Source organism: Paenibacillus kyungheensis, assembly GCF_028606985.1.
Classification (GTDB): Bacteria; Bacillota; Bacilli; order Paenibacillales; family Paenibacillaceae; genus Saccharibacillus; species Saccharibacillus kyungheensis.
Window position 1 is genome coordinate 1,988,771 of record NZ_CP117416.1, and the last position, 57,671, is coordinate 2,046,441.

Consider the following 57,671-nt stretch of genomic DNA (forward strand, 5'->3'; position numbering starts at 1 on the left):
CCGACAAATTACGCAGCAATTTACAAGCCAGGGTGAAACACTACGTGTGATTACAGTAGGACCTAATCTGGAGAAAAAGATTGCCGAAAGTGTACAGCAATCTGAACAAGGAAGTTATCTGGCACTTGATCCGGTATCGACTCAATCGATGTATCAGAAGATGAACGAACAAGTAAATCGACTGTTACAAATGGGACAACAACCGATCGTTTTGACTTCGCCAGCTATACGCATGTATCTGCGTCAAGTGATTGAACGCACGATGCAGGATATTCCGGTTCTTTCTTACAGTGAACTTGAACCTAACGTTGAAATTCAAAGTGTCGGGGTGGTGAACTTATGAGGGTAAAACGATATATCGTTGATACAATGCCCGATGCGATGTTAAAAATTCGAACTGATCTTGGTAGCGATGCTGTAATTTTAAGTACAAAAGAGCTAAAAACCGGTGGTTTTCTAGGAATGTTTCAGAAGAAAAAGATTGAAGTCATTGCCGCAGTAGAAAAAGAGCAAGCTTCTGAACCAGTCAAAGCGCAGCCAGAAACGATTATTCCGGCTGCCTCTGCTGTACCTAAACGTGTAGTACCGGATGCCTATCGCAAATCAAGCGAAGCTTTTGCTGAATCGATGCGCCAAGCACTTGCTGGAGAACCAACCCAGTCAGCAGAAGGTAACTCGGTAGCTTCTTCAGCACCAGCTCCATCATTTAATCCATCGGTACCGGAGATTCCGCAACCAACTTTACAGCATATTCCTTTAGTACCTGAGGAACCTGTACATCGCGTCTCAGAATATAATGGGTCAGCAGATGGTCTTCAACAAGAGAAGTTGTTTGAAGAATTGCGTGAAATGAAAAAAATGATGGCTGAATTGAGCCGCGAAAAAGAAATGGCAGCATTACCTGAATCATTAATCGAAATCGCAGATCGTTTAAAGAAACAAGGCATTCAACAAGAACTGCTAGATACGTGGTTAAGCGAAGCGATGGGGCAATTTCCAGCGCCTGAATTAATTACTACCGTAGATGCCAAAGCAGCAATGAAATTTCAGATCGAACAGTTTACGCAATCACGCATCGGTGGAGGCATCAACACTTCTACCAAAATTGTATACGTCGCAGGTCCTACGGGAGTAGGTAAGACGACTACAATTGCAAAGTTGGCTGCTGAACAGTTATTCAAATATAAACGTAAAGTAGGTTTTATTACTTCGGATACATATCGTATCTCGGCAGTAGAGCAGCTTAGAACCTATGCTTCTATTTTGGGGGTTCCTTTAGAAGTGGTTCAATCTCCCGGAGATTTGCAGCGCTCACTACAACGTTTAGCTGAATGTGATCTGATTCTAATGGATACGGCAGGACGTAACTACCGCAACGAATTACTTGTTTCTGAATTACAAAGTTTGTTGGCTCCTTTGGAAAATAGTGAGACGTATCTAGTGTTATCGTTTACTTCCAAAACGGAAGATATGAGAACGATCACAGAACATTTCAGCAAATACCCATTGGACAAAGTGATCTTCACCAAAGCAGATGAAACAGGAAGCTATGGTGCATTATTCAATCTTCTTCAGGAATATCCATTACGACTATCGTATATGACCAATGGACAAAATGTACCTGATGATCTGTTGATGCCAAGTCCAGATTTTCTCGCTAATCTATTACTTGGAGAGATATTGCCATGATGGATCAAGCCCAATCATTAAGAAATTTGATGTCGTCTAAAACGGTACAACCTCCTCAAACAGAACCACGCAGTGCGAAGTTTATTACAATCACTAGCGGTAAAGGTGGAGTAGGAAAATCGAATTTCACGCTTAATTTTGCGCTTGCACTTCAGCGACTAGGGCGGAAAGTACTGGTATTTGATGCCGATATTGGAATGGCGAATATCGATGTACTGATGGGTGTGCGATCTAAATTCAATTTATCTCATCTGCTTAGCGGAGAGAAACAGATCAACGAGATTATTGAAAAGGGAGCAGGATCATTACCTTATATTGCAGGTGGGTCCGGACTGTCTTCATTGTTCTCTTTATCTGATAAAGATTTGATCTATTTTACAGATCAGATTCAGAAAGTCGCCACAGACATGGATTACATTTTGTTTGACACTGGCGCAGGTTTATCAAAAGAAACACTACAATTTATTATGTCAGCTGACGAATGTATAGTAGTGACTACTCCAGAACCAACTTCGATTACAGATGCTTATGCTTTGATTAAAGTGGTGCATGGTATGGAAGAAGATGTGTCTTTCAAACTAGTAGTAAACCGGGCTGAAAATGAAAAAGAAGCCGTACAAACATCAGACAAAATTAGATTGGTTACTAGCCGCTTTCTGAACTTGGAAATTCCGCTTTTGGGATTTGTAAGTGACGATTCTCATGTTAGTCAATCCGTAAAAAAACAAGTTCCTTTTTCAATTTACTCTCCAGGATGTCTTGCTTCTAAAGACATTCAACAGTTGGCTCAACGCTACATGGTTGCACCAAATGCAAGTTCAGAAGGAACCTTAACAGGAATCAAAGGATTTATGCAAAAATGGCTCAAACGGACTAAATGATTCTGTAGGGAACAGAGGTGCTGATAATGGCAACTTATAAAATATTAGTTGTTGACGATTCTCCTTTTATGAGAAAAATCATTTCAGATTTAATTGAGACAGATCCTCTGTTTCAAGTAATAGATACTGCAAATAACGGGCGTGAAGCTGCTAAAAAAGTAGTCGAACTTAAACCCGATGTTGTTACAATGGATGTAGAAATGCCAGAAATGAATGGTCTGGAAGCACTAAAAATTATAATGTCTCAGCGTCCTCTGCCGATAATTATGTTATCAGGCATTAATGAACAGGGTATGCGAGAAACAATTATGGCGTTGGAGAACGGAGCTTTTGACTTTATCCGTAAGCCTTCGGTTAGTAATTCGCAAGATATCGAAGAAGTTGGGCAACAATTACGCAGACAACTTCATACCGCTGTTCATGCACTGGAAAGAAACCGCAAACGGGCTGAACAAAAAAACATGGCGGCTGACGTTGCTCCGTCGCCATATCTGCAAGACAGTCAAGAGCTGCGCGAAGAAGGTCAACAACCTTCCACAGAGCCTCAGGCAGCACCTTCTGAGAAAAAACTATTAAAACGCGACGCTGACAAACGTCTGGATCAAGGTCGTCCAGAACGCTTTCAGGTCAAACCGGCACCACAGACTCCAAACACAAATGTACGTCCTTCACGTCCAGAAGTATCAACAGATAAAGCAGCGCAAGATAAACGTTCAGTAGCTCCTAAGCCCGCTGATACACGTCCTGTGTCCAAGCCATCTTTTGTTACTGGAACTCCGGCTAAAAAGCAACCGGAACTTCCAACTAAACCTGTGCGCGAAGAAGAACCAAAACGAACAAAACCGGTTATTACTCCGCCGGTAGCACCTGTTTTCAAAAAAGAAATCGAAAAACCAGTAGCACCTTCTTCACCACCAACGGCTACGCCTGCGTTAAATCGCCCAGCAGCCGTTGAACGTAACACAGCTCCTTGGCGTCAACTGGTAGCAGTTGGATGCTCTACCGGCGGTCCTAGGGCGCTTAAAAGCTTACTAGAAAATATTCCGGCTAACTTCCCAGCTCCGATTGTGATTGTTCAGCATATGCCGCCGAATTTTACACGATCTCTGGCACAGCGTTTGAACAGTTTAAGTCGTATTACTGTGGTTGAAGCAGAACAGGGAATGGTTCTTCAAGCAGGTACAGCTTATATTGCTCCTGGTGGCTATCATATGATAGTCACTCGTAGCCAAGGAAGTTACCGAATACAGCTTTCTCAAGAACCACCACGCAATGGACATCGCCCTTCAGTGGATACGCTTTTTGCCTCTATCCAACCTTTTACCGATCTACAGCGTCATGCTGTACTAATGACCGGTATGGGAAGCGATGGCGCAAGAGAAATGAAAAATTTATATGATAGCGGTATAAACTCTACCATCGCAGAAAACGAAGATACCTGTGTAGTGTACGGAATGCCGCGGTCGGCTGTAGAGCTCGGATGTGTAAATCATCTGCTCCCACTGCCAGAAATTGCGCCTAAACTTATACAAATCGTTAAATAGTTTACAACAAGCTATATGCTATCTTATGGAGGAGGTGTCTCACGGTGGACATGAATCAATATTTAAACATGTTTATTGATGAGTCGAACGATCATCTACAATCGTTGAATGAAAAAATGCTGGAATTGGAAAGCAGCCCGGCTGACCTTGGGATTGTCCAAGTTATTTTCCGTTCAGCACATACGCTTAAAGGTATGGCTGCAACAATGGGATTTGAAGATTTAGCAGCATTGACGCACCAAATGGAAAATGTACTTGATTTGGTACGTAATGAAAAATTAGCCATGCAAGAATTTATTTTCGATACATTATTTAAAAGTCTAGATGCTTTGGAATCCATGGTTCAAGACATTACGCAGGGTGGAGAAGGTAAAGCAGATGTAACAGCGATCGTGGAATCTCTGCAAGCGATTGTACGCGGAGAAATGACACCTGCTGCACCGGCAGCAACTGTAACTGCTACGCCAACACCGTCTGCTGTAACTGCTGATGCTGAAGTTGTTCAAGAGAGCAAAGGAATCCAATTGGATGAGTTCCAGCAATCTGTTATTGAACAATCGATGTCTGAAGGTCATCAAGCACTTTACGTTGAAGTTTTTATTCGTGAAGATTGTCAATTAAAAGCGGTTCGCGCATACATGGTATTCGATATGTTAGAGCGTTTCGGTGAAGTCATCAAATCCGAACCGTCTACACAAGATATCGAACAAGACAAATTCGATCGTAGCTTCTCACTGTATTACATTACGCAAAAAGATCAAGATGAACTTAAAACGATGATTTTAGGCGTATCTGAGATTGAGAATGTAACGATGACACGTTTGGATGCAGAATCTTTGAAAGAAATGTCTGCTCCAGCAAATCAATCATCTCCAATTGCTGCTGAAACAGTATCTTTAGAAGCTACACCTTCCACTTCAGCTCCTGTAGTAGAAGATAAAGCAGTAGTAGCACCACCACAAGCAAAAGCAGCTGCGAAATCTCCAGTTGCTGCTCCATCTCGCACGATTCGCGTAGATATCGATCGCTTAGATGTTCTTATGAACTTATTCAGCGAATTGCTAATTGACCGTGTACGTTTAGAGCAATTGGCTAGTGAAGTGAAAGTACCTGCATTAACAGATGCTGTCGAGCATATGGGACGTGTAAGTAGTGATTTGCAAAATATCGTACTGAAATTGAGAATGGTTCCGGTAGACACAGTGTTTAACCGTTTCCCTCGTATGGTACGTGATTTGGCCAAATCATTAGACAAAAAACTAGACTTGATTATCACAGGTGCTGAAACCGAGCTAGACCGCACAGTTATCGACGAAATCGGTGATCCACTGGTGCATTTATTGCGTAACTCAGTTGACCATGGTGTTGAGCCAATTGCAGATCGTATTGCAGCAGGTAAAGACGAGACCGGTGTAGTCAAACTAAGCGCATTCCATAGTGGTAATCATGTATTTATCGAAATTGAAGATGATGGACGTGGAATTTACCGCGATAAGATTCTTCAAAGCGCAATTAAAAAAGGTGTTGTGACTCAAGAGCAATCGGTCACAATGAAAGATGAAGAAGTATACCAACTTCTTTTTGCACCAGGATTCAGTACAGCAGAAGTTATCTCTGATATTTCTGGACGCGGTGTAGGTCTAGACGTGGTTAAATCCAAAATTTCATCACTTGGTGGACATGTAACGGTATACTCCACACCAGGTAAAGGAACCAAGTTCTCTGTACAACTACCACTCACATTGTCCATTATTTCAGCAATGTTGATCCGCGTAGGTTCGGAGAAATATGCGATTCCATTAACTTCGATTGTGGAAACAGGCATTATCAAATCCAAACAGGTACGTGATTTGCATGGTAGTCAATTAATTCCTTATCGTGAAACGCATATTCCGTTACTTTCACTAAGTCGTGTATTCGAAGTTCCAGACTTTGATGAGCGTGAAGAGGAAGAAACAGAGATTGTTGTAATCCGTAAAGGTGACAAACTAGCAGCACTAGCTGTTGAGAACTTCATTGGTCAAAACGAAATCGTTCTGAAAAGCTTGGGCAAATATCTTCCAGATATTCAAGGCGTTTCAGGAGCAACGATTCTTGGAGACGGCCAAGTGGCTTTGATTATTGATCCGAATGCATTTATCAAGTGATGTAGTTTATAACAAGGAGGATTTACCATGGCAGAAGATATAAAAGTTATTGTTTTCAAACTTGCAAAAGAAGAATACGGTATTGAAGTAGATAAAGTACAAACGATTGAGCGTATGTTACCTATTACGCGTGTACCTAAAACATTTGATTTTGTAAAAGGTGTTATTAATTTACGTGGTGTGGTTATTCCAGTTATCGATCTTCGTGGTCGTTTTAACCTTCCAGAAAATGAATATAACGATCAAACACGTATTATCATCGTAGAGGTAGATACAACACAAGTTGGATTTATTGTAGATTCAGCTAACGATGTAGTAGATTTAGATCGCGGACGTATTGAGAAACCGCCAGAAGTTGTAGGCGGAGTGAAAGCAAGATATCTTGATGGAGTTGCTAAGCTGGACGAAGAACGGCTGCTGATTATGCTTAACCTTGCTGAAGTCTTGAACCGAAGCGAAGTCAGTCAACTAGAAAATATCGAGGATTAAGCTTATGAACCTTTTTGGTAATCTTGAAGGGTTCAAAATGGATGTTCTAAAAGAAGTGGGAAATATAGGGGCAGGCAATGCAGCCACTGCCCTTTCCCAGCTTTTAGATAAACCGATTGATATGGCAGTACCGAAAGTTCAAATTCTACCTTTTGAAAAAATCGCTGATAAAGTTGGCGGACCTGAACAAATCGTTCTTGCTGTTTTCTTTCGTGTAGAAGGTGAAGCGCCGGGCAATTTGTTTTTTATTCTAACTCCTGAAGCAGGTAAAGGATTGCTTCATCGTTTAGCAGGGATTGAAGCCAGCGACGAAGAATTTTTTAATGAGATGGAACAATCTGCACTTTCAGAAATTGGAAATATTTTAGCAGGTTCGTATTTATCTTCATTAGCAGACTTTACCAAACTTTCAATGACACCTACAGTGCCTGGACTGGCAATGGATATGGCAGGTGCAATTTTGAACTACGGTCTGATCCAATTCGGAGAAATGGGTGACGATGCGTTGTTGATCGATACTACATTTTTAGAAGGAAAAGAAGAAGTGGAAGGGCAGTTTTTCTTGATTCCGGACCCTGAATCTTTTGATAAAATTTTCAAATCATTAGGAGTTCCATTAACTGATGATTGAAGAGCAAAACATTGTTAAAGTGGGTATGGCGGATTTAAACGTCGTGAAAACATCCGGAATTATTCGAACGACGGGACTTGGTTCTTGTGTGGGCCTAACGCTATATGACAAAAACATTCAACTTGCAGGGATGGCTCATGTGATGCTTCCTTCATCGGATATTGCTAGAGACGGACAATTGAATATAGCAAAATACGCAGATACTGCACTTCCAGAATTAGTTCGCAAAATGACTGAGCTTGGCGCTTCACGCTCACGATTGGTTGCCAAAATGGCTGGTGGTGCTCAAATGTTTAATTTTTCTAGTGGTGGTGATCACATGCGAATTGGTCCTCGTAATGTGGAAGCATGTAAATTGTTTTTAGAAGAGTACAAAATTCCATTGTTAGCAGAGGACACTGGCGCTAATTACGGACGAACCATAGAGATGGATTGTATTTCTGGGATTTTGTTCATAAGAAGTGTACAAATGGGTAAGAAGGAATTATAGCCTATGGTAGGGAATATTAAAATTAATCTCTGGTTAGGCTTTATCGGTTTTTTGATTACTTTTTTTGCTTCTATCGAAAACAATTTATGGACCACGAGTTTATTTAGAGGGGTTTTAGGATTCGCATTATGGTTTTTCTTGGCATTCGTGTTGCGCTTTGTTTTAGGGATTCTAGCCAATCCTGCAAGCGCAACATCGAATAAGCCTTCTAGCCCTACTTCTTCGGGAAATGAATCAACTTCTGTTTCCGCAGATGATCCAAATAGAGGCAGCCAATTTGATGTAGTCACACCTGATCAAGATCAGGAATTAAGTGACTTACTAACACCGAAACCAACAGACACAGTGGAAAAGGATAGCTTTGCTCCTCTTAATCCACCCAAACTGGTTTCAACCAAGCAACAAGATCCGGAGGAAATGGCGAAGGCTGTTCGTCACCTGACACAAAAGTAAGGAGGGTGAAAGCAATTGAGCGAGCAAAAAGCAACCCATCTAAATCATTCAGAGTTGTGGGTACAGTGGAAGGAGTATGGAAACGTCGAAGCCAAGAAGAAGCTAATTGAAAACTACTATGGCACCGTTGAATATGTTTCCAGCCGCCTTGCAATTGGATTACCCAAAAATGTCTCTAAAGATGATCTGATGAGTAATGGAGTTATGGGTTTAATTGATGCAATTGAAAAGTTTGATTATAAACGTGGACTTCAATTTGAAACATATGCTTCTTGGAGAGTACGTGGTGCGATATTGGATGGTCTTCGTCAAGGAGATTGGGTTCCAAGATCGGTACGCGAGAAAGCACGCAAAATTGAAGACGCCTATCAGCAATTGGAACAAAAATATCTACGTTCTGTATCGGATGCAGAAATTAGTAACTATTTGGATATTACAGAAAAAGACTTTCAAAATATGCTTCAAGATGTAGCGGTTATGACGATTACTTCATTGGAAGATCCTATTCGTGAAGAAGAGTCTGAAACAAGAATGTCTTTGATCGTAGATGAGAAAGCCAAAAATCCAGATCGTACTGTAAACGATTTTGTACTTAAAGAATCGCTTATGAAAGGTATTGAAAAGCTTACCGATAAAGAGAGAACGGTTGTATCACTACTTTATTATGAAGACCTATCACTCAGTGAGATTGCTGAAGTCATGTCATTATCACCATCACGAATCTCTCAACTTCATTCCAAAGCTATTCTACGATTACGTGGAGCACTGGATAAGCAAAAAGGTCTATTAATGCAAGACATGTGAGACGCCGCTACTTGTATGAAAGGGTGAATTAGGCGTGACCTCTCAATTAGCAATAGACCCGTATTTAAAAGTTATTTTTTCTGATGATAAATCTGTCGCCTATCTTGAATTTACTAAGTTTGATCAAGAATTTGAATGCACAGCCGAACAACTGGAGGGATTTTTGCGTACGCAAGGCTTGAGTAATGGAATTGATTCAATCATCTTACAACAAATTTCTAGCAATCCTGAAGCTTATACTTTGGACAAAGTGATCGTTGCTCAAGGACAAAAGCCAGTGAATGGAATAGATGGAAGAATTGAATATACCGTATCATTTGATGATGTTGGTAGAAGACCACTCGAAACTCAAGATGGTAAAGTAGACTACAAAGAATTAGTACAACTGAACAATGTTCGTAAAGGACAAATGATCGGTAAAAAAATCGATCCTTTACCAGGGCAAGATGGAATATCTGTTACAGGAGAACCTATTCCTTACAAAGCAGGTAAAGAAGCTCGATTTAAAGTAGGTAAAAATATTGTATTAAATCCTGAACATACCGTCATATATGCTGCTTTGGATGGTATGATATCTTTAACCGAAAAAAGTAAAATTAATGTGTTTCCTGTGTATGAAGTGAATGGAGATATAGATTACCATACAGGCAATATCGACTTTGTAGGAACGGTCGTTATTCGTGGTAATGTGTTATCTAATTTTCGCGTTAAAGCATCTGGAGATATTAGAATTGTTGGCGGTGTAGAAGGCGCAGAGCTAGAAGCTGGTGGTTCAATTGAAATCACAGGCGGAGTGATCGGTTATCATAAAGGTCTGGTCAAAGCAGCTGTCAATGTCAAAAGTTCATTTATCCAGGATGGAAATGTAGAAGCTGGTGAAGCGGTAATTGTTTCTCAAAGTATTATGCATTCTAACGTGCGTGCTGGTAAAAGTATTTTCTGTAATGGACCTAAAGGGTTAATTGTAGGTGGACAATTACAAGCAGGTGAAACAGTTGTTGCGCGAACCATTGGTAATACGAGCTTTACAGTAACAGATATTGAAGTAGGCGTATTGCCTGAACTACGCAATCAATTAGGTGTGTTGCGCAAAGAATTAAAAACGCATGTAGAAAATTTGGAAAAAACAGAAAAAGCACTTCATTTACTCGATCAGCTTGCTTCTGCTGGACAACTAGGTTCAGACAAATTGGCTTTGCGTATTAAATTATCGGCGACTAAAAAAAGCCAACTGCGTGAACATGATGAAATTAAAGAAAGTATTTGGGAAATTGAAAGAACACTTGAAGAATCAGCAAAAGCCAAAGTTGAAGTGATTCATACGATTTTTGGCGGTTCCAAAGTTGTGATCGGTCGATATACCAAATATATTAAGGATACCTCTGAACGTGTTAGCTTCACATATGATGATGGTGATATTGTGATGGTTTCCAACCATTAATTGACCATAAGGTGGGGTGTTTGAAATGAGTATGCGAAATATTGAATTGCAAATTGCTATTCCTAGAACCAGTGAAGTGAGTAAAATTCAACAAGCGCACTTGTTGCGTCCAGCGATTGATCAGACTTTACTGGCCGAGCAAATAAATGAGCATACAGAGCGTATGCGTAACCGTAGTGGAGAAGTAAGCGAGTCGTCATCCAACTTTATTCATGATGGAGAAGCTGGAGAACATCATCATACGGCGAGCGAGCATCAATCAGACGAACACCCTACTCCTGAAGCTACGCCAGCGGAACATCCTTACAAAGGCAAGAATATCGATTTGTCTTTCTAAAAATGTAAACCACATAAAAAGTGAGTTGAATGAATTTGCCAGGATGGATATATATTGTTCTGATCGGGGCAGTCGCGATTGTATATGGATTTTTGTTACCCAAAGCTCGTAATGTGGCAGCTACCGCTCAGTCTATGGCTACTGTGGATAAAGTAGAGGATACATTGGAACATTATATGGCCGAGATCGAGAAAGAGAACGAAGAGATTATTGATCTAGTCTCCAAAATCAAACAAGAGTCTACAGCGAAGCAATTAGCGCTGCAAGAGCAGTTAACCGAAATGAGACAACGTTTGATACAGTTAGAACAAAAGCCAGATCCTGTTATAATGCAACCTGTTGCTCAGCCGATACCTCCTACGCAGAACCCTTCGTATATGCCATCACAGGGCACAGGAACGCAAGGAGATGCGTTACGAGAGTCAGCTGCGCGAATGGCGCAAGAGCATAGTGAGCCAATTGTAGAACAGCAAGCAGATACGACAGAACGTATTCAGGATCGCTATCAAGAACTGTTTGCCCTTTACAAAAATGGGAAGTCAATTGATACAATAGCCAAAACGGTAGGTTTACAACGTGGCGAAGTTCAATTGATTTTGCAGTTGGCCAAACAGGAGGATCATACGTGATTAAAAACCGTTCTTTGATGATTGGGATAGGAATAGGAATTATTATTGGTGCTGTATTGCTTCAACTTTTCAATATTGGCAAAGGACAAACGATGCTTGATGGTACACAGCTAACAGCTGAGCAGATTCGAGAAGCGGCTCAAGCTCAAAATATGCAGGTGTATGCTTCAACAGAGAAAGTCTATAGTAGCGACGAGTGGAAACAGTTGCAACAAGAAGAAAAGCAAAAAGAAGAAGCAGCCAAACAGGCGAAGGAAAAAGCGAACGGTCAGTCTACTACCAAAGAGCCGACCAGTGAGCAACCGACGACGCCAGCAGATCCGACAACACCAGAGTCTAAAGAAACCAAAACGACCACTAATTCAACAACGCCTAAAGCAAGTAATCCAAGTTCTCCGGCACAACCGAATACACCAACTACTTTTAAGATTACAAGCGGAGAAATGCTTAATGATATCGCTTATAATTTAAAAACAGAAGGTGTGATCGACAGTCAAAAAGAATTTGTGAATCGTGTTTCGGAACTCAAAGCCAATACTAAATTACAGGTTGGTACTTTTACGCTAAATGCGGGTGAAGATCTGGATTCGATTATTGATAAGATTACACATGAGCCGTCTCAATAATGTGATTACTGCATTATTAAGACGGCTTCGCGTCTGAATATGATCCCATATACATAACGATCAATTTGGGTGTTGCGCAATAGCTATTTGATGTGATATATTAACTAATGGTGTTAAAACACACGCATTCTGATTTCAGGTAAAGGTGCTTTTCAGACGAAAAGTTTTACCGAAAGTTGACGTTTGCGGAGGCACACAAAAAACCAAAATAATAGGAGGTACATGGATATGGCAGTTATTTCCATGAAACAGCTTTTAGAAGCTGGCGTACACTTCGGTCACCAAACACGTCGTTGGAACCCGAAAATGGATCGTTACATTTTTACAGAAAGAAACGGAATTTACATCATTGATTTGCAAAAAACAGTGAAAAAAGTTGACGAAGCTTACAACTTTGTAAAATCCATCGCTGCTGACGGCGGTACAGTATTGTTCGTTGGTACGAAAAAACAAGCTCAAGATTCTGTTAAAGAAGAAGCTGAGCGTTCTGGTCAATTCTACATCAACCAACGTTGGTTGGGTGGAACTCTAACTAACTTTGAAACGATCAAAAAACGTATCAATCGTTTGAAAGAGTTGGAAAAATGGGAAGAAGACGGTACTTTCGAAGTTCTTCCTAAAAAAGAAGTAATCTTGCTTCGCAAAGAAAAAGATCGTCTTGAGAAATTCTTGGGCGGTATCAAAAACATGAAAGGTTTGCCTAGCGCGTTGTTCATCATCGATCCTCGTAAAGAGCGTATCGCTGTTGCAGAAGCACGTAAATTGGGTATTCCAATCGTAGGTATCGTTGATACTAACTGTGATCCAGACGAAATCGATTATGTTATTCCTGGTAATGATGACGCGATTCGCGCTGTTAAATTGTTGACTGGAAAAATGGCTGATGCTGTGGTTGAAGCTAACCAAGGCGAGCAAACTGCATAATTGTTTCTATTCATATTATCTTTAAATGAATGACAAAATAAAAAGGGTGGTTGGCAGGTGGATAACCTCTCACTGCCCTTTTTTTAAGATGATGTATAAAAAAACTAAATTTTTAATTATATGGAGGTTACAACAATGGCAGTTAATGCTAGCGCAGTAAAAGAACTTCGTGAAAAAACAGGCGCAGGAATGTTAGATTGTAAAAAAGCGCTTGAAGAAACAAATGGTGATATCGCTAAAGCAGTAGACGTACTTCGTGAAAAAGGTCTTTCTGCAGCAGCTGGTAAAGCTGGACGCGCTGCAACAGAAGGCGTAGTTGAATCTTACATCCACGCTGGCGGTCGTATCGGCGTATTGGTAGAAATCAACTGTGAAACTGACTTTGTTGGTAAAACAGACCAATTTAAAGAGTTTGCACGCGATATCGCTATGCAAATCGCAGCAGCTAGCCCATTGTATGTTCGTCGTGAAGAAGTTCCTACAGAAGCTCTTGAGAAAGAAAAAGAAATTTTGAAAGCTCAAGCGTTGAACGAAGGCAAACCAGAAAAAATCGTTGAAAAAATGGTTGAAGGCCGCATCGGTAAATACTATGAAGAGTATTGCTTGATGGAGCAAACTTTCGTTAAAAACCCTGATAAAACAATCGATCAATTGTTGAATGAAAAAATCAGCACAATCGGTGAAAACATTTCAATCCGTCGCTTTGTTCGTTATGAACTAGGTGAAGGTCTTGAGAAAAAACAAGACAACTTTGTTGAAGAAGTTATGGCACAAGTAAATCAATAATCGCGACTAGCGACAAAGCGATTTACAATAACCGGAACACGATTTAAGAATAGAACAGAAGGAAGGGACACAGACTGTGTTCCTTCTTTTGTAAAATCTTATCATTCCGAGAACCTCATGGCAGAGCCGGAACAGGCAGTATTAGCGCCCTATCCGGCTTTATTACCATCAGGACTAATTTTCACAAAGTGGAGGGTATACAATTGAATAAACCTGTATTTAAAAGAGTTGTCTTGAAAGTCAGCGGTGAATCATTATCGGGTCAAAACGGATACGGTATTGATGCCGATACAATCGTCTCAATTGCCAATCAGATCAAAGAAGTCGTCGCGTTGGGTGTAGAAGTTGCGATTGTATGTGGAGGAGGCAACATCTGGCGGGGAATCGCGGGTAGCGCAAATGGTATTGACCGCGCGACAGCCGATTATATGGGTATGCTTGCTACTGTAATGAATTCTTTAGCTTTGCAAGATGCATTAGAGCAAATTGAAGTTCCTACTCGTGTGCAGACTTCTATTGCAATGCAACAAATCGCAGAACCCTATATTCGCAGAAGAGCTATTCGTCACTTAGAAAAAGGTCGTGTCGTTATTTTCGCAGCGGGTACGGGTAATCCTTTCTTCTCTACAGATACAACAGCTGCTTTACGTGCTGCTGAAATCGAAGCAGAAGTTATTTTGATGGCAAAAAACAAAGTGGATGGCGTTTACTCAGCAGATCCATTTAAAGACGAAAATGCTCAAAAATTCGAACAGCTTACATACCTGGATATCTTGAACCAAAATCTAGGTGTAATGGACTCTACAGCTTCATCGTTATGTATGGATAACAATATTCCACTCATCGTGTTTGCGATTACCGAAGAAGGAAACATCAAACGGGTCGTGCTCGGCGAGAAGATCGGGACGATCGTCAAAGGGAGTGTAGATTAATGCCTCAATCAATCAAAAAAAGTGCAGAAGAACGCATGGAAAAAGCGATTCAAGCGTTAAGTCGTGATCTATCCACGCTTCGTGCTGGACGCGCTTCATCTTCTATTTTAGATCGCGTACAAGTTGAATATTATGGTGCTTTGACACCTCTTAATCAATTGGCTAATATCAGTACTCCAGATTCTCGTACATTGATTATTCAGCCTTGGGATAAATCTTCTTTAGCTGATATTGAACGTGCGATTATGAAGTCAGATTTGGGTCTTACACCTGCTAATGATGGTAACATCGTACGCTTGAGTATTCCTGCTTTGACAGAAGAACGTCGTTCTGAATTAGTGAAATTAACTAAAAAGTTTGGCGAAGAATCTAAAGTTGCGGTTCGTAATATTCGTCGTGATGCAAATGAGGATATCAAAAAGCTAGAAAAAACAGATATCTCTGAGGACGAATCACGTCGTCACCAAGAAGATGTTCAAAAACTTACGGACAAATTCATTGCGGAAGTCGACAATGTACTTGCTTCAAAAGAAAAAGAGATTATGGAAGTGTAAGAGACTTACGACCCCTCCGAATAGGTGGGGTTTGTCTCTTTTCACTACTGGCATGGAGGAAAAGTGATGCTCAAGCGTGTTCGCTCGTGGTGGAAAAAGGAAGAGCTACAGGTTTCCGCCGAGCTTTCGCAAGATAATATTCCAAAGCATATCGCTATCATTATGGATGGCAATGGACGATGGGCGAAAAGTTTGGGATTACCGCGTGTAATGGGTCATCAAAATGGTATGAAGGCTGTAAAGCGTGCCACAATTGCTGCGGATGACTTGGGAGTTCAATATTTAACCATGTATGCTTTCTCTACTGAAAATTGGAAAAGACCCAAAGAGGAAGTTGACTTTTTGATGAAACTTCCTGGTGAATTTATAGTATCTGAATTGGATGAATTGATTGAAAAAAATGTACAGATTCGTTTGATGGGACACAAAGAGGTATTGCCTCCTCATACGATAGAGCCTTTGGAAAAAGCGATTCGCGATACTGCTAATAATACAGGGCTGGTACTTACATTTGCTCTGAATTATGGAGGTCGTGATGAAATTACTGAAGGTGTTAAAGAAGTAGCACAAGCGGTACAAAACGGTACAATGCGTATAGAAGATATTACTTCTGAAAGTTTTGAACGTGTTTTGCAATCGTCAGGGATGCCTGATCCTGATTTACTTATACGAACAAGCGGAGAACTTCGCCTGAGTAATTTTATGTTGTGGCAACTTGCCTATACAGAATTGTGGTTTACTCCTATTTTTTGGCCAGAGTTTGGCAAGCAACATATGATCGAAGCGGTAGTAGAATACCAGCGTAGAACTCGTAGATATGGTGGTTTGAAATGAATGGGAATCTCTGCAATGGCAGGGGATATCCATTTGTTCGGATGGAGGATGGATTGTGAAAGAGCGGATAATCACTGGCATTGTAGCCGGAACACTCTACTTAGGGCTTTGCCTGCTCGGTGGCTATGCTTATCATGGCCTGCTGGTGGTGATGGCTCTTATTGGATATTATGAGTTTGTAATCATGACAAAGTCGACTCCGTTTGGAGCACCGGCAGTAATCGGATATATTAGTGTACTGTATATGCTTTTCCCATGGACATTAATGAATCTTGAACCGCCGTTGTCTAATGATCACAGTATGTGGATTGTGATGCTATTGTTGTTATCCATTACTGTTATTTCCAAAAATAAAGTGGATATTAAACAAATGGCGCTACTGTTTATCGGAGCCGTTTATATAGGTACAGGATTTGCATATATTGCAGATACACGTCAGACACCAGATGGACATGGGTTATTCTGGACCTTTATGTTGCTTGCTTCGATTTGGGCTAGTGATATTGGAGCTTATTTTACAGGCAAAATGTTGGGCAAAAATAAGCTGTGGCCTTCAATCAGCCCTAACAAAACAGTGGAAGGTGCGATTGGTGGAGTTGTATTTGCTATTGTAGTGGCTGTTATTTTTTCACTGATATCACCACAACTACTTCCAATGACTAATGCGATATGTATAGGTATTGCTGCGGCTGTAGTAGGACAAATGGGTGACTTGATTCAATCGGCATACAAGCGTATCTATGGAATCAAAGACTCTGGTAAATTACTACCTGGTCATGGTGGCATTTTGGATCGTTGTGATAGCTGGTTAATGGTATTTCCGCTTGTTCATATTGCGTTCCTTTTACCTTTTTAATAAATAATCATTTAAACGATAACCTATTGTAATCTAACGGGGTGCACAATGAAAAAATTAGCTATTCTTGGCTCTACAGGTTCAATCGGTACTCAAACATTAGATGTTGTACGTGCTCATCCTGAAGCTTTTGAAGTGGAAGGACTTGCAGCAGGCAACAATATAGAATTGTTAATGCAGCAAGTGTTGGAATTTAAGCCATCTAAAATTTCTGTAGGTTCTAAAGAATCAGCAGAACAGATCAAACAGCAATTGCCTGCTCATATTCAAGTATTTTATGGCGAGCAAGGACTGATTGAAATTGCAGCCGGAACAGATGCTGATACAGTAGTAACAGCAGTGATGGGTAGCATGGGTCTTCCTTCTACACTAGCAGCGATTGATGCTGGCAAAACGATAGGTCTGGCTAACAAAGAAACATTGGTAACAGCAGGACATTTAGTGACAGCTCGTGCTAGACAAAAAGGTGTTCAATTGTTGCCGATTGATAGCGAACATTCAGCATTATTTCAATGTCTAAATGGAGAACCTCGTGAACGTATACATCAATTAACGTTGACTGCTTCAGGTGGTTCATTTCGTGATCGTACACGAGAGCAATTGAAGCATGTGACTGTTGCGGATGCACTCAAGCATCCTAACTGGTCTATGGGTTCTAAAATTACGATTGATTCTGCAACGATGGCGAATAAAGGACTAGAAGTGATCGAAGCACACTGGTTATTTGATATGCCGTATGATCAGATTTCTGTACTGCTACATCCTGAAAGTATTATTCATTCGTTTGTTGAATTTGTAGATACGAGTATTATTGCGCAGCTAGGTAATCCTGATATGCGTGTACCGATTCAATATGCTTTAACTTATCCGGATCGTCAGCAAGCTCCTTCTTCGCGTCTATCGTTAGCTCAGATCGGGCAATTGAATTTCCGTGAAATGGATTATGTTCGTTTTCCTTGCTTGAGTATGGCTTTTGAAGCGGGTCGTCTGGGCGGTACAGCTCCAACAGTATTTAATGCTGCTAATGAAATTGCAGTTTCTCGATTTCTAAATGGAGAAATTCCTTTCTTACTGATTGAAGACATTATTGCAGATGCGCTACAACAGCATGAAGTGATTGCCAATCCAGAACTGGAAGTTATTTATGCTACTGATGCACAGACAAGAGCGAGAGCAAGTGCATTTTCAGTATTATAAGTATGAAGATCATATGTTTTAAATCATGAAGTGATCAGAATATAGACGTTTCGTATCGATTATGCGGTAGTGGTTTTGTATCATTACGATTATGCCTATAACCGGGATTATCAACAGAAATGGAATTTATTTCTTGATGTTCGCCATGCTCTGCTTGTATCAGACCGTACAAAAGTGATAATCTAAAAGTGCAGACCTTCGGTCGCAAGCGAAAAAGGAGGATTTGGCGATTTGGAGACACTTCAAGTAGTAGTTATGACGGTACTCATGTTTTTTATTATTGTAACGGTGCATGAGTGGGGGCATTATTATTTTGCCAAGCGTGCAGGAGTTTTAGTACGCGAATTTGCTATTGGCTTCGGCCCAAAACTGTTTTCATATAAAAAAGATGAAACTGTATTTACATTGCGTCTACTACCTTTCGGTGGTTACGCACGTATGGCTGGTGAAGATCCTGAACTGGTTGAGATTCAGCCTGGACAGACGATCGCTATTCGCACAGCAAATGAAGTGGTAAAAACGATTTTTGTAGATCAGTTAGATAATCGCAAAAATGTAATTCGTGGTGAAGTACAATCGATAGATATTATAGACGATCTCAAAATTGTACTGGATGTTGATGGTGATATTCAGACTTTTAATGTAGATCCCAAAGCAATGATGTCGATTAAAGGTCAAGATATTCAGATTGCACCGCGTAATCGTCAGTTTAATAGTGCAACTGTAGGTCAACGTGCATTGTCTATTTTTGCAGGGCCTGCGATGAACTTTATCCTTGCATTTATTCTTTGTCTGATCTTAGTACGTATGACAGGTGTACCTGTAGAAAATCCGACTGGCGTTATTTTGGGTCAAGTTACTTCTAATTCTCCTGCTCAATCTAGCGGACTGATGAAAGGCGATCTAGTTGAAAAGGTTAATGGAACTAACATTGCTGGGGATTCTGTGAAAATGATTAGTTTGATTGAATCTTCTGCTGGGAAACCAATGGAATGGACGATTGAACGTGGTGGTAAAGAACAAACGGTGACTATTACTCCGAAAGCCAATGAAAAAAATGTAGGTAAAGTCGGTGTAGCAGTAGAACCACAGACTCGTTCAGCTTCATTTGGTGAAACATTCAGCTATGCAGGTGAACGTTTTATCGATATGAGTACAACGATTTTGACAAGTTTGAAAATGCTAATTTTCGGACAGTTCCATCTGAATGATCTTGCAGGGCCTGTAGGTACGATTCAAGTAACGACTGAAGTGGCTAGACAAGGACTCGACAGTATGATTCTGTGGACAGCGCTAATCAGTACCAACTTGGGTATATTCAATTTGCTACCTATTCCAGCATTAGATGGAAGTCGTTTGATTTTCTTACTTGTGGAATGGATACGTCGTAAGCCGCTTGAACCAAGCAAAGAAGGTCTGGTTCATTTGATTGGATTCGGAATGTTATTCTTGCTTATGATTGCTGTAACTTATAATGATATTGTACGTTTAATTAAAGGATAATTTCTCTCCTTTAACATCTAGACAGACATGATATACTAAAGGAAAGACCACAGAAGCAGAAGGGTGGAAATGCAACATGTACGCCTCAGCGTAAAGTTGAAGGATGTTGCAATACTCACTCTTTTGCTTCTTTGTCTGAAATCATTCAACAAGCACTACCAATCGTGATACAATAAGATAAAATGAGTGAGCAATAGTGGCAGATATCGTTGCTACCATTATTGATGTACACTCGCTAAATATTTGGTTACTTACAGGAGGATATCCATTTTTATGTCGAATGATAAGCAGGACAAACAATTCGTAACTGAAATTACACCACAAGGTGAAGACTTCTCACGCTGGTATATTGATGTGATCAAAAAAGCTGAATTAATGGACTATTCACCTGTACGCGGTTGTATCGTATTCCGCCCGGATGGATACGAAATTTGGGAACATATTCAGCAAGATCTAGATCGTCGTTTCAAAGAAACCGGTCATCGTAATGCATATTTCCCATTGTTTATTCCAGAAAGCTTTTTTGAAAAAGAAAAAGAGCACATTGAAGGATTTAACCCTGAGTTGCCATGGGTAACTGAAGCAGGTGGAGATAAGCTAGAAGAACGTTTGGCAATTCGTCCTACATCAGAGACAATGTTCGGACATATGTATTCCAAATGGATTCAATCATACCGTGATTTACCTGTATTGATTAACCAATGGGCGAACGTTGTTCGTTGGGAAAAACGTACATTACCGTTCTTACGTACAAGTGAATTCTTGTGGCAAGAAGGTCATACAGCTCATGAGACAGAAACAGAAGCACGCGAAGAAACTATGCGTATGCTTGAAGTATATCGTGACTTTGTAGAAAGTTTCTTAGCCATCCCTGTAATTACAGGACAGAAGAGCCCTTCTGAGAAATTTGCAGGCGCACGTGATACGTATTCGATCGAAGCTATGATGAAAGATGGACGTGCAGTACAAGCAGGGACATCTCACTTTATGGGTACTAACTTTGCGGAAGCATTTGAAATTCAGTACTTAAGTCGTGAAAATACACAAGAGTATGCACATACAACATCATGGGGTGTAAGTACACGTCTAATCGGTGCGCTGATCATGGTGCATGGTGATGATCGTGGATTAGCATTGCCTCCTAAAGTAGCTCCAAAACAAGTCATGATTATTCCAATTGGCCCTCCTAAAACACGTGATATGGTGGTAGGACGTGCTGACGAATTATTTGCTGAGTTGAAAAAAGCAGGTGTACGTGTAGGCATTGATGATCGTGCAGATGTACGTCCAGGTTGGAAATTCAACGAGTACGAGATGCGCGGTATCCCCGTTCGTCTGGAAATTGGACCTCGTGATATGGAAAATGGAGTATGCGTATTGGTTTCTCGTATTACAGGCGAGAAAAAACAAGTCGCTCTTGAAAATATCGTTACAGAAGTTCAAAATATGTTAGAGCAAGTACAACAAGAAATGTATGATCGTGCACTGGCGTTCCGTGAAGAAAACATGCATGAAGTAGATACATTGGATGAAATGAAAGCTATTATGGAAGAAAAACGTGGCTTCTTTATCGCGGGCTGGGATGGTACGATCGAATCCGAAGCCAAAGTTAAAGAAGAAACAGGAGCAACGATCCGTAATATTCCTTTCCAATTAGATGTTCAAAAAGAAAAATGTTTAGTAACTGGAGAGCCAGCGAAACACACTGTTGTATTCGCTCGTGCGTATTAAGATATTTGGTCATACAAGATCTATTCAGGTAGATCAAATATATGTACAATTCAATTTCTAGCTGCTGTTGGTATAGGGCTGAAATGAACATATAGCTAAAGGTTCAAAGCTATTGAAGCAGGCAAGCTTCCAACAGAGTGGAGTAGACGGCAGTCTGATACCAACTTTTGTGGAGGCTTGTTGCTTTTTGGAAAGGGGGATCTTATGAGCGTTAGTGGAGAGAAAAGAACACGATTCGAGCTGTTAATGAATCAGGCACAAGTACCTGCTGGATTAATGGAGCCTCATTTTGCAGATGGGATGATTGATCGTGTAGAGATTAGTCGTAGTAACAAAGAATGGAAAATCGTGATTGCTAAAGAAACATTAGTCGCAGCACCTACCTATCGTGCATTTTGCTTGCATATTCAGGAGAAAATGGGACATATCGCGAAAATCCGTTTTCTTTTTCAATACGATGAAGCTGTAGATGTTGTACAGATTGTAGAAGAATATTGGAATATGTTTTTGGAATGGGTACAACGCGAAATTCCTTCGGTCAACGGTTGGATGACACGTGCTAAATATATGGTAGATGATCATACCGTCACAGTGACGATGAGCGATAATATGTCATTGGAACTGGCTAAAAAGAAACAAATCGATCAAGCGATTATCCGTTTTTATCAAGATTATTTTAATCTGACTTTGCGGATCAAGCTTCAAGTCGGGGAGAATACAACAGAAGCGGTAGAAGAATTCCATGTACAACGTCGCAAAGAAGAACTGGAAGAAATCGAGAAATTGATGACCAGTATGGAATCTGAATTTGAAGAAGATACCGATGCAGATGGAGAACCTGTTCGCTTGCAAGTCGGTTATGAGATCAAAGAGCAACCGACACCGCTACAAGATATTCAAGACGAAGAAAAGAAAATTACGATTCAAGGAACAATTTTTGGACTCGAAAGCAAAGAGCTTCGTAACGGTAGTACATTATTCACGTATTTCTTAACTGATTTTAGTGACTCATTACAAATGAAAATGTTCGCCAAAAATAAAGAAGATCTCAAAATTATGAATCTACTGGCTAATGGTAAATGGGTGAAAGCTCGTGGTAGAGTGGAATATGATCGCTTTATGACGATACCGGAACTTGTTATGATTCCGTCTGATCTTAGTGAAGTCAAAGCACCGGCTGGACGCAAAGATGATGCAGATGAAAAACGCGTTGAATTCCATTTGCATACGACAATGAGTTCGATGGATGGAATTACACCGATCGATCAATATGTGAAAACAGCGGCAGCATGGGGACACTCAGCGATTGCTGTAACCGATCATGGCGGAGTGCAATGTTATCCAGAAGCTTATAAAGCAGCTAAAAAGCATGGTATCAAAATCATGTATGGACTTGAAGCGAATGTAGTGAACGATGCTGTAGCGATTGTACTCAATCCTCAACCGATTGATCTGAAAACAGCTACGTATATCGTTTTTGATATAGAGACCACAGGTTTATCTGTAACACAGAACAAAATTATAGAAATTGCAGCGATCAAAATGGTAGATGGCAAAGAGTTAGATCGTTATGCTACTTTTGTCGATCCGCATGAACGTATTCCTTATAATATTCAACAATTGACGAATATTACAGACGATATGGTTCGCGGAGCGCCAGAGATTGATCAAGTCATTCGTGAATTTGTAGAATTTGCTGGCGATGGTATTCTCGTCGCTCATAATGCGCGTTTTGATATAGGATTTATTCAAGCAACACTCAAAAATCATGATTTACCTGAAATGGAAAATCCGGTACTCGATACACTTGAACTTGCACGTTTACTTTATCCAACATTGAAAAATCATCGTCTGAATACATTAGCAGCCAAATATAAAGTTTCGCTGGAAAGTCATCACCGGGCGATCGATGATACGATAGCGCTTGGAGGCATCTTATTCGGCTTATTAAGTGATGCGGATAAAGAGCGTCGCTTAACTCGTTTGGATCGGTTAAATGAATTTGTAGGACAGGATCTATCCAATGTACGTCCTTTCCATTGTGGCATTTATGCATTAAATGAGATTGGTAAAAAGAATCTATTCAAATTAGTCACTTTATCGCATACTCAGTATTTCAAACGGGTAGCTCGTATTCCTAAGTCAGTGTTGACTGAATATAGAGAAGGATTAATCGTACTGTCTGGTTGTGAAAAGGGAGAGTTTTTCGAAGCTGTTTTGAACAAATCAGTTGAAGAAGCAGAAGAAATCGCTCAATTTTATGATGTACTAGAAATCCAACCGTTAACGATGTATATGCATCTTGTAGACAAAGGATTGGTTGCAAGTCCTCGTGAGTTAGAGATTGCAGTAAATAAGATTTATGATATTGGAGCTAAATTAGAAAAGCCTGTAGTGGCTACAGGAAATGTTCATTATTTAGAACCAAGACAGAAATTGTTCCGCGATATTACGATTAACGGGATTACAGGCTTTAGCCCGCTTAAAGATCAACGTAAACCGGATGCTCATTTACGCACTACCAATGAAATGCTAGAAGAATTTAGCTTTATGGGTGAAAGCAAAGCAAAAGAAGTTGTTATCACCAATACGCAAGCATTAGCAGAACGTTTTGAAGCATTTGAACTGTTCCCGGATAAATTATTTACACCGATTTTAGATGGAGCAGATGAAGAAATTCGGAATACTTGTTATGATACAGCGAAATCTATTTATGGTGAAGATCTGCCAGATGTAGTAGTAAAACGTCTTGAAAAAGAATTAGAGCCTATTATCAAGTTTGGATTTTCTGCCAACTATTTGATTTCAGAAAAATTGGTTAAAAAGTCAAATCAAGATGGTTATCTAGTAGGTTCAAGGGGTTCAGTGGGTTCTTCAGTAGTAGCAACATTTCTGGGGATCTCTGAAGTAAATCCATTGCCTGCTCATTATATCTGTACTAATCCAGAGTGTAGACATAGTGAATGGTTTTTAGATGGTAGTATTCCTAGTGGATTTGATTTACCGGATAAAGACTGCCCTGATTGCAATGGTAAGCTTAAAGGAGAAGGTCAAGATATTCCATTTGAAACGTTCTTAGGATTTAAAGGGGATAAAGTTCCCGATATCGATTTGAACTTCTCTGGAGATTATCAACCGAAAGCTCATAATTATACCAAAGAATTATTTGGCGAAAAAAATGTATTCCGCGCAGGTACGATTGGTACTGTAGCCGAGAAAACAGCGTTTGGATTTGCCAAAAAGTATGAAGAGTTACATCAGAAAAAATGGCGTAATGCTGAACTCAGTCGTCTTGCGTCTGGATGTACAGGCGTTAAGCGGAGTACAGGACAGCATCCCGGCGGTATCGTTGTTGTACCGGATTATATGGATGTCGAAGATATTACACCAGTTCAATTTCCAGCGGATGATGTGACAGCAGAATGGAAAACCACTCATTTTGATTATCATGCATTTGAAGCGAACTTGCTCAAGCTTGATATACTGGGACATGATGATCCGACGATGATGCGGATGTTGCAGGATTTGACTGGTGTCGATCCAACTCAAATTCCAATGAATGATCCTAAAGTCATGAGTATGTTCAACTCAACAGAAGCATTAGGAATTACAGCAGAACAATTACGTAGCCCTGTAGCGACTTATGGGGTGCCAGAAATGGGTACCAAATTTGTACGTCAGATGTTGATTGAATCTTTACCATCTTCATTTGCCGATTTGTTACAGATATCCGGTCTGTCTCATGGAACAGGGGTATGGCTAGGCAATGCGCAAGATTTGATCAAAAATAATACATGTAATATCAAAACGGTTATTGGTTGTCGTGATGATATTATGTTGTTCTTAATTTACAAAGCAGGTATGGATGCCAGTCTTGCTTTTAAAATTACGGAGAGTGTACGTAAAGGTAAAGGGTTATCACAAGAGTGGATCGATGAGATGAAGAAATGCAAAGTACCACAATGGTATATTGATTCTTGTCTTAAAATCCAATACATGTTCCCGAAAGCCCATGCGGCTGCATACGTTATTTCAGCAGTGCGGACGGCTTACTTCAAACTGTATTATCCGATCCAATATTATGCGACCTATTTTACAGTGCGGATTGAAGACTTTGATCCTGATCTATGTTGTCAGGGATATGAAGCGATCTATCGCAAAATTGTAGAGATCGAGCAAATGGGATTCCAAGCACCAACCAAAGAAAAAAATATGATTCCGATGCTAGAGATGGCACTGGAAATGACAGCCCGTGGATTCAAATTCCAACCGGTTGATCTGTATCGCTCAGAAGCGACAACATTTACAGTGGATGAAGATAGCTTGATTCCTCCATTTTCCGCAGTACCGGGTATTGGTGATAATGCAGCACGTAATATTGCAGCTTCACGCCAACATGGAGAATATTTATCGATAGAAGATTTCCAACAGAAGTCCAAAGCAAGTAAAACGATTGTAGAATTGATGACTCAAATGGGTTGCTTCCGTGGCTTGCCAGAAAGTAATCAGTTGTCGCTGTTTTAAGAAAGCTTGTGATAAGATTACATCAAGCGCTAGCGCTGTGTAGTCAAGGTTATTTACTTGTCACTCCTTTGGAATTATGATATAATTTTAAGGTGATAAGGAAGATAAAACCGTTTTGTGAAGAGTGGGGAAACCCACTCTTTACTCTTTGGTATAAGGTTGTTGAATACATTTACAGGAAATAATGACGCAGACGATCGAACCGAGAGAATTAAATTGGTTCGATTTTCTACAAAAAGCGGCAATAATGAATTTGTTCAACAACATGTTTTGCATATAGGATTTTAAGGTGATGGAGGGTTGAATTGTTTGAGCACACCGAAGATTAAAACGACCGTAGAAGAAATGGTACAGCCATTTTTGAGTGAGCATGGCTTCGAGTTGGTCGATGTGGAATATGTAAAAGAGGGTAACAACTGGTTTTTGCGAGTGTTCGTGGATAAGGACGGCGGTATTGATATCGAAGATTGCAGTCGGGTTAGCGAATATCTAAGTGAACAATTGGATGGTAATGATCCGATCTCTGGAGCTTATTTTCTAGAAGTATCTTCTCCAGGTGCAGAGCGTCCACTTAAAAAGAGTGAAGATGTTGCAAAAGCAGTTGGCAAAGATGTTTTTGTAACGACGTATGCACCTTTAGACGGACAGAAGGAATTTGAAGGACGATTGCTTTCATTCGAGAATGAAGAATTGCTGATCGAAGCGGGCAAAAAAACGCACACTATTCCATATGAAAAAGTAGCCAGCGCAAGACTGGCAATCATTTTTTAAACGGTAGTTTTTTGAAAGGGGGAACTTGAAGCACATGAGTATGGAGTTTATTGAAGCAATGAATGAATTGGAAAGAGACAGAGGGATTAGCAAAGACATCCTGTTTGAAGCGATCGAGGCAGCCCTAATTTCCAGTTATAAGCGTAATTTTAATGCGGCACAAAATGTACGTGTTGATATGAACCGTAATACAGGAGTTATCAAAGTATTTGCACGTAAAAATGTAGTGGAAGAAGTCATGGATGTACGTACAGAAATTTCTGTCGTATCTGCACGTGAGATTAACCCGAATTTTCAGTTAGATGATGTAGCTGAGATCGAAGTGACTCCACGTGACTTTGGACGTATTGCTGCACAAACAGCGAAGCAAGTCGTAACTCAACGTATTCGTGAAGCTGAGCGCGGTCTGATCTACAATGCATTTATCGACAAAGAAGAAGATATTGTAACAGGTATCGTTCAACGTCAAGATGCGCGTAACATCTATGTAGATTTAGGCAAAATTGAAGCTGTACTTCCTTTAACTGAATTGATGCCTAACGAGAAATTCACCATGAATGAACGTATTAAGGCATACATCACTAAAGTTGAAAATACAACTAAAGGTCCTCAAATTATTTTATCACGTACACATCCAGGATTACTTAAACGTTTGTTCGAACTTGAAGTGCCTGAGATTTTTGATGGCGTAGTTGAAATTCGTTCTGTAGCACGTGAAGCAGGCTTCCGTTCTAAAATTGCTGTATTCTCACGCAATGAAGAAGTGGATCCAGTTGGTTCATGTGTAGGTCCTCGTGGTATACGTGTACAGATGATCGTTGGCGAACTTCGCGGTGAAAAAATCGATATCGTTCGCTATTCTGAAAGTGTTGAAGAGTATGTTGCTAATGCTCTAAGTCCATCCAAAGTGCTTGAAGTTCAAGTATTTGAAGATGAGAAGATGGCACGTGTAATCGTTCCTGATTATCAACTATCTCTAGCAATTGGTATCAAAGGGCAAAATGCTCGTCTTGCTGCCAAATTGACAGGATGGAAGATTGATATTAAGAGCGAGACGCAAGCAGAAGAAGAGTACGGTCGTCCTAAAGAAGCCGGCGAAGAAATGCATCAAGATTCAATATCGGTTGACTAAACATTTTCATTTGTATGCCTGATAGGACTTTCCCTCAAAATGGCAGGGGACAGGTGCCGCTTTGGATGTTGATGTTATGATAACAATATGGGGAGTTCGAAGGGGGACATGAGATGATGATAAAAACCAAAAAAGTGCCGCTGCGCAAATGTGTAGCTTGCCAGCAGATGATGCCGAAAAAAAGTCTAGTGCGTATTGTACGTACGCCAGACGATCAGGTAGAAATGGATTTGACCGGTAAAAAATCGGGACGTGGTGCGTATATTTGTGGCAACATGGCCTGTTTTCGTTTGGCACAAAAGAGTCGTGCGTTTGATCGTGCACTCAAAGCGCCTGTTAGTGCGGAAATATATGAGCAACTTGCCAACGAATTTAGCAACGTAGAAAACGATTTTTGTACAGTACAGGAAAGAGGCGCTAATGAATAACGAACTATCCCTACTCGGGCTTGCGATGCGAGCCGGCAAAGTGTTATCGGGAGACGAATTGGTTCTCAAAGCTATTCGTTCTCGCGAAGCCACCCTTGTCGTATTAGCTGGAGATGCTTCAGATAATACACAAAAAAAATTCCGTGATAAATGCGGAAGTTACACTATTCCGCTTCTTATTGGGTATGATCGTGATCAGCTCGGCTCAAGCATAGGTAAAGATGGGCGAGTCGTGTTGGCTCTAACCGACAAGGGTTTCGCAGAGTTATTCCGCAAACGAATGGGGAATTCCTCGGAGGTGGAATATATTGAGCACACAGGAGCAGAAGGATAAACTGAGAGTTTATGAATATGCGAAATCTCTCAATATGAGTAGTAAGGAAATCATTACGATCTTAAAAAGACTGGATGTACCGGTCAATAATCATATGAGTGTTATGGAAAATGATGCTGTATCCAAAGTGGAAAAGTTTTTTAAAGATATCAAATCCAATGCTGAGGATAAGCATGTCAATGCAACAACCAAAAACACGAGTGCGGATAGTACTCGTCCAAAAATTCAACAGGAAAAGCAGGTAGGTATGGATACGAAAACGCAGAACAACTCAAATAGTGGGAATAACAAACCCCAAAACGGTTCCTCTAACAGTAACCGTAGTAACTCGTCGTCTAGTCAATCAAGTAACCGTCCAAGTACGGGAAGCAATAACAGTAGTGCTAGAACATCTTCAACATCAGGACCAAGCAGCCGTCAACCAAGCAGCGCTTCTCGTCCACCATCTCAATCCAGCTCTCAAAACCGTCAACCTTCTGGTCAAGTAAGAAGTGCTGGTTCTACAGGTGGTAACAGCAGTACTAGCAGCAATGGTAACCGTAATGCTAGTGGCGGTGCTGGAAATGGTAATGCCGGTCCTAAACGCAACAACAGTACTGGTGGCGGTCAAGGCGGAGGCAATCGCTCCGGTGGCGGCGGTGGTAACCGTTATGGAAGCAACAACGGTAACCGTAACAATAACGGTCGTGGTGGTAAAGGTCGCGGCAAAAATCAATATAGCAACCAACCTCCTCGTGAGAAAATTGATAATACACCTAAGAAAATCATCGTTCGCGGTGAAATGACTGTTGGTGAAACAGCTAAATTGCTTCATAAAGATGCTTCAGAAGTTATCAAAAAGTTGATCACAAGTGGCGTAATGGCTACGATTAACCAAGAGCTTGATTTAGATACGATCCAGTTGCTTGCTAGTGACTATGGGGTAGAAGTCGAAATCAAAATCGCGGTTGAAGATGATCGTTTTGAAACGGTTGAAGAAGTCGATGATGAAGCTGATTTGAGCACACGTCCTCCAGTTGTAACTATTATGGGTCACGTCGATCATGGTAAAACAACATTGCTTGATGCGATTCGTTCTACGAATGTAACAGGTGGCGAAGCTGGTGGTATCACTCAGCATATCGGTGCATATCAAGTTGAAATCAACAAAAAGAAAATCACTTTCTTGGATACACCGGGTCACGAAGCATTTACAGCTATGCGTGCTCGTGGTGCACAAGTAACAGATATTACAATTATCGTAGTTGCAGCAGATGATGGCGTTATGCCACAGACAGTAGAAGCGATTAACCATGCGAAAGCAGCGGGTCTTCCTATTATTGTTGCTGTAAACAAAATCGATAAACCAGGCGCTAACCCTGATAAAGTAAAACAAGAATTAACAGAGTATGAATTGGTACCGGAAGAGTGGGGTGGAGATACAATCTTCGTGAATGTATCTGCAAAACAACGTAATGGTATCGAAGACTTGCTTGAAATGATCTTGTTGGTTGCTGAAGTCAATGATTACAAAGCAAACCCTGACAAACGTGCTCGTGGTGCAGTTATTGAAGCTGAACTAGATAAAGGTCGCGGTCCAGTAGTTCGTGTCCTTGTTCAAAACGGTACGCTTAAAGTTGGAGATGCTTTTGTAGCAGGTAACTGCTTCGGACGTATTCGTGCAATGGTAAGTGATAAAGGTCGTCGCCTCAAAGAAGCAGGTCCTTCTACACCAGTAGAAATTACAGGTCTGACTGAAGTTCCTTTAGCTGGAGATCCGTTCATGGTGTTTGAAGATGAGCGTAAAGCTCGTTCAATCGCTGACAAACGTGCGATTACACATCGCCAGTCTGAATTGGGTGCGAACACTCGCGTAACATTGGATGATCTTTTCCAACATATCAAAGATGGCGAAATCAAAGATCTTAACGTTATTATCAAAGGTGACGTTCAAGGTTCGGTTGAAGCTCTTAAAGGTTCGTTGGAAAAAATCGAAGTCGAAGGCGTTCGCGTCAAAATTATCCACCGTGGTGTAGGTGCGATTAACGATTCTGATATTATCCTTGCTGCTGCTTCTAATGCGATCGTTATTGGTTTTAACGTTCGTCCGGATAGCCAAGCAACACAAACAGCAGAACAAGAAAAAGTAGATATCCGTCTACATCGTGTTATCTATAATGCTATTGAAGAAATCGAGCAAGCTATGAAAGGCATGCTGGATCCAGAATATAAAGAAGTTGTTGTTGGTCACGCTGAAGTACGTAGCGTATTCAAAATCAGTAAAGTTGGAGCGATTGCAGGATGTATGGTTACTTCCGGTAAAATGGTTCGCGCTGCTGAAAGCCGTCTGATCCGCGATGGTATTGTTATCTTTGAAGGTAAACTTGATTCACTTAAACGTTTCAAAGACGATGCTAAAGAAGTGGCTCAAGGGTATGAATGTGGTATTACATTAGATGGCTACAATGACCTCAAAGAAGGCGACATTATCGAAGCATTCATAATGGAAACCGTAGAGCGCTAAGTGCGAGGTGAAAAAACATGGCTAAAATCCGAACAGGTAGAGTCGGAGAACAAATCAAAAAAGAATTAAGCTTGCTTATTCAAAGTGAAATGAAAGACCCGCGTATCGGTTTTGTAACGGTAACAGGTGTAGATGTCACTAATGATCTATCACAAGCTGAGGTATACCTTAGTGTGATGGGTGATGAAGAGCAAAAAGCAAATTCTTTAAAAGGTATCGAAAAAGCAACAGGATTCCTTCGTTCTGAATTGGGCAAACGTATCCGTTTGCGTCACACTCCTGAGTTGATTTTCAAAATCGACGAGTCGATTGCTTATGGCAGTCGTATCGAAGAACTTTTGGGTGAGATCAAAAAAGACGAAACGAACGAATAAGGATAAACACTTTTACAAGGATCAAGCCATATAGCTTGATCTTTAAAGGAGACGGCGATGCAGACCTATGAACAGGGGCTTCTGAATGCGAAAGCATTTATTGAGGAGCACGATGATTTTCTAGTGGTTTCGCATGTTCAGCCGGACGGAGACGCAGTCAGTTCCACTGTAGTAGTGGGCTGGCTTCTGTCTTGTCTAGGCAAAAAATTCACACTAGTGAATGAAGGACCGATTCCCAAAAGAATGCACTATTTAACTTTGTCTGATCAGATTATTGATCAACAAGCAGATGGTAGTGAACGTCAATATCAACATGTTATTTGTGTAGATTGTGCAGATTTCAAACGTGTCGGTTTAGTTAGCCATTGGATGAGCGATACAGCTTCTATTTTAAATATAGATCATCACCCAACCAATGATAATTATGGCGAAGTAAATCTGATCAAAGCAGATGCAGCCGCAACTGCTGAAATTTTATATGACTGGATTGAATGTTTTGATGTGAAATGGACGACAGAAGTAGCAGAAGCTATTTATACTGGTCTGTTAACAGATACAGGTGGATTCCGTTATTCTAGTACTTCTCCTAAAGTGATGGAGATTGCTTCACGATTACTTGATCTTGGTGTAAATGGACCTTATTTAGCAGAAACGTTGTTAGAAGAAGTGACTTTACCACAAGTAAAAGTATTAGGGATGGCATTATCGACATTACAATTAAGTGAAGATGGCAAAATTGCTCATGTCCATGTTACACCTGAACATATGATTATAGCTGGAGCCGATAATGAAGACTTAGAAGGTATTGTTAACTATCCTCGCAATATTCAAGGCGTCGAAGTTGGTATCTTTTTCAAAGTGATTGATGATCATGCTGTCAAAGCAAGTCTCCGTTCTGCAGGTAAAGTGAATGTGGCAGCCGTTGCTCAACATTTTGGCGGTGGAGGCCATATCAAAGCTGCAGGTTGCCGTTTGGAGGGTACTCTGGAAGAAGTTACAGCACAGGTGATCCAGCAGGTGAAGGAGTCATTATGAATGAATTTGATGGAGTGCTTGCGGTACATAAACCGGCGGGCTTTACGTCTCACGATGTAGTTGCCAAAGTTCGGCGTCTTGTAAGCATGAAAAGAATAGGGCATACCGGTACACTTGATCCAGCAGTAACAGGTGTATTACCATTATGTCTGGGGCGATCTACGCGAATTGTTGAATATTTGCAAGAAATGCCCAAAGAATATGTAGCTACACTTCGATTAGGAATAGCTACAGATACCGAAGATATGACCGGTACGATTACGGAACAGATTGACTCTGTAGACGTTTCGGAAGAGCAAGTACGTCATGTACTCGGACAAATGATTGGAACGATCTCTCAAGTACCACCTATGTACTCTGCTATCAAAGTAGACGGTAAACGTCTATACGAATTAGCACGAGAAGGCAAAACGATTGAACGCAAAGCAAGAGAAGTAACGATCTATGAATTAGAAATTATCGATTTCAAAGCAGGAGATCATCCTGAAGTTTCTTTTCGAGCATTATGTTCCAAAGGAACTTATATTCGTACGCTTTGTGTAGATATTGGACGTGCTTTACACGTATCTTCGGTGATGGTTGAATTGATCCGTACACAATCGGCTGGTATTTCACTCGATCAGTGTGTAACTTTTGAACAAATTGCAGAAGCTGTAGAACAAGGCGTATTAGAACAACATTTGATCCAGCCAGATCAAGCTATGTCTAATCTACCTTCTTACACAGTAGATGCTTCGGTATATAAGCATACATTACAGGGCAAACGTATCAGTATTGATGCTATTAAGCCACATGACGAATCTCAACTTCTATCTACTGATGAGACAACAGATTCGCCTGTATTTAAATTGTATGCACCAGATGGAATTTTTATCGGTATTTTTCGTCTGGAACAATCCGCACAAGAAATTGTACCTGTTAAAGTATTTTTACCGTAACGAATCCATTGTGGAATTGCAGGTGATATCGTAATGAATACAGTACATTTATCTTATCCATGGCCTGAAGATGTAGTGAAACATGCTTCCAAACCACAAGTACTTGTGATTGGACAGTTTGATGGATTGCATCTTGGACATGCAAGTGTGATTGATCATGGGATTCGTCTAGCTAGACGACTGGGTGTTCCTGCTTCAGTGATGACTTTCAATCCTCATCCTAAAGAAGTTATGGGAAAAGGCGATTATGAAGGCTATCTTACACCGCTAGCAATGAAAGAAGAATTGTTGCGTGCAATGGGTGTCGATACGTTATATATTGCTGAATTCAATCATGCTTTTTCACAGGTAACGCCGCTGCAATTTTATGAGCAAATGCTATGTCCGTTACAAGTGCATACGGTAGTAGTAGGCTTTGATTTCCACTTTGGTTATAAAGGGGAAGGGAATCCAGATCTACTCCGTACATTTGGCGAAAATGTATTATCTGTAGAAACAGTTCCTGCCTTTTTGTTAGAGGGAGACAAAGTAAGCAGTTCAGCTATTCGTAGTGCATTGCGTGAAGGCAATGTTGCTCATGCGTATAAGCTATTGGGTCGTCCTTATCAAATTCGCGGAAAAGTCATCGATGGCGACAAGCGTGGACGGACGATTGGTTTCCCTACAGCTAATCTAGAACTGGATGGAAATTATGTTGTACCTTCTTCCGGTGTATATGCTGTGCGTGTTCTTGCTGAAGGAGCATGGCGTGCAGGCGTAATGAATATCGGGTACAAACCTACTTTCCAGACAGGAGAGACCAGACCTAGCTTTGAAGCGCATATTCTTGATTTTCAAGGTGATCTGTATGGTCAGCAACTAGCGGTAGAATTGATCGATTATATTCGTCCTGAGCAAAAATTTAGCGGGATTGAAGAATTAGTCACTCAAATTCGCAAAGATGCAGATCGTGCACGTTTCTTATTATCTAACCTTGAAGATTAATCATAAGAATACCGTTGATATTTAATATCGACTTATGCTATACTAATCAACGTTGTCATTCTAATAAATGACAGTCTTCAAAACCTTGGCTTGGTTATACGATCTCACCGTCGGTAACGAGGCTAACGGTTATCATGAATTACACTATTAGGAGGTGAATAGGATGGCATTAACACAAGAACGCAAGCACCAATTGATCGAAGAGCACAGAACTCACGAATCCGATACAGGATCTGTTGAGGTGCAAGTCGCTATCCTTACTGAGAACATCGTGAACCTGCAAACGCATTTTCGCGCTCACAAGAAGGATCATCATTCCCGTCGCGGATTGTTGAAAATGGTTGGTCAACGTCGTAAGCTTTTGGCTTACATCAAAAAGACTGACGTTAAACGTTATAGTGCATTGATCGAAAAATTAGGTCTTCGTCGCTAAAATTAAACAGTATGTCCAAAGCAGCCTGGTTGTTCAGCCGTATGGTCTTTTCGGAGCCGACGGTGACGGCCGGGTTGCTTTTTGTAAGTAGAGGTAATTTGACTATTCTTATAAATATTGAAATGATAATAGTGATTTAGAGTCTAGCGGTGAGATTTCCTTGAAGCAGGGAATCATCACCTTTTTATAGAATACAAATAATGGACTTAAAAAAGGAGGAATTTCATGGAACAGCGAGTTGAAATGCAGCTCGGAGGAAGAACGCTGACATTTGAAACAGGTCGTTTAGCAAAACAAGCGAATGCAGCAGTTATGGTACGTTACGGTGATACAGCAGTACTATGTACAGTAACGGCATCATCAGGTCCTAAAGACTTAGACTTTTTCCCACTTACCGTAAACTACGAAGAAAAATTATATGCAGTAGGTAAAATTCCAGGCGGATTTATCAAACGTGAAGGTCGTCCAAGTGAGAAAGCAATCTTGGCAAGCCGTTTGACAGACCGTCCTATTCGTCCGTTATTCCCTGAAGGTTTCCGTAATGATGTTCAAATTGCTAACCTTGTAATGAGTGTAGAGCAAGATTGCGAGCCTCAAATTGCGGCAATGATCGGTACTTCAGCAGCATTAAGTATTTCAGATGTTCCTTTTAACGGTCCTGTAGGTAGCGTAGCAGTTGGACGCATCGATGGACAATTTATTGTGAACCCAACAGTTGCACAACAAGAAGTGAGTGACCTTTATCTTGTGGTTGCAGGAACAAGAGAAGCGATCATGATGGTTGAAGCAGAAGCTAACGAAATGCCAGAAGACGTTATGCTAGAAGCAATCATGTTCGGTCATGATGAAATTCAACATATCGTAGCAGCTATCGAAGAGCTAGTAAGCAAAGCAGGCAAACCGAAAATGGAAGTTAAACTTCATACGGTGGATAGCGATGTAAATACAGCAGTTCGTGAATATGCTCAAGCTCGTTTGGTTGATGCTGTACGTGTAGCTGAAAAACAAGCTCGTCAAGATGCTATTGATGAGATTAACGATGAAGCTGTTGCCTTTTTTGAGGAGAAGTACATAGAGACTCCTGACCTCATGAAAGACGTAAAAGAAATTTTACATGATATCGTGAAAGAAGAAGTACGTCGTCTAATCACTCACGAAAAAGTACGTCCAGATGGTCGTAGCCTGGCTGAAATTCGCGCAATCGAATGTGATGTAGACTTGTTACCAAGAACACACGGTTCAGGATTGTTTACTCGTGGACAAACTCAAGCGTTGAGTATTTGTACATTGGGTGCTCTTGGAGACGGACAAATTTTGGATGGTATCGCGCCAGAATCTTCTAAACGCTTTATGCATCATTATAATTTCCCTCCATTTAGCGTAGGGGAAGCTCGTCCACTTCGTCCACCAGGTCGTCGTGAAATCGGTCACGGTGCTCTAGGCGAACGTGCACTAATGAAAGTTATTCCTTCTGAAAAAGAATTCCCTTATACAATTCGTCTTGTATCTGAAGTATTGGAATCTAACGGTTCTACATCACAAGCAAGTATTTGTGCAAGTACACTTGCGATGATGGATGCTGGTGTACCTATAAAAGCACCTGTAGCAGGGATTGCAATGGGTCTAATCAAAGATCAAGAGCACGTATCCATTCTAAGTGATATTCAAGGTATGGAAGATCATTTGGGAGATATGGACTTTAAAGTAGCAGGTACTGCTGAAGGTGTAACTGCAATTCAAATGGATATCAAAATTGACGGAATCAGTCGTCAAATTTTATCTGATGCATTATCCCAAGCACGTGAAGGACGTTTATTTATTCTTAGCAAAATGATGGAAATCATTCAAACGCCAAGAACAAGCCTTTCTGCTTATGCTCCGAAAATCATGATTATCAATATCAATCCAGACAAAATCCGTGATGTTATCGGACCGGGTGGTAAAATCATCAACAAAATTATTGATGAAACTGGCGTAAAAATTGATATCGAGCAAGATGGTCGTGTGTTTATCGGTTCTTCAGATGAAGCAATGATCAAACAAGCTCAAACGATGATCGAAAACTTGGTACGTGAAGTGAAAGTTGGCGAAACGTATCTAGGTAAAGTAAAACGTATTGAGAAGTTTGGCGCATTTGTAGAAATTATTCCAGGTAAAGATGGACTGGTACACATTTCTCAACTATCTACAGAGCGTGTAGCTAACGTAGAAGATGTGATCGCTATCGGTGATTCGATTACTGTTAAAGTTACAGAAATTGATAATCAAGGTCGCGTAAATCTTTCTCGCAAAGCTGTACTTGTTGCTGAAGGAACAGCGAAAACACAATCGTAAGATCATCTATGGCTATTTACGTAGCAATGATTAAATAAAGTAAAACAATTCAAAGAGCCAGAAGATTTTATTCTGACTCTTTTTTTGTAGCATTTTATTTTCGTTATTGTGAAAAAATAGCGAGAAGTACATGGACTGATTAGACAAGGTGAAGAAAGCGAAGCCTTGAGCCGTTTTTAAAAGTCTGGTAGGATAGGTATGCATTTATCGAATGGGAGGCCCTCGCATGGAACGAGTTCAACTACACAATGGTCTACGAATAGTTATGGAAAAAATGCCGACCTTCCGTTCTGTCACAATTGGAATCTGGATCAAAACAGGTTCACGTTACGAAGATTTAGTGACCAATGGAATTTCACATTTTATCGAGCATATGTTATTTAAAGGAACAAAGCGCTTTGATGCGCAAAAGATAGCTGAAGTATTTGATGGTATCGGTGGCGATGTGAATGCTTTTACCGCCAAAGAATATACATGTTTTTATGCAAAAGTGTTAGATGAGCATTTATCGATAGCAGTTGATATTTTATCAGATATGTTTTTCCACTCTTTGCTGGATCCAGAAGAATTGAAAAAAGAAAAGAATGTCATTTTGGAAGAAATCTCGATGTATGAAGATGATCCAGATGATCTGGTACACGATCTAGTCACGATGTCTTCGTATGGCGATCATCCACTAGCTTATCCTATTTTGGGAACCGAAGAGCGACTTCATCCTATGGGTAGTGACGAGCTTAGAGCATACATGAAAGAACATTATACGATAGAAAATACAGTCATCAGTGTGGCTGGGAATATAGACGACAGTGTTATTCCTTTGCTGGAGAAACATTTTGGTGATTTTGATAATCATGGAACCAAGCAAGAGTTAAGTATACCTTCTTTTGCAGGTGGACAGATTTTTCATAAGAAAAAAACAGAACAAAATCATATCTGTATGAACTTCCCGGGTGGTAAAATAGATGATCCACGATATTATGCTATGGTTCTTCTGAATAATACACTGGGTGGTGGAATGAGTTCCCGTCTTTTCCAGGAGATTCGTGAAAAAAGAGGATTGGCGTATTCTGTCTATTCTTATTATACGGCTCATGCAGATAGCGGACTGTTTACGATCTACGCAGGAACAGCACCGAAGCAGACCAAAGATGTTTTTGAATTGACACATGCACTTTTACATGATGTCAAAGTCAATGGCATTACTGAACAAGAGTTATATCAAGGCAAGCAACAATTGAAAGGCAATCTGGTGCTAAGTCTGGAAAGTACAAGCAGTATTATGAATCGTTTGGGTAAAAACGAAATCATGCTTGGAAAACACAATACGGTCGATCAGACATTGCAATATATTGAAGAAGTGACGATGGAAGATATTCGCTCAGTGATTGATGATATGTTTGCAGAGCCTTATGCGCTTGCAATGGTAGGTCATTCTGAACGAAGTCTTGCTCATGTTAGGAGAGATGAACTTGTCTATTAATGTTGAAATTATGGCTTTACCCGGAAGTGAAGGATTAGAATTACCTCGTAAAATGTCTGAACTTGCTTCTGGATTCGATCTGTATGCTGCGGTGACTGAGCCCATGGTGTTAGAACCAGGCAAAAGAGCATTAGTACCTACAGGATTAGCATTAGCAATGCCTGCTGGACTAGAAGCACAGATTCGTCCGCGCAGTGGACTTGCGTATAAGCATGGAATCACTTGTCTAAATACACCGGGTACGATTGATGCGGATTATCGCGGAGAAATTAAAGTGTTATTGATCAATCTAGGTGAAGAACCGTTTGCTATCGCTCGTGGTGAACGAATTGCGCAAATGGTATTCCAGATTGTCCCTGAGGTAGATCTGATTGAAGTACAACAATTATCAGAAACGGTACGTGGTGCTGGTGGTTTTGGACATACAGGAACGAAGTAAAGCTTTACATGATTAAAATGTTTTTGCGAAAACAGTTGAAAGATATAACAGGGAATGATATTATTTCTACAATTATTGCAGAACACTGAAATTATAATCCAGTGCAAACTGGCTAAAAGTTGACGGTAGTCTTTGCGACTGCCGTTTACGTTTACATTCAGATGTAAATGGACTTTTTGAAATCGAAGGGGAGAGATATGCCAGATGTCTAATCAATCGTTTAATGTGGCTGTCGTAGGAGCGACAGGAGCAGTGGGTCAACAAATCGTAAGATTGCTTGAAGAACGAGATTTTCCGGTGAACACATTGAAGTTATTATCTTCTGCACGTTCCGCTGGGAAAAAGGTAATCTTTAAAGGGCAGGAAGTTACAGTAGAGGAAGCGACACCGGATAGTTTTGAAGGTGTACATATCGCTTTATTTAGCGCAGGAGGAGATATCAGTAAGGCACTCGCTCCTCACGCCGTCAGACATGGCGCTGTATGCATCGATAATACAAATGCATTCCGTATGGACCCTAATACCCCTCTTGTCGTTCCTGAGGTCAATAGCGACCGTATAGCAGATCATAACGGTATTATTGCGAACCCGAACTGCTCTACGATCCAGATGGTTGCAGCTCTGAAACCTCTTTATGATCGTTATGGTATTGATCGTATTATTGCTTCTACGTATCAAGCGGTATCTGGAGCAGGGAATCAGGCGATTGATGAGTTAAAACGTCAAAGCAAATCGGTGCTTGAAGGCGAAGAAGTAAATCCGGATATTTTGCCAGTAGGCTCATTACCGGTCAAACACCAAATCGCTTTCAATGCGATCCCGCAAATCGATAAATTTCAGGACAACGGATATACACTAGAAGAAATGAAAATGGTCAATGAGACCAAAAAAATTATGGAAGATGAGTCGATCCATGTTACAACAACATGTGTACGTATTCCTGTTGTCTATGGTCACTCTGAATCTGTCTATGTCGAATTAAAACAGGATTATGATCTAGATGAAGTGAAAGCTTTATTGCAAAATGCGCCAGGTATCACTTTAGTAGACGATCCGGCTAATCAAGCTTACCCGCTAGCTACAGACGCAGCTGGCAAAAATGATGTATTTGTAGGACGTTTACGTCGTGATCTAGGTCATGAACGTGGCTTGAATATGTGGATTGTATCTGACAACTTGCTTAAAGGTGCAGCTTGGAACGCCGTGCAAATTGCCGAGATTATTGCAGCAAAAACACCAGCAATTAGCTAACGGAGGCGCATAGTTATTATGTCTACTGTGGTAGAAAAGCAAAATATTTTAGTGCAAAAATTTGGAGGAACTTCGCTATCTACACCTGAAGCGAGAGTTCATGTACTTCGTCATATCAAACGCGAGCTTGCCGAGCAAGTCAAGCTCGTTATCGTTGTTTCAGCCATGGGACGTAGCGGAGATCCTTATGCTACAGATACATTACTTGAGAGCACTGTACTGAATGGCAGTATTCCTTCTCCACGTGAACGTGATTTGTTAATGGGCTGCGGAGAAATGATTTCGGCAGTGACGTTAAGTGGTATTTTGAATAGCGAAGGAATTGCTTCGATCGTTTTAACAGGAGCACAGGCTGGATTTATTACAGATGATAATTTTGGTAATGCCCGTATTCTTGCTGTCCGTCCAGATCGCGTGATACGCGAATTAGAGAGTGGCAAAGTAGTGATCGTTACCGGTTTTCAAGGGCAAAGCGAAGCAGGTGATCTAACAACACTTGGACGCGGCGGAAGTGATACTTCAGCTACAGCGCTTGGAGCAGCACTACATGCCGATATGGTTGATATTTATACCGATGTAAATGGTATCTTAACAGCTGATCCGCGTATTGTAGAAGATGCTAAGCCACTTGCCTATGTAAGCTATAATGAGATCTGTAATATGGCACATCAAGGTGCAAAAGTGATTCATCCGCGTGCAGTAGAAATTGCGATGCAAGCTCAAGTACCTGTACGTGTTCGTTCTACCTTTGGAGATACCGAAGGAACCCTTGTCACTCAATCGGAGCGTTTTGCAGATACACCTACAGGTGTCGTCGATCGTCTGGTAACAGGTATCGCTTATGTGAATAACGTTACACAGATTACGGTAGGCCAACAAGAAGGGGTAGAACATCTTCAATTGAAAGTGTTCCAAGCGATGGCTGAAAATAGTATCAGTGTCGATTTTATCAATGTAACGCCATTTGGAGCGGTGTATACCGTATTTGATAGCGAAGCAGAACGTGCGCTTGCAGTATTGGAAGGAATGGGTCTGCAACCAACAGGATTATCAGGTTGCGCTAAAGTTTCTGTGATCGGTGGCGGAATTAATGGAGTGCCTGGAATTATGGCTCGTATCGTAGCTGCACTGACAGGGCAAAACATTCCTATATTGCAATCTGCTGATTCGAATACAACGATATGGGTGCTTGTGAAAAAAGAAGATATGGTGCAAGCGGTACGTGCTCTGCATTCTCAATTCCAATTGCATCTATAATGTGCTGAATACAGGTCATCGGATAGCTCCGTATTTGAAGGAGGAAATAGAGTGGTAGACTTTGGAAGATTAATGACAGCGATGATTACCCCTTTTAATGAACAAGATGAGATTGATTGGGATGCTACAGCAAGATTAATCGATTATTTAATTGATGAGCAAAAATCAGAATCGTTGGTCGTATGCGGTACAACTGGTGAATCGCCTACACTAAGCGATGAAGAAAAATTACAAATGTTTGAATTTGCAGTTAAACATGCAGCAGGACGATGTAAAATTATTGCTGGTACAGGAAGCAACGAGACACGTCATTCGATTCATTTGACGCGTGAAGCATCCAAATTAGGCATAGATGGTGTACTAATTGTTGTTCCTTATTACAATAAACCTAATCAGGCTGGAATATATACACATTTTAAAGTGATTGCAGAAGCAACAGACTTGCCTGTTATTATGTATAATGTACCTGGACGTACGATCACCAGTATGTCTGTAGCCACGACACTCAAGTTAGCAGAGATCCCTAATATTGTAGGAACCAAAGAATGTGCATCACTTGAACAAGTGACACAGATTGTGGCTCATGCACCAGAAGGATTTCTCGTCTATTCAGGTGATGACTCTTCAGGATTGCCAGCACTTGCAGTAGGTGCTCATGGTATTATTAGTGTAGCTAGTCATGTGGTAGGAACAGAAATGACCGATATGATCGAAGCATATCTTGCCGGTCGTCCTGTAGAAGCAGCGAAGCTTAACCAAAAGCTGTTCCCTATTTTCAAAGGGCTATTTGAGAGCCCTGAGCCGCTTCCTAATCCATCTGCGGTTAAATATGAATTATCCAAACGCGGTTTTGGTAATGGTAACGTAAGATTGCCATTATTGCCGCCTACAGAGCAAGAACAACAATTTATTGATCAATTGTTTGTATAAGTAAATCATGAGTATAGAATAAATAGACAAGCTGCTCTCACTTTGGAGCAGCTTTTTTTATGAACATAGAACTATTTCTTATAAATACATAGTAAGTAGTCAGCAAAATATAGCGAATCGTTACATAAAATTTGTATGAAATCGTGCAGATTATAAAGGCTTTAGTAGACTCAAGTAAACATGACTTGTGTTTTTGTTTTTTAATCATGTATAATAATCTCAAGTGACTGGGTGCGGTATAAAGAAATAGAGGTTTGCTGAATGAATTCTTTGTCAGGCAAAGTATTCGTGTAACTCAGCAGACGGTCAACGAACCGATAAAGCTTTCGGGTGCTGATTCCTTGCGGAATCGAAACGGTTTGATAGATATCCGTTTTGAAAAGGGAACCCACCTTTATTGAAGGTTTTGTAATTAATTGTATGTACACATTAAATTTTGTTTAAAAATATTTAGTAATAACGTCCAATACTTATAGGAGGTCTAGATAACATTGTCGAAAAAAACGAATAACGAAAAACTGACGATCTTTGCTTTGGGCGGCGTCGGTGAAATTGGTAAAAATATGTACGTCATTCAATATGGTAATGACATTGTCGTGATTGATTCAGGTCTTAAATTCCCAGAGGAGGATATGCTAGGGATCGATATCGTTATCCCTGATATTTCTTACCTTACTGAAAATCGTGACAAAGTGCGCGCTATCATTTTAACGCATGGTCATGAAGATCATATTGGTGGTCTACCATACGTATTGAAACATTTAAATGTACCTGTATACGGTACCAAATTAACGATTGGATTAGTGGAGAACAAGCTGAAAGAAGCTAATTTGCTTGGCGAAACGAAACGTATCCTTATCAACGAAGATTCCGAACTTAAATTAGGTAACACCCTCACTGCTACATTCTTCCGTACGAACCACAGTATTCCTGATTCTGTAGGTGTATGTGTAGCTACTCCAGAAGGTAACGTTGTACACACAGGTGACTTTAAATTTGATCATACGCCTGTAAATGGTGAGTTCGCTAACTTGCAACGTATGGCTGAAATTGGTAGTAAAGGTGTTCTTGCACTACTATCTGATAGTACAAATGCAGAAAAACCAGGCTTTACGCCTTCAGAACGCAATGTAGGTATTGTGTTGGAAGATATTTTCCGCAAAGCAACACAACGTGTAGTTGTAGCTACATTTGCATCTAACGTTCACCGTATTCAGCAAGTAGTTAACGCTGCTGCTGCAACAGGTCGTAAGATCACTGTAATCGGTAGAAGTATGGTAAATGTAGTAGGTATTGCTTCTGATCTTGGATATCTTGATATTCCAGATGGCATGATTATTGAGCCGGAAGAAGTAAACAAAATGGCAGCAGATCGCGTCGTTATCCTGTCTACAGGAAGCCAAGGCGAACCGATGTCAGCACTTACACGTATGGCCCGTTCGACACACCGCAAAGTCGATATTTTACCGGGAGATACTGTTATTATTGCAGCTACACCTGTACCGGGTAATGAAAAATATATTGGACGTACGATTGATGAATTGTTCCGCTTAGGTGCAAACGTTATATATAGTGGTTCTAACTCAGGCGTCCATGTATCTGGACACGGATCACAAGAAGAGCTTAAATTAATGCTTAACTTGATGAAACCGAAATTCTTTATCCCAATTCATGGTGAACACCGTATGCAACGCAAACATGCTTTACTAGGTGAAGCAGTGGGTATCGCTCCAGAAGATATCTTTATGATTGATATCGGTGATACAGTTGAGATTCAAGGTGGAGTAGCACGCAAAGCCGGTAAAGTCACTTCTGGTAACGTGTTGATCGATGGATTAGGCGTAGGTGATGTAGGTAATATCGTTCTTCGTGATCGTAAACTATTGTCACAAGATGGTATCCTTGTTGTTGTCGTTACCCTGAGCAAACAAGATGGACAGATTGTATCTGGACCAGACATTATCTCTCGTGGATTCGTATATGTTCGTGAATCTGAAGGATTACTTGATGAAGCGAACCGCATCGTAACAAGCACATTGCAACGCTTAATGAGCGAACGTGTGAACGAGTGGGCATCATTGAAAACAAGTGTTAAAGACTCTCTTGGTCGTTTCTTATATGAGCAAACGCGCCGTAGACCAATGATCCTTCCGATCATTATGGAAGTCTGAGTTCATGAAATATAGAATAAACGGGTAAGAGGCAACCAGTCGCCCCCGTTCATCACATGGTATATTGGACGGTCCCATGTGATGAACGGGGGTTTTGCGTTTTTTTTTAGAAGTCAAATAGACTTCATTTGCTTGGTATATGATATAATAGTGCATCGGAGGTGGTGACAAATGGCGAAGCCAACAACAACCCAGAAGTCCAAGTCAGCACAAAGTTCACCACGAAAAAAAGTGGTGTCCAAATCATCGTCTGCGACTCGGAAAACAACAACGACAACAAAGCGCAAACCGGTTGCCCGTAAGCGAAATAGCAAAGCGAAAGCTTCGGCTTGGGCAACGTTAAAATATGAAGTCTATGGTATTATTTTAATCACATTTTCTGTGATTGCTTTATCTAGACAAGCGGCAGTAGGCGAATTTTTGCATTACATAACTGCTTTTATACTAGGCAAGGTCTATTTTGTGTTGCCTTTGGTTGGTATTTACATAGGGCTGGCTATTATGCTTCGGCGAAAATGGCCACGAGGATGGAATGGTAGATTATCAGGCTTGGTCTTATTAACTTGCGCGGCGACATTAATCAGTATTTTGACATATGTACCGGTTGAACAATTAACTTCTTTGCCAGCAAGACAAGCGGCAGGTGGTTATATTGGTGCTGTGCAAATGTGGTTGTTTATGATGTTATTCGGTGTGATCGGAACCAAATTAATCGCTACAGTTATGGTGATTATCAGTCTGATGTTAATTACTCAATTATCAGTTGCTGATCTAGTACAGCGTATACGTGGTTATGTAAAACAATTATCGGCATGGGCTCAAGAAAAGCTGGAATTGATGCAGATTGCCAAAGCTGAACGTCAAGAAGAACGTGAACTGCAAGCAGCGGAAGCCGCCGAGATGGAAGCATATGAAGACGAACTAGAAGAAGAGGAACAAGATTCCAAACTTTCTGCATCAGGTCTATTTCCGTGGAGTCGTAAACGGAATCGTCAATCAGAACAAGATGAAGAAAATCCATATGCAGTGATAGATGCTCAATTTGAAGAAGAAGAACTTACACCAGCATCTGTTGTTACTGCTATGCCAACAAGATCCAAAAGTCGTGTGTCTTCAAAAGCAGGGCTTACTCAACAAGCAGATATCTTATCTTCACCTGCGATAGCTACTACGCCTGAAAGTGATCTCTGGGATAATGCAGATGCAGAAGGACAGGTAGATGAGAAACCACCTATTATTCGTGATTTTTTTGCACAGATGCAGTATGAACGTGGAGAACGTAATGAAGAGGACACACTTAGTGAGAATATAGGCGCTGATGCTTCAACAACAGATATAGAAGCAGAAGCTTTAACAGCTATTCTTCACGCTGATTCAAATGACACCAATGGAACACCATTACAGGTAGTTGAAGAAGATATCACTCATACAGATGAAGAATCTATGTCGTCTGAGAATAATCAAGCTGTAGAAGGACATCCACATTCCAATAGTGGTTCTGTAGTAGAAGGTGGAACCCTTATACCACCTCCTGTGCCACAGCCTAAGCCTTACAAATTGCCTTCGTTTGCATTATTAGCCAAACCGAAGAATATTAGTACTGCTAATGATCAGAATGATTATATGGTGATTGCACGTAAGCTAGAGACTACACTTGAAAGTTTTGGAGTACGGGCGAAAGTAGTTGAAGTTGTTCGCGGACCAGCGGTAACTCGTTATGAGCTACAACCCGATGTAGGTGTAAAAGTAAGTCGTATCGTAGGCTTAACCGATGATATTGCACTGGCACTAGCTGCCAAGGATATACGGATGGAAGCTCCGATTCCAGGCAAAGCGGCAGTCGGTATAGAAGTACCGAACAATGAAGTTGCTATGGTCACGATGCGTGAAGTAATGGAGACATCTATTTTCAAAGAATCCGAAGCTAAATTGTCGATTGCTTTTGGACGGGATATCGCAGGGCAGACGATTGTAGGCAACTTAGCCAAAATGCCCCATTTACTCGTAGCAGGAGCTACAGGTTCGGGTAAATCGGTATGTATTAACGGGATTATTACGAGTATTTTATACAAAGCTAAGCCTGATGAAGTAAAATTCTTAATGGTCGATCCCAAAATGGTAGAGTTGAATATTTATAACGGTATTCCGCATTTGTTAGCACCTGTAGTAACCGATCCTAAGCGTGCATCATTAGCACTCAAAAAGATCGTTGTCGAAATGGAAAAACGATATGAGTTATTTTCCAAATCAGGTACACGTAATATGGAAGGTTATAACAACTTGATGAAAGATAATCCAGCAGCAGTTTTACCGTACATTGTTGTTATTGTCGATGAGTTAGCCGATTTAATGATGGTAGCTGCGGGCGATGTAGAAGATGCGATTGCACGTCTAGCACAGATGGCACGCGCAGCAGGGATTCATTTGATTATTGCTACTCAGCGTCCTTCAGTTGATGTTATTACCGGCGTGATCAAAGCGAATATTCCTTCTCGTATTGCTTTTGGTGTATCTTCACAAATTGATTCACGTACTATTTTGGATATGGGCGGAGCCGAGAAATTGTTAGGGCGCGGAGATATGCTATTTATGCCTGTAGGTTCTTCTAAGCCTACTCGTGTACAGGGAGCATTTATGTCTGACGAAGAAGTTGAAGCGATTGTATCTTATTGTCGTGGTCAAGGTGATGCACAATATGTAGAAGACCTTGTGCCAGAGATTGATGATACAGTTAACAATATAGATGAACAGTTGGATGAATTATATGATCAAGCTGTGCAGATTGTAGTAGAAGGGAAGCAAGCTTCTGTATCGCTATTACAACGCCGAATGAGAGTTGGATATACTCGTGCTGCACGTCTGATTGATTCACTGGAAGCTCATGGTATTGTAGGGCCTTATGAAGGTAGTAAGCCTCGTGAAGTGTTAATTACTGTTGAACAATATCAGCAGAAGTTAGCCAGTAATTCATAATATGCTTTAAAATAGACCGTAGAAGATCCAATCTATCTGTCTAAAGTAGATGCTGTCTGTATAGACTAGACTATAACAAAAAAGAAGCGCCACTCCTATGTATTAGCGAGTAGCGCTTCTTTTTGTTATGAGTATTCAATGCTCAACTAAAGGAATCTTATGAACCGTTATAACGATCTAAAATACTTGTTTTGTTAGAGCTATCATATACAAATCCATAAATCTTTTTGTTCATATTGCTATAGGCGCTGTCAATTTCTTCAGCAACACTATTGAACAAAGTATTGGTTTGGTATGAAGTTAAAGAATTCCAATCGCCTTTGTTTGCATAGATACGGAATACGATTTCTTCATCATTATCGTTAGACAATTCAATTGATAATTTAACACCTTTGTACGTACCGAAGTCGTTATTCAAAGTCGTTTGAACTGTGCTCAAATCAACATTTGAACCGATGATGATACTGTTACTGCTATTTGTTGAGAATGTTAGCAATTTAACAGAGTTTTTGTTAACTACAGTTCCTGTTACTGTAGCATCATCATATGTGCTGTTATCATGAATAGCATCTACGATATTTTGTAACAATGTTCTACGGTTAGAAGTAGACAGATCATTCCATACACTTTCAGTGACTTTGATATTCACTTTCAATTTGTCTGAATTACCTGTTAATTCAATATTAGCACTTGTACCTTTGTAATCAGCATAAGAATTGTTAAGTGTTGTTTGTAATTTGTTCAAAGTAGTGCTGTTTGAATTTGAGCTAGTGTTATTGTTTTTCAAGTCTGTAATTTGAGTATTCAAGCTTGTGATTTGCGCTTGCAATTGAGCAATCGTTGTATCTTTTGTTGTATTTTGTGCTGTTGCTGTATTCAATTGCAATTGTAGATTTTGAATTTGAGAATTCAATGTATCTACAGTCGTTTGCGGTACTTGAGTTGTTTTGTCAGCTACATTTACAATTTTGTTCGTATTGTCCCAAGTTACTTTTTTATCAAATACATCACCCATCATACGAAGTGGAATGTATGTAGTACCATTGACCATGAATGGTTCTTGGCTGGCATCTACAGTCACTTCCTGGTTGTTGTAAATGACTTTAATGTTGTTGTACATCGCTTTAAGTTGCTTGGTCGCTTGCGAAGCATACGTGCTATTTACAAAAATACTGCCGGAAATAGCAAGAGCGGACACAGTAGCAATAATCACAGGTTTTTTTCTTAGTTTCATGTTGTTCGTCGAGCTCCTTTTTTTCTAGATTTGGAGATATACTTTTTTACTATACGTAATCTAAAGTATGACCCCTTCGTAATCCTTTTTGTTTTTGCTCGGTAGGTTGAGCATGACCATTCCTCGTATAGTATGACGAAGTGTGTATAAAATATGTTGCTATAAAGATGCTGATCTCCAGAAATTCGACATTAGAACGTCTATATTCCTCTATCAGAGACTAAATTTTATCACAAATAGAGGTAGGAAAGAAACCCAACGCCTTTTTTGAATACTTTGTCTTATATTGCAGTATAACGAAATACCTATCATCTCGTTTGCTTCTTGTATTTCGATTAGTATAAAATAAGTAAAGTTAGAGCATTACCAAATTGGCTTGATAAAGGAGTTTTGACGTTGAATAATACCGGATTCGAACGCGGTGAAGTAAATGGGATACGTGTACATGTAATGCCAACTACACGATTCAAAACATTTGCCGTTTCACTTTATATGGGAACCCCCCTTGCAGAAGATACAGTTACTCCTACAGCTTTGATTCCTTTTATTTTGCGTAGAGGAACAGCCAAGTATCCAGAAACAACACAATTTCGTGAAGCTTTAGAAAATATGTATGGTGCAGGCTTTGGATTTGATGTATACAAAAAAGGCGATTATCAGATGGTGCAATTCCGTATGGATACGATCAATGATTCGTTTGTATCTGCTGATGAATCGCTGTTAAAACAAAGCATTTCTTTTTTAGGAGATGCCGTAACCAATCCTGTACTTGAAAATAATGCATTCCGTGAAAAATATGTAACCGCAGAACGTGAAAATGTTCGTAAACGCTTGGAGTCTGTAGTAAACGATAAAATTCGTTATGCTGCTGAACGTTGTATCCAGGAAATGTGCAAAGATGAGCCTTATCGCTTAAACGCTTTGGGACAACTAAGTGATCTGGACGGGCTTAATGGTGCTAATGTATATGAACGTTACCAACAATGGCTTGAAAATAGCACGATGGATCTGTATGTTGTGGGTGATACTACCCTTGAAGAAGTGTTAGAACTTGTAGGCAGTCAATTTGCTCGCAAAACAAATACACTACATGCTTACAAAATATCGATTCCGCGCTCTGCTGGTGCAGAAGTCAAACATATTGTTGAAAAAATGGAAATCAGTCAAGGTAAACTAAATATGGGATTACGTACACCGATTACGTACGGAGATAATCGTTATGCTTCCGCTTGGGTAGCAAATGGTATTTTAGGTGGTTTCCCGCATTCTAAATTGTTTACCAATGTACGTGAAAAAGAAAGTTTGGCTTACTATGTAGGCTCACGCTTTGATCCATACAAAGGCATTACAACGATCCAATCAGGAATTGAAATACAGAACTTTGATAAAGCATTAAATATTATCAAAGAACAATTGGCTAATCTACAAGCTGGAGATATCAGTGAATCAGAGATTAGTCAGACCAAAGCTATGATCCGTAACGATTTGTTAGAGTCTCGTGATTCTGCGTATCAAATGATCGGTTATGATTTTAATGGTCGTTTTGCAGATAAAGATCGTCCTGTAGAACAATTGTTGTCTGAAGTAGAATCGGTTACACCAGAGCAGATCCAGTCTGCTGCAAGTGTATTAACGCTTGATACGATTTATTTCCTTACGACAGAACAGAAGGAGGCATAATTATGGAAAGTATCCGCTATGATCGTTTACAAGAAACTTTATATTTCGAAACTATGGATAATGGATTACAAGTATATGTGCTTCCCAAAGAAGGATTTCAAAAAACATATGCTACATTTGCTACCAAATATGGCTCTGTAGATAATCATTTCCAAGTAGAAGGACAAGAAGAAGTTAAAGTACCGGATGGGATTGCTCACTTTTTGGAGCATAAAATGTTTGAAGAACCTGATGGTGTCGATGTATTTTCTAAATTTTCGGTTAAAGGTGCTTCGGCTAACGCATTTACTAGCTTTGAGCAGACGGTATATTTATTTTCTGCAACTGAACAGATTGAAGATAATTTAGAAACATTGCTTAATTATGTACAAAACCCTTACTTTACTAAAGAAAATGTAGATAAAGAAAAAGGGATTATCGGTCAAGAAATTCAAATGTATCAAGATAATGCCGACTGGCGTGTATATTATGGATTGTTAGAAGCAATGTATCAAAAAAATCCATTACGTATTGATATCGCAGGTACGATTGAATCGATCAGTACGATTACAAAAGATACACTGTATGAGTGTTACAACACGTTTTATCATCCTTCCAATATGATGTTATTTGTAGTAGGTGGAGTAGATCCTGCGACAGTGATCGAGCAAGTGCGTGCTAATCAGCAAGCCAAAGATTATCAACCACAAGGTTCGATCAGTCGTTTCTTTGAAGAAGAACCGGTAGCTGTAGGTGAACCATGGCATGAAGTTCGTTTGCCTGTATCAGAGCCTAAATGCCTATTAGGTCTAAAAGAAGTCAAAAATGGTCTGACTGGTGAAGCATTGCAACGTCGTACATTAACGACCAAGCTGATGCTTGATTTGTTACTTGGTAACAGTACTCAGTTGTATCAGACATTGTATGATGAAGAATTAATTTCCGATGATTTCGGTAGTGATTATAGCAGTACAACAGAGTATGGTTATTCGATGATGGGTGGAGATACCCGCGATCCTAAATTACTTGTACAACGTCTGCAAGAAGAGATCAATAAAGTGATTGCTACAGGATTTAGCCAGGATGCATTTGATCGTGCATTGCGTAAAAAAATTGGTGGATACTTGCGTATGCTGAATTCACCTGAAAGTATCGCTCATGAATTCACACGCAATCGTTTCCGTGATAGCGACTTTTTCGATATTCTTCCAATCTATGAATCGCTTACAGTAGAAGATGTGAATGCTCGCTTGCGTGAACATATGAACTGGGATCAACTGGCTGTATCGGTGGTTGTTAGTCCGTGAATCAGCCCCAATCTGTAGCTGCAAGTAGCAAGCCTTTTTCGCAAATGACTGTACTGATTACAGGTGCAAGTAAAGGAATAGGGGCTGCTACAGCAAAGCGATTTGCTATGGCTGGAATCAATGTAGCTGTTCATTATCGCAGTTCGCATGAAGAAGCAAATGATGTTGCTCGTATATGTCTGGAATATGGTGTGAAAGTGTTGACCATTGCCGCAGACTTACGCAGTATGGAGCAGATTAAGCGAATGCGTGATAAGTTAGAACAGCATGATATGTTGCCTGATATTTTGGTAAATAATGCAGGAATTGCTCATTATGGCATGCTTACCGATATGACAGAACAAGATTTCGACGATGTTATAGCGACAAATCTCAAAAGTGTATTTCTCTGTACTCAAGTCTTTATGCCTCATATGATCAATCAACGCTATGGGCGGATTATTAATGTATCTAGTATCTGGGGCATTACAGGCGCTTCTTGTGAAGTATTGTATTCGGCAAGTAAAGGTGGTATCAATGCTTTTACTAAAGCGTTAGCCAAAGAACTAGCCCCTTCAGGTGTGACAGTGAATGCTATCGCCCCCGGAGTCGTTCGGACTGAAATGATTGCTCATCTGGAACCTGCAGAGATTGAGTCACTAGAAGAAGAGATTCCAGCAGGACGAATCGCTGAACCAGATGAGATTGCTTCGATGGTTTACTTTTTGGCTTTGCCGGAATCAGGTTATATGACAGGTCAAGTGGTGAGTCCTAACGGTGGATTTTTGACCTGATATTGCTATCGATCCATAAGATATTATACGATGAAGGAGCTTCTATATTTAGGTATAGAAGCTTCTATTCATATCATGCTATAATCTTGTAGTTTGAGTGATTACGAAGTTGTTACTGTCTGCTTCTTGCCTTTCTATTTTATTTTATATATCATTAACGTGTTAATGACTTTGCATTGAATAGCAGAAAAGGGTCGGAGTTGGTATAGACTATCTGCTTTGATGACTATATAGCAGTGCCGTTATAAAAATAAATGTGTGATCCATCGACATAGGATTCGGGCTAGAAAGTATTCATGCGATAGAAAGGTTAGAGGTGAACGTGGAACTAAAACAGTGGTATTTGGAATACAGGATACATAAAAATCGTCCTGGTCTATTGGGAGATGTAGCGTCTTTATTAGGTATGCTGAATGTTAACATTTTGACCATTAATGGTGTAGAGGGTAAGACACGTGGTATGCTATTAGAGACGGATGATGATGAGAAGATTCGTCTCCTTGGTGATATGCTTGCCAAAGTTAGCAATATTACAGTGACGGCTTTGCGTCAACCCAAGCTTGTTGATATTTTAGCAGTACGTCATGGACGTTATATTGAGCGTGATTCGGATGACAAAAAAACATTCCGTTTTACAAGAGATGAATTAGGCTTACTGGTTGATTTCTTAGGTGAAATCTTCAAACGTGAAGGCAATCAAATTATCGGTTTACGCGGAATGCCTCGTGTTGGTAAAACAGAATCGATTATTGCAGGTAGCGTATGTGCGATGAAACGCTGGACATTTGTGTCTTCGACGTTGCTAAGACAAACTGTACGAAGCCAATTATCAGAAGAGGAAAACAATCCAAACAACATCTTTATTATCGATGGGATTGTCAGTACGATTCGTTCCAATGAACGTCACCATCAATTGCTTCAAGATATTATGGCGATGCCAAGTACCAAAGTGATCGAACATCCCGATATTTTTGTGCGGGAATCTGATTATGAATACAGTGATTTCAACATTATTATTGAATTGCGCAACAATCCGGGAGAAGAGATCGTCTATGATACATTCACGGAAAGTTATGCGGATGATATATAAAAAAAGTCAAAAAACATTCTAAGCAGGAGGTAATAGTATGTCAGATCTAGGTCGGCAGTTAAGGGATGCCCGCCTTGCGAAAGGTTTATCACTTGATGATGTGCAAGAAATGACCAAAATACGTAAACGCTATTTGGAAGCAATTGAAGCAGGAGATTTTAAGGTGCTTCCAGGCAGTTTTTATGTACGTGCATTTATTAAAACGTATGCGGAAGCGGTAGGTCTTAGTGCGGACGAGTTGTTACAAGAGCATCAAGACGATGTTCCAGAGACCGAAACAGAAGCAGTGATGGAACCGGTAGTGCAACAAAGGCGAGCGGCAAGAAGAACATCTTCATCAGGAGGACGAAGCGGCAAATGGTTATCAACCACATTAATGTGGATCTTCCCATTATTAATTGTCGTGTTGGTCTATATTTTTGTAGTACGTAATGATAATGGCGCTCCTGAAGTGGCAAGTAATAACAAAGGTCAACAGCAACAAGAAACAACAACGAAGCCAACGACCACCACTACACCGCCAGCGACTACAACACCTGAAAGCACAACAACGACTCCAGAAAGTACAACGACAACACCACCTACTGGAGCAGGTACAGAGCAAGAACAATCAACACCTGATGCAACTGGGACGGATGAAGAAGCAACAGATTCTACAACACCGCCTACAGACACAGCATCACAACCTGTCGTTACACAAGCAGGTAAAGAAGGAAGAAATACTATTTTTAATGTGAATTACACAGGTACAACACCGCTTAAAGTAAGTATCAAAGCAACAGGTCAAAGCTGGCTTGAAGTATACAAATCAGCAGATTCTAGTGGAGAACGTTTATTTTTCAATAATACGGAAAGTGGACAAGACCTTTCTTATGATCTAGGCGATACAGGATTATATATCAAATCTGGTAATTCTCCAGCGACAGATATTACAATTAATGGACAACCAATCACAGATGGTAAAGCAACTTCACGTATTGTTCTAAAATTAGTAAAAGAAGCCGCTACAGATAGTAGTACTGATTCTACAAGCACATCTACAGATTCTTCTACAGATGGAACTACTGACGAATCAACTTCTACAGAGACAAGCGGAAATTAATGGTCAGTCACACAAAAGGACATACCTTCAAGCTGCCATAAGACAGCAGATTAAGGATGTCCTTTTTGTGCCATTAGACTTGTAACAACATATATTCTATAATTTTATCTAAAAGGGGGAGATCACATGGCAGATAGTTCATTCGATATCGTATCCAAAATGGATATGCAAGAAATGACCAATGCTATTACTCAAACGGAGAAAGAATTAGCGAGCCGTTTTGATTTTAAAGGAAGCAAAAGTAGTCTAACTTTGGAAAAAGAAACATTAGTTGTTGTTTCGGATGACGATTATAAGTTGGGTGCTTTGATCGATATTTTGCAATCTAAAATGATCAAAAGAGGATTGCCGATCAAAAATATAGAATATGGAACAATAGAGTCTGCTTCGATGGGAACAGTACGTCAACGACTCAAATTAAAACAAGGCATCGATCAAGAAAACTCCAAAAAAATCAATACATTGATTCGCGATGCGAAGCTGAAAGTAAAAAGTCAGATTCAAGGCGATCAGATTCGGGTTACCGGAAAGAATAGAGATGATTTGCAAGCAGTGATTCAATTGCTTCGCAAAGCTGACCTTACTGTGGATCTTCAATTCACCAATATGAAATAAACACGGTATTATCCTATTTGCTATAGAATTGATGGAGGCAGTAAAAGTATGAAACAAAAGATGCAGGCGGGAGCAATTACATATCATTGGTTCGCTGTGGACAATAGATACAGCAAGGAGGATACACAATGAATTTACCTAATCGCATAACGCTTACACGTATTTTCTTAGTACCAGTGATGATGTTGTTCCTGCTCGTTAATTTTTCGTTTGGAGAAGAGCTTTTAAAAATTGGAGCATCTTTTGAGGTCAGTTATAACGATCTGATTGCAGCATTAATTTTTATTATTGCAGCCAGTACAGATGGAATTGACGGACATATTGCCCGTAGTCGTAACTTGGTAACGAATCTAGGCAAATTACTTGATCCTTTGGCTGATAAATTATTAGTATCTGCCGCTTTGATCTCTTTGGTTGCACTGGGCAAATGTGAAGCATGGATGGTTGTAGTTATTATCAGTCGCGAATTTGCAGTCACAGGACTTCGTCAAATTGCTTTATTGGATGGTAAAGTAATGGCTGCTAGCAATTGGGGCAAAGCCAAAACGATTACACAAATTATTGCGATTTCTGCTTTGATGATTAACAATTTTCCATTTGCTCTACTAGGTATTCCATTTGCAGAAATTATGATCTGGATAGCTACGTTGATCACCATCTATTCAGGGATAGATTATTTTGTCAAAAACAAATCGGTTATTCATTTTTCCGAATAAACTACCTGTTTCTGTTTAACAGCAAATAGGTGATATAACAAGTAATGCAGCGTAAGTGGCAATAGGGTTCTCTCTATTGCCTTTTCCTTTTGCCATACGTATGATTGGTTTATTTTTTAAGCACTTACATCACAGAGCAACCCTAATAACGAGGAGGCACTTGTAATGAAAGCAGAAATTATCGCAGTAGGTACAGAACTATTACTAGGTCAAATTACGAATACGAATGCCAGATATTTATCTCAACAATTATCCTATATAGGAATAGATGTATATTATCAGACTGTAGTAGGGGATAACTTAAATCGACTCAAACAAGCGATTGAGCTTGCTAGTAGTCGTGCAGATGTTATTTTATTTTCAGGCGGGATCGGACCAACACAAGATGATTTAACCAAAGATGCATTAGCTGAAGTGCTAGGCAGATCTATTTATATAGATCCTTCTTCTATGGAAAAAGTCGCAAGCTTTTTTGAAGGTAGAAATATTACGATGACTGAAAATAATCGTCGTCAAGCACTGGTTATTGAGAATAGCCATGTATTGGCAAATTCCACAGGGCTTGCTGTCGGTATAGCAATTGAAGATAAAGAAAAATATTATATTGTTCTACCAGGCCCACCAAAAGAGTTACAGCCTATGTTTGAAAATGAAGCAAAACCATGGTTGTTAGAACATGTATTAACAGATGAGCATCCTATTTATTCGAAAATGCTTAAATTTGCCGGTATTGGTGAATCTGCATTGGAGGAAGCATTGATTGATCTGATTAACGATCAAAGTGATCCTACAATTGCTCCATATGCCAAAGAAGCCGAAGTCACGATTCGTCTGACAACCAAAGCGGCTACAGAAAAAGAAGCAATGGTCAAACTCAAACAGATGGAATCTCAAATTCGGGAACGTTTGCCTGACCATATGTATGCTGATCAAGATATCGGAATCGAAGAACAGATTTTGCTGATGATGACAGGTATGAAATTGACACTCACAGCAGCAGAAAGTTGCACAGGTGGTCTATTAATGCAGAATCTAACTGCTATCCCGGGAAGTGGAAATGTATTTCTTGGTGGAATCGTCTGCTATTCCAACGAAATGAAAGAAAAAATGTTAAATGTGCCTCGTGAATTGTTAGAAGGCGAAGAAGCTCCAGGAGCAGTAAGCCCGGAAGTAGCCGAAGTATTAGCCGATGAAGCAAGAAAGATATTAGATACTGATTTTGCTGTTTCGATTACCGGTGTAGCTGGCCCGGGATCTTCAGAACGCAAACCTGTGGGATTAGTCTATATTGGACTCGCAGAACGGAATCAACCTACACAGGTATTTGAATTAAATATACGTGGCAATCGTGAGTCGATTCGTGTTCGCGCTGCCAAAAGTATTCTGTACCGTTTGTGGCTTCGTTT

51 protein-coding genes (2 of these 51 running past the window's edge) are annotated in these 57,671 nt (G+C 40.3%); 50 read left to right on the forward strand and 1 reads right to left on the reverse strand.

Features of this window, described 5'->3' with window-relative positions:
* The 42 genes from flhA to PQ456_RS09045 form a co-directional block, all read left to right on the forward strand.
* Positions 1-343 carry the final stretch of a flagellar biosynthesis protein FlhA gene (gene flhA / locus PQ456_RS08840; protein WP_273615782.1) on the forward strand. The gene continues 1,691 nt to the left of window position 1, outside the view, so 343 of the gene's 2,034 nt are visible here — the last part of the coding sequence; its start codon lies beyond the left edge, outside the window; its stop codon occupies positions 341-343.
* On the forward strand, positions 340-1,689 hold the full coding sequence (flhF, locus tag PQ456_RS08845; RefSeq protein ID WP_273615783.1) for a flagellar biosynthesis GTPase FlhF: 1,350 nt from the start codon (positions 340-342) through the stop codon (positions 1,687-1,689). Before flhA ends, flhF begins: the two co-directional genes overlap by 4 nt.
* Entirely contained in the window at positions 1,686-2,570 is an 885-nt protein-coding gene (locus PQ456_RS08850) for a MinD/ParA family protein (RefSeq protein ID WP_273615784.1), read from the forward strand. Before flhF ends, PQ456_RS08850 begins: the two co-directional genes overlap by 4 nt.
* 26 nt (positions 2,571-2,596) lie before the next feature.
* Entirely contained in the window at positions 2,597-4,114 is a 1,518-nt protein-coding gene (locus PQ456_RS08855; RefSeq protein WP_273615785.1) for a protein-glutamate methylesterase/protein-glutamine glutaminase, read from the forward strand.
* A gap of 44 nt (positions 4,115-4,158) precedes the next feature.
* Entirely contained in the window at positions 4,159-6,261 is a 2,103-nt protein-coding gene (locus tag PQ456_RS08860; protein WP_273615786.1) for a chemotaxis protein CheA, read from the forward strand.
* Positions 6,262-6,288: 27 nt separating this feature from the next.
* Positions 6,289-6,750, forward strand: coding sequence for a chemotaxis protein CheW (locus PQ456_RS08865; protein ID WP_204824557.1), 462 nt, complete (start codon positions 6,289-6,291; stop codon positions 6,748-6,750).
* 4 nt (positions 6,751-6,754) lie between these two features.
* Positions 6,755-7,381 (forward strand): chemotaxis protein CheC, encoded by a 627-nt coding sequence (locus tag PQ456_RS08870; protein WP_273615787.1) that lies wholly within the window; start codon positions 6,755-6,757, stop codon positions 7,379-7,381.
* A complete protein-coding gene (locus tag PQ456_RS08875; protein ID WP_273615788.1) occupies positions 7,374-7,871 on the forward strand; it encodes a chemotaxis protein CheD in 498 nt (165 codons plus the stop codon). Before PQ456_RS08870 ends, PQ456_RS08875 begins: the two co-directional genes overlap by 8 nt.
* A 3-nt stretch (positions 7,872-7,874) precedes the next feature.
* Positions 7,875-8,324, forward strand: a complete 450-nt coding sequence (locus tag PQ456_RS08880; RefSeq protein ID WP_273615789.1) for a hypothetical protein — start codon at positions 7,875-7,877, stop codon at positions 8,322-8,324.
* A gap of 15 nt (positions 8,325-8,339) precedes the next feature.
* On the forward strand, positions 8,340-9,128 hold the full coding sequence (locus tag PQ456_RS08885; protein ID WP_273615790.1) for a FliA/WhiG family RNA polymerase sigma factor: 789 nt from the start codon (positions 8,340-8,342) through the stop codon (positions 9,126-9,128).
* 34 nt (positions 9,129-9,162) lie between these two features.
* A complete protein-coding gene (locus tag PQ456_RS08890; protein WP_273615791.1) occupies positions 9,163-10,569 on the forward strand; it encodes a flagellar assembly protein A in 1,407 nt (468 codons plus the stop codon).
* Positions 10,570-10,594: 25 nt separating this feature from the next.
* Positions 10,595-10,906 carry a hypothetical protein gene (locus tag PQ456_RS08895; RefSeq protein WP_273615792.1) on the forward strand — a complete coding sequence of 104 codons (312 nt, stop codon included), beginning with the start codon at positions 10,595-10,597 and terminating at the stop codon, positions 10,904-10,906.
* Positions 10,907-10,935: 29 nt separating this feature from the next.
* Entirely contained in the window at positions 10,936-11,535 is a 600-nt protein-coding gene (locus PQ456_RS08900) for a DUF6115 domain-containing protein (RefSeq protein WP_273615793.1), read from the forward strand.
* Complete coding sequence (locus tag PQ456_RS08905; RefSeq protein ID WP_273615794.1) at positions 11,532-12,161, forward strand: MltG/YceG/YrrL family protein; 630 nt, start codon at positions 11,532-11,534, stop codon at positions 12,159-12,161. Before PQ456_RS08900 ends, PQ456_RS08905 begins: the two co-directional genes overlap by 4 nt.
* Before the next feature lie 228 nt (positions 12,162-12,389).
* Positions 12,390-13,085, forward strand: a complete 696-nt coding sequence (gene rpsB / locus PQ456_RS08910; protein ID WP_069327352.1) for a 30S ribosomal protein S2 — start codon at positions 12,390-12,392, stop codon at positions 13,083-13,085.
* A 135-nt stretch (positions 13,086-13,220) separates the two neighbouring features.
* Positions 13,221-13,871: a translation elongation factor Ts gene (tsf, locus tag PQ456_RS08915; RefSeq protein WP_204824548.1), complete on the forward strand. Its 651-nt coding sequence runs from the start codon at positions 13,221-13,223 to the stop codon at positions 13,869-13,871.
* A 203-nt stretch (positions 13,872-14,074) separates the two neighbouring features.
* Positions 14,075-14,803 (forward strand): UMP kinase, encoded by a 729-nt coding sequence (gene pyrH / locus PQ456_RS08920; RefSeq protein ID WP_069327350.1) that lies wholly within the window; start codon positions 14,075-14,077, stop codon positions 14,801-14,803.
* The gene (frr, locus tag PQ456_RS08925; protein WP_273615795.1) at positions 14,803-15,357 is read left to right on the forward strand and encodes a ribosome recycling factor; all 555 of its coding nucleotides are present in this window, start codon (positions 14,803-14,805) and stop codon (positions 15,355-15,357) included. Before pyrH ends, frr begins: the two co-directional genes overlap by 1 nt.
* A gap of 66 nt (positions 15,358-15,423) precedes the next feature.
* The gene (locus PQ456_RS08930; RefSeq protein ID WP_273615796.1) at positions 15,424-16,191 is read left to right on the forward strand and encodes an undecaprenyl pyrophosphate synthase; all 768 of its coding nucleotides are present in this window, start codon (positions 15,424-15,426) and stop codon (positions 16,189-16,191) included.
* Positions 16,192-16,246: 55 nt separating this feature from the next.
* Positions 16,247-17,047: a phosphatidate cytidylyltransferase gene (locus PQ456_RS08935; protein ID WP_273615797.1), complete on the forward strand. Its 801-nt coding sequence runs from the start codon at positions 16,247-16,249 to the stop codon at positions 17,045-17,047.
* Positions 17,048-17,095: 48 nt separating this feature from the next.
* Positions 17,096-18,244, forward strand: a complete 1,149-nt coding sequence (locus PQ456_RS08940) for a 1-deoxy-D-xylulose-5-phosphate reductoisomerase (protein WP_273615798.1) — start codon at positions 17,096-17,098, stop codon at positions 18,242-18,244.
* A 231-nt stretch (positions 18,245-18,475) separates the two neighbouring features.
* Positions 18,476-19,747, forward strand: a complete 1,272-nt coding sequence (rseP, locus tag PQ456_RS08945; protein WP_273615799.1) for an RIP metalloprotease RseP — start codon at positions 18,476-18,478, stop codon at positions 19,745-19,747.
* 273 nt (positions 19,748-20,020) lie between these two features.
* Positions 20,021-21,478 carry a proline--tRNA ligase gene (proS, locus tag PQ456_RS08950; protein WP_273615800.1) on the forward strand — a complete coding sequence of 486 codons (1,458 nt, stop codon included), beginning with the start codon at positions 20,021-20,023 and terminating at the stop codon, positions 21,476-21,478.
* A gap of 204 nt (positions 21,479-21,682) precedes the next feature.
* On the forward strand, positions 21,683-26,002 hold the full coding sequence (locus PQ456_RS08955; RefSeq protein ID WP_273615801.1) for a PolC-type DNA polymerase III: 4,320 nt from the start codon (positions 21,683-21,685) through the stop codon (positions 26,000-26,002).
* A gap of 309 nt (positions 26,003-26,311) precedes the next feature.
* Positions 26,312-26,773 carry a ribosome maturation factor RimP gene (gene rimP, locus PQ456_RS08960; RefSeq protein WP_204824539.1) on the forward strand — a complete coding sequence of 154 codons (462 nt, stop codon included), beginning with the start codon at positions 26,312-26,314 and terminating at the stop codon, positions 26,771-26,773.
* A gap of 34 nt (positions 26,774-26,807) precedes the next feature.
* Positions 26,808-27,905 (forward strand): transcription termination factor NusA, encoded by a 1,098-nt coding sequence (gene nusA / locus PQ456_RS08965; RefSeq protein WP_273615802.1) that lies wholly within the window; start codon positions 26,808-26,810, stop codon positions 27,903-27,905.
* A 119-nt stretch (positions 27,906-28,024) separates the two neighbouring features.
* Complete coding sequence (rnpM, locus tag PQ456_RS08970) at positions 28,025-28,333, forward strand: RNase P modulator RnpM (protein ID WP_273616283.1); 309 nt, start codon at positions 28,025-28,027, stop codon at positions 28,331-28,333.
* A complete protein-coding gene (locus PQ456_RS08975) occupies positions 28,326-28,667 on the forward strand; it encodes a L7Ae/L30e/S12e/Gadd45 family ribosomal protein (protein WP_204824537.1) in 342 nt (113 codons plus the stop codon). The genes rnpM and PQ456_RS08975 overlap by 8 nt, the downstream gene beginning before the upstream one ends.
* Positions 28,642-31,170 carry a translation initiation factor IF-2 gene (gene infB / locus PQ456_RS08980; protein WP_273615803.1) on the forward strand — a complete coding sequence of 843 codons (2,529 nt, stop codon included), beginning with the start codon at positions 28,642-28,644 and terminating at the stop codon, positions 31,168-31,170. Before PQ456_RS08975 ends, infB begins: the two co-directional genes overlap by 26 nt.
* Positions 31,171-31,187: 17 nt before the next feature.
* Complete coding sequence (gene rbfA, locus PQ456_RS08985; RefSeq protein ID WP_273615804.1) at positions 31,188-31,544, forward strand: 30S ribosome-binding factor RbfA; 357 nt, start codon at positions 31,188-31,190, stop codon at positions 31,542-31,544.
* 57 nt (positions 31,545-31,601) lie between these two features.
* The gene (locus PQ456_RS08990) at positions 31,602-32,579 is read left to right on the forward strand and encodes a DHH family phosphoesterase (RefSeq protein WP_273615805.1); all 978 of its coding nucleotides are present in this window, start codon (positions 31,602-31,604) and stop codon (positions 32,577-32,579) included.
* The gene (gene truB / locus PQ456_RS08995) at positions 32,576-33,517 is read left to right on the forward strand and encodes a tRNA pseudouridine(55) synthase TruB (RefSeq protein ID WP_273615806.1); all 942 of its coding nucleotides are present in this window, start codon (positions 32,576-32,578) and stop codon (positions 33,515-33,517) included. The genes PQ456_RS08990 and truB overlap by 4 nt, the downstream gene beginning before the upstream one ends.
* Positions 33,518-33,550: 33 nt before the next feature.
* Positions 33,551-34,501, forward strand: a complete 951-nt coding sequence (locus PQ456_RS09000; protein WP_273615807.1) for a bifunctional riboflavin kinase/FAD synthetase — start codon at positions 33,551-33,553, stop codon at positions 34,499-34,501.
* Between the two features lie 163 nt (positions 34,502-34,664).
* Entirely contained in the window at positions 34,665-34,934 is a 270-nt protein-coding gene (gene rpsO, locus PQ456_RS09005; protein WP_273615808.1) for a 30S ribosomal protein S15, read from the forward strand.
* Between the two features lie 225 nt (positions 34,935-35,159).
* Positions 35,160-37,268, forward strand: coding sequence for a polyribonucleotide nucleotidyltransferase (gene pnp, locus PQ456_RS09010; protein ID WP_273615809.1), 2,109 nt, complete (start codon positions 35,160-35,162; stop codon positions 37,266-37,268).
* 226 nt (positions 37,269-37,494) lie between these two features.
* Positions 37,495-38,748, forward strand: coding sequence for a M16 family metallopeptidase (locus PQ456_RS09015; protein WP_273615810.1), 1,254 nt, complete (start codon positions 37,495-37,497; stop codon positions 38,746-38,748).
* Entirely contained in the window at positions 38,732-39,187 is a 456-nt protein-coding gene (dut, locus tag PQ456_RS09020; RefSeq protein ID WP_373461953.1) for a dUTP diphosphatase, read from the forward strand. Before PQ456_RS09015 ends, dut begins: the two co-directional genes overlap by 17 nt.
* Positions 39,188-39,391: 204 nt before the next feature.
* Positions 39,392-40,438, forward strand: coding sequence for an aspartate-semialdehyde dehydrogenase (locus PQ456_RS09025; protein WP_273615812.1), 1,047 nt, complete (start codon positions 39,392-39,394; stop codon positions 40,436-40,438).
* 18 nt (positions 40,439-40,456) lie between these two features.
* On the forward strand, positions 40,457-41,695 hold the full coding sequence (gene dapG, locus PQ456_RS09030) for an aspartate kinase (RefSeq protein ID WP_273615813.1): 1,239 nt from the start codon (positions 40,457-40,459) through the stop codon (positions 41,693-41,695).
* 51 nt (positions 41,696-41,746) lie between these two features.
* Positions 41,747-42,625 carry a 4-hydroxy-tetrahydrodipicolinate synthase gene (dapA, locus tag PQ456_RS09035; protein ID WP_273615814.1) on the forward strand — a complete coding sequence of 293 codons (879 nt, stop codon included), beginning with the start codon at positions 41,747-41,749 and terminating at the stop codon, positions 42,623-42,625.
* Positions 42,626-43,116: 491 nt separating this feature from the next.
* Entirely contained in the window at positions 43,117-44,796 is a 1,680-nt protein-coding gene (locus PQ456_RS09040; RefSeq protein ID WP_273615815.1) for a ribonuclease J, read from the forward strand.
* Positions 44,797-44,967: 171 nt separating this feature from the next.
* Positions 44,968-47,769, forward strand: a complete 2,802-nt coding sequence (locus PQ456_RS09045; RefSeq protein ID WP_273615816.1) for an FtsK/SpoIIIE family DNA translocase — start codon at positions 44,968-44,970, stop codon at positions 47,767-47,769.
* A 157-nt stretch (positions 47,770-47,926) separates the two neighbouring features.
* Here PQ456_RS09045 and PQ456_RS09050 read toward each other — a convergent pair whose 3' ends face one another.
* Complete coding sequence (locus PQ456_RS09050) at positions 47,927-49,003, reverse strand: stalk domain-containing protein (protein ID WP_204824522.1); 1,077 nt, start codon at positions 49,001-49,003, stop codon at positions 47,927-47,929.
* A 396-nt stretch (positions 49,004-49,399) separates the two neighbouring features.
* Between PQ456_RS09050 and yfmF the strand changes: the two genes are divergently transcribed.
* The 8 genes from yfmF to PQ456_RS09090 form a co-directional block, all read left to right on the forward strand.
* Positions 49,400-50,683, forward strand: coding sequence for an EF-P 5-aminopentanol modification-associated protein YfmF (gene yfmF, locus PQ456_RS09055; RefSeq protein WP_273615817.1), 1,284 nt, complete (start codon positions 49,400-49,402; stop codon positions 50,681-50,683).
* Positions 50,684-50,685: 2 nt separating this feature from the next.
* Entirely contained in the window at positions 50,686-51,969 is a 1,284-nt protein-coding gene (yfmH, locus tag PQ456_RS09060; protein ID WP_273615818.1) for an EF-P 5-aminopentanol modification-associated protein YfmH, read from the forward strand.
* 44 nt (positions 51,970-52,013) lie between these two features.
* Complete coding sequence (gene ymfI, locus PQ456_RS09065) at positions 52,014-52,742, forward strand: elongation factor P 5-aminopentanone reductase (protein ID WP_273616284.1); 729 nt, start codon at positions 52,014-52,016, stop codon at positions 52,740-52,742.
* Between the two features lie 322 nt (positions 52,743-53,064).
* A complete protein-coding gene (locus PQ456_RS09070) occupies positions 53,065-53,832 on the forward strand; it encodes a DUF3388 domain-containing protein (RefSeq protein WP_069327324.1) in 768 nt (255 codons plus the stop codon).
* A gap of 37 nt (positions 53,833-53,869) precedes the next feature.
* Complete coding sequence (locus PQ456_RS09075; RefSeq protein WP_273615819.1) at positions 53,870-54,934, forward strand: helix-turn-helix domain-containing protein; 1,065 nt, start codon at positions 53,870-53,872, stop codon at positions 54,932-54,934.
* A 126-nt stretch (positions 54,935-55,060) separates the two neighbouring features.
* Positions 55,061-55,549: a YajQ family cyclic di-GMP-binding protein gene (locus PQ456_RS09080; RefSeq protein WP_204824518.1), complete on the forward strand. Its 489-nt coding sequence runs from the start codon at positions 55,061-55,063 to the stop codon at positions 55,547-55,549.
* A gap of 128 nt (positions 55,550-55,677) precedes the next feature.
* On the forward strand, positions 55,678-56,265 hold the full coding sequence (gene pgsA / locus PQ456_RS09085; RefSeq protein WP_273615820.1) for a CDP-diacylglycerol--glycerol-3-phosphate 3-phosphatidyltransferase: 588 nt from the start codon (positions 55,678-55,680) through the stop codon (positions 56,263-56,265).
* Positions 56,266-56,430: 165 nt separating this feature from the next.
* On the forward strand, positions 56,431-57,671 hold the 5' portion of the coding sequence (locus PQ456_RS09090; protein WP_273615821.1) for a competence/damage-inducible protein A. It continues 34 nt past the right edge of the window; only the first 1,241 of its 1,275 coding nucleotides appear in the window; it begins with the start codon at positions 56,431-56,433; its stop codon lies off the right edge, out of view.

Excerpts from the sequence above, each read along its gene's own strand:
- flhF (WP_273615783.1), top strand. The coding sequence starts at position 340 with ATGAGGGTAAAACGATATATCGTTGATACAATGCCCGATGCGATGTTA.
- PQ456_RS08850 (WP_273615784.1), top strand. The coding sequence starts at position 1,686 with ATGATGGATCAAGCCCAATCATTAAGAAATTTGATGTCGTCTAAAACG.
- PQ456_RS08855 (WP_273615785.1), top strand. The coding sequence starts at position 2,597 with ATGGCAACTTATAAAATATTAGTTGTTGACGATTCTCCTTTTATGAGA.
- PQ456_RS08865 (WP_204824557.1), top strand. The coding sequence starts at position 6,289 with ATGGCAGAAGATATAAAAGTTATTGTTTTCAAACTTGCAAAAGAAGAA.
- PQ456_RS08870 (WP_273615787.1), top strand. The coding sequence starts at position 6,755 with ATGAACCTTTTTGGTAATCTTGAAGGGTTCAAAATGGATGTTCTAAAA.
- PQ456_RS08875 (WP_273615788.1), top strand. The coding sequence starts at position 7,374 with ATGATTGAAGAGCAAAACATTGTTAAAGTGGGTATGGCGGATTTAAAC.
- PQ456_RS08880 (WP_273615789.1), top strand. The coding sequence starts at position 7,875 with ATGGTAGGGAATATTAAAATTAATCTCTGGTTAGGCTTTATCGGTTTT.
- PQ456_RS08895 (WP_273615792.1), top strand. The coding sequence starts at position 10,595 with ATGAGTATGCGAAATATTGAATTGCAAATTGCTATTCCTAGAACCAGT.
- PQ456_RS08900 (WP_273615793.1), top strand. The coding sequence starts at position 10,936 with ATGAATTTGCCAGGATGGATATATATTGTTCTGATCGGGGCAGTCGCG.
- rpsB (WP_069327352.1), top strand. The coding sequence starts at position 12,390 with ATGGCAGTTATTTCCATGAAACAGCTTTTAGAAGCTGGCGTACACTTC.
- tsf (WP_204824548.1), top strand. The coding sequence starts at position 13,221 with ATGGCAGTTAATGCTAGCGCAGTAAAAGAACTTCGTGAAAAAACAGGC.
- frr (WP_273615795.1), top strand. The coding sequence starts at position 14,803 with ATGCCTCAATCAATCAAAAAAAGTGCAGAAGAACGCATGGAAAAAGCG.
- PQ456_RS08930 (WP_273615796.1), top strand. The coding sequence starts at position 15,424 with ATGCTCAAGCGTGTTCGCTCGTGGTGGAAAAAGGAAGAGCTACAGGTT.
- PQ456_RS08940 (WP_273615798.1), top strand. The coding sequence starts at position 17,096 with ATGAAAAAATTAGCTATTCTTGGCTCTACAGGTTCAATCGGTACTCAA.
- proS (WP_273615800.1), top strand. The coding sequence starts at position 20,021 with ATGTCGAATGATAAGCAGGACAAACAATTCGTAACTGAAATTACACCA.
- PQ456_RS08955 (WP_273615801.1), top strand. The coding sequence starts at position 21,683 with ATGAGCGTTAGTGGAGAGAAAAGAACACGATTCGAGCTGTTAATGAAT.
- nusA (WP_273615802.1), top strand. The coding sequence starts at position 26,808 with ATGAGTATGGAGTTTATTGAAGCAATGAATGAATTGGAAAGAGACAGA.
- PQ456_RS08975 (WP_204824537.1), top strand. The coding sequence starts at position 28,326 with ATGAATAACGAACTATCCCTACTCGGGCTTGCGATGCGAGCCGGCAAA.
- rbfA (WP_273615804.1), top strand. The coding sequence starts at position 31,188 with ATGGCTAAAATCCGAACAGGTAGAGTCGGAGAACAAATCAAAAAAGAA.
- PQ456_RS08990 (WP_273615805.1), top strand. The coding sequence starts at position 31,602 with ATGCAGACCTATGAACAGGGGCTTCTGAATGCGAAAGCATTTATTGAG.
- truB (WP_273615806.1), top strand. The coding sequence starts at position 32,576 with ATGAATGAATTTGATGGAGTGCTTGCGGTACATAAACCGGCGGGCTTT.
- PQ456_RS09000 (WP_273615807.1), top strand. The coding sequence starts at position 33,551 with ATGAATACAGTACATTTATCTTATCCATGGCCTGAAGATGTAGTGAAA.
- rpsO (WP_273615808.1), top strand. The coding sequence starts at position 34,665 with ATGGCATTAACACAAGAACGCAAGCACCAATTGATCGAAGAGCACAGA.
- pnp (WP_273615809.1), top strand. The coding sequence starts at position 35,160 with ATGGAACAGCGAGTTGAAATGCAGCTCGGAGGAAGAACGCTGACATTT.
- PQ456_RS09015 (WP_273615810.1), top strand. The coding sequence starts at position 37,495 with ATGGAACGAGTTCAACTACACAATGGTCTACGAATAGTTATGGAAAAA.
- dut (WP_373461953.1), top strand. The coding sequence starts at position 38,732 with ATGAACTTGTCTATTAATGTTGAAATTATGGCTTTACCCGGAAGTGAA.
- PQ456_RS09025 (WP_273615812.1), top strand. The coding sequence starts at position 39,392 with ATGTCTAATCAATCGTTTAATGTGGCTGTCGTAGGAGCGACAGGAGCA.
- dapG (WP_273615813.1), top strand. The coding sequence starts at position 40,457 with ATGTCTACTGTGGTAGAAAAGCAAAATATTTTAGTGCAAAAATTTGGA.
- PQ456_RS09045 (WP_273615816.1), top strand. The coding sequence starts at position 44,968 with ATGGCGAAGCCAACAACAACCCAGAAGTCCAAGTCAGCACAAAGTTCA.
- PQ456_RS09050 (WP_204824522.1), bottom strand. The coding sequence starts at position 49,003 with ATGAAACTAAGAAAAAAACCTGTGATTATTGCTACTGTGTCCGCTCTT.
- yfmH (WP_273615818.1), top strand. The coding sequence starts at position 50,686 with ATGGAAAGTATCCGCTATGATCGTTTACAAGAAACTTTATATTTCGAA.
- ymfI (WP_273616284.1), top strand. The coding sequence starts at position 52,014 with ATGACTGTACTGATTACAGGTGCAAGTAAAGGAATAGGGGCTGCTACA.
- PQ456_RS09075 (WP_273615819.1), top strand. The coding sequence starts at position 53,870 with ATGTCAGATCTAGGTCGGCAGTTAAGGGATGCCCGCCTTGCGAAAGGT.
- PQ456_RS09080 (WP_204824518.1), top strand. The coding sequence starts at position 55,061 with ATGGCAGATAGTTCATTCGATATCGTATCCAAAATGGATATGCAAGAA.
- pgsA (WP_273615820.1), top strand. The coding sequence starts at position 55,678 with ATGAATTTACCTAATCGCATAACGCTTACACGTATTTTCTTAGTACCA.